The 53,944-nt window shown below is 71.4% G+C and carries 64 protein-coding genes and 1 pseudogene (1 of these 65 only partly in view); 38 read left to right on the top strand and 27 right to left on the bottom strand.

The window, feature by feature from the left end; genetic code table 11:
- The first annotated feature begins 289 nt into the window (after positions 1-289).
- Positions 290-703, top strand: coding sequence for a YciI family protein (locus FLW16_RS10630; RefSeq protein ID WP_260615155.1), 414 nt, complete (start codon positions 290-292; stop codon positions 701-703).
- On the top strand, positions 700-1,944 hold the full coding sequence (locus FLW16_RS10625; RefSeq protein WP_142559802.1) for an RNA polymerase sigma factor: 1,245 nt from the start codon (positions 700-702) through the stop codon (positions 1,942-1,944). Before FLW16_RS10630 ends, FLW16_RS10625 begins: the two co-directional genes overlap by 4 nt.
- 122 nt (positions 1,945-2,066) lie before the next feature.
- Here FLW16_RS10625 and FLW16_RS10620 read toward each other — a convergent pair whose 3' ends face one another.
- Positions 2,067-2,447 (bottom strand): VOC family protein, encoded by a 381-nt coding sequence (locus tag FLW16_RS10620; RefSeq protein WP_142559801.1) that lies wholly within the window; start codon positions 2,445-2,447, stop codon positions 2,067-2,069.
- A gap of 2 nt (positions 2,448-2,449) precedes the next feature.
- Positions 2,450-3,220 carry an ArsR family transcriptional regulator gene (locus FLW16_RS10615; RefSeq protein ID WP_142559800.1) on the bottom strand — a complete coding sequence of 257 codons (771 nt, stop codon included), beginning with the start codon at positions 3,218-3,220 and terminating at the stop codon, positions 2,450-2,452.
- A gap of 99 nt (positions 3,221-3,319) precedes the next feature.
- Between FLW16_RS10615 and FLW16_RS10610 the strand changes: the two genes are divergently transcribed.
- The 8 genes from FLW16_RS10610 to FLW16_RS10575 all read left to right on the top strand — a co-directional run bounded on the left by FLW16_RS10610 (position 3,320) and on the right by FLW16_RS10575 (position 11,215).
- Positions 3,320-3,994, top strand: coding sequence for a pyridoxal 5'-phosphate synthase (locus FLW16_RS10610; RefSeq protein WP_260615146.1), 675 nt, complete (start codon positions 3,320-3,322; stop codon positions 3,992-3,994).
- 50 nt (positions 3,995-4,044) lie between these two features.
- On the top strand, positions 4,045-5,322 hold the full coding sequence (locus tag FLW16_RS10605; RefSeq protein ID WP_142559799.1) for an APC family permease: 1,278 nt from the start codon (positions 4,045-4,047) through the stop codon (positions 5,320-5,322).
- Between the two features lie 75 nt (positions 5,323-5,397).
- Positions 5,398-6,114, top strand: coding sequence for a MerR family transcriptional regulator (locus tag FLW16_RS10600; protein ID WP_142559798.1), 717 nt, complete (start codon positions 5,398-5,400; stop codon positions 6,112-6,114).
- An 81-nt stretch (positions 6,115-6,195) separates the two neighbouring features.
- Complete coding sequence (locus tag FLW16_RS10595; protein WP_221890998.1) at positions 6,196-6,588, top strand: GntR family transcriptional regulator; 393 nt, start codon at positions 6,196-6,198, stop codon at positions 6,586-6,588.
- Positions 6,585-7,475 carry an ABC transporter ATP-binding protein gene (locus tag FLW16_RS10590; RefSeq protein WP_142559796.1) on the top strand — a complete coding sequence of 297 codons (891 nt, stop codon included), beginning with the start codon at positions 6,585-6,587 and terminating at the stop codon, positions 7,473-7,475. Before FLW16_RS10595 ends, FLW16_RS10590 begins: the two co-directional genes overlap by 4 nt.
- Positions 7,472-8,530 (top strand): ABC transporter permease, encoded by a 1,059-nt coding sequence (locus FLW16_RS10585; RefSeq protein WP_142559795.1) that lies wholly within the window; start codon positions 7,472-7,474, stop codon positions 8,528-8,530. Before FLW16_RS10590 ends, FLW16_RS10585 begins: the two co-directional genes overlap by 4 nt.
- On the top strand, positions 8,527-9,978 hold the full coding sequence (locus FLW16_RS10580) for a S41 family peptidase (RefSeq protein ID WP_142559794.1): 1,452 nt from the start codon (positions 8,527-8,529) through the stop codon (positions 9,976-9,978). Before FLW16_RS10585 ends, FLW16_RS10580 begins: the two co-directional genes overlap by 4 nt.
- A gap of 46 nt (positions 9,979-10,024) precedes the next feature.
- Entirely contained in the window at positions 10,025-11,215 is a 1,191-nt protein-coding gene (locus FLW16_RS10575) for an alpha/beta hydrolase (RefSeq protein ID WP_142559793.1), read from the top strand.
- 20 nt (positions 11,216-11,235) lie between these two features.
- Here FLW16_RS10575 and FLW16_RS10570 read toward each other — a convergent pair whose 3' ends face one another.
- The 4 genes from FLW16_RS10570 to FLW16_RS10555 form a co-directional block, all read right to left on the bottom strand.
- On the bottom strand, positions 11,236-12,192 hold the full coding sequence (locus tag FLW16_RS10570; protein ID WP_221890997.1) for a phosphotransferase family protein: 957 nt from the start codon (positions 12,190-12,192) through the stop codon (positions 11,236-11,238).
- A gap of 79 nt (positions 12,193-12,271) precedes the next feature.
- The gene (locus tag FLW16_RS10565) at positions 12,272-13,156 is read right to left on the bottom strand and encodes a fructosamine kinase family protein (RefSeq protein ID WP_142559792.1); all 885 of its coding nucleotides are present in this window, start codon (positions 13,154-13,156) and stop codon (positions 12,272-12,274) included.
- A gap of 70 nt (positions 13,157-13,226) precedes the next feature.
- A complete protein-coding gene (locus FLW16_RS10560; protein WP_221890996.1) occupies positions 13,227-14,024 on the bottom strand; it encodes a putative protein N(5)-glutamine methyltransferase in 798 nt (265 codons plus the stop codon).
- Positions 14,025-14,191: 167 nt separating this feature from the next.
- Positions 14,192-15,133 carry a sigma-70 family RNA polymerase sigma factor gene (locus tag FLW16_RS10555; RefSeq protein WP_142559791.1) on the bottom strand — a complete coding sequence of 314 codons (942 nt, stop codon included), beginning with the start codon at positions 15,131-15,133 and terminating at the stop codon, positions 14,192-14,194.
- Positions 15,134-15,197: 64 nt separating this feature from the next.
- Here FLW16_RS10555 and FLW16_RS10550 point away from each other — a divergent pair, with 64 nt between their 5' ends.
- Entirely contained in the window at positions 15,198-15,923 is a 726-nt protein-coding gene (locus tag FLW16_RS10550) for an FMN-dependent NADH-azoreductase (RefSeq protein WP_142559790.1), read from the top strand.
- A gap of 6 nt (positions 15,924-15,929) precedes the next feature.
- Here the strand turns inward: FLW16_RS10550 and FLW16_RS10545 are convergent, their stop codons facing one another.
- From FLW16_RS10545 to FLW16_RS10535, 3 genes are all read right to left on the bottom strand, one after another.
- On the bottom strand, positions 15,930-16,979 hold the full coding sequence (locus FLW16_RS10545; RefSeq protein WP_142559789.1) for a DUF418 domain-containing protein: 1,050 nt from the start codon (positions 16,977-16,979) through the stop codon (positions 15,930-15,932).
- Between the two features lie 243 nt (positions 16,980-17,222).
- Positions 17,223-17,813: a DinB family protein gene (locus tag FLW16_RS10540; RefSeq protein ID WP_142559788.1), complete on the bottom strand. Its 591-nt coding sequence runs from the start codon at positions 17,811-17,813 to the stop codon at positions 17,223-17,225.
- 194 nt (positions 17,814-18,007) lie between these two features.
- Positions 18,008-18,316, bottom strand: a complete 309-nt coding sequence (locus FLW16_RS10535) for a MiAMP1 family antimicrobial peptide (protein WP_142559787.1) — start codon at positions 18,314-18,316, stop codon at positions 18,008-18,010.
- 200 nt (positions 18,317-18,516) lie between these two features.
- On the opposite strand from FLW16_RS10535, the gene FLW16_RS10530 reads away from it, so the two are divergent.
- The 6 genes and pseudogenes from FLW16_RS10530 (at position 18,517) to FLW16_RS10505 (ending at position 22,510) form a co-directional block, all read left to right on the top strand.
- Positions 18,517-19,002 (top strand): FBP domain-containing protein, encoded by a 486-nt coding sequence (locus FLW16_RS10530; protein ID WP_142559786.1) that lies wholly within the window; start codon positions 18,517-18,519, stop codon positions 19,000-19,002.
- 204 nt (positions 19,003-19,206) lie between these two features.
- Positions 19,207-19,566, top strand: coding sequence for a hypothetical protein (locus FLW16_RS10525; RefSeq protein ID WP_142559785.1), 360 nt, complete (start codon positions 19,207-19,209; stop codon positions 19,564-19,566).
- Positions 19,563-19,976: pseudogene (locus tag FLW16_RS10520) on the top strand (ATP-binding cassette domain-containing protein); the annotation flags it as partial. The gene FLW16_RS10525 and the pseudogene FLW16_RS10520, both read left to right, overlap by 4 nt.
- Positions 19,977-20,064: 88 nt before the next feature.
- Positions 20,065-20,586 carry an ABC transporter permease gene (locus tag FLW16_RS10515; protein ID WP_221890995.1) on the top strand — a complete coding sequence of 174 codons (522 nt, stop codon included), beginning with the start codon at positions 20,065-20,067 and terminating at the stop codon, positions 20,584-20,586.
- Between the two features lie 23 nt (positions 20,587-20,609).
- The gene (locus FLW16_RS10510; protein WP_142559784.1) at positions 20,610-21,863 is read left to right on the top strand and encodes a sensor histidine kinase; all 1,254 of its coding nucleotides are present in this window, start codon (positions 20,610-20,612) and stop codon (positions 21,861-21,863) included.
- Entirely contained in the window at positions 21,860-22,510 is a 651-nt protein-coding gene (locus FLW16_RS10505) for a response regulator transcription factor (protein ID WP_142559783.1), read from the top strand. Before FLW16_RS10510 ends, FLW16_RS10505 begins: the two co-directional genes overlap by 4 nt.
- A gap of 224 nt (positions 22,511-22,734) precedes the next feature.
- Here the strand turns inward: FLW16_RS10505 and FLW16_RS10495 are convergent, their stop codons facing one another.
- Entirely contained in the window at positions 22,735-23,370 is a 636-nt protein-coding gene (locus tag FLW16_RS10495; RefSeq protein WP_142559782.1) for a TetR/AcrR family transcriptional regulator, read from the bottom strand.
- Between the two features lie 86 nt (positions 23,371-23,456).
- Between FLW16_RS10495 and FLW16_RS43555 the strand changes: the two genes are divergently transcribed.
- The 10 genes from FLW16_RS43555 (at position 23,457) to FLW16_RS10450 (ending at position 33,187) form a co-directional block, all read left to right on the top strand.
- A complete protein-coding gene (locus tag FLW16_RS43555) occupies positions 23,457-23,597 on the top strand; it encodes a hypothetical protein (protein WP_185949350.1) in 141 nt (46 codons plus the stop codon).
- Positions 23,594-23,851 carry a PGF-CTERM sorting domain-containing protein gene (locus tag FLW16_RS10490; protein ID WP_142559781.1) on the top strand — a complete coding sequence of 86 codons (258 nt, stop codon included), beginning with the start codon at positions 23,594-23,596 and terminating at the stop codon, positions 23,849-23,851. Before FLW16_RS43555 ends, FLW16_RS10490 begins: the two co-directional genes overlap by 4 nt.
- A gap of 384 nt (positions 23,852-24,235) precedes the next feature.
- The gene (locus FLW16_RS10485) at positions 24,236-24,733 is read left to right on the top strand and encodes an MBL fold metallo-hydrolase (RefSeq protein ID WP_221890994.1); all 498 of its coding nucleotides are present in this window, start codon (positions 24,236-24,238) and stop codon (positions 24,731-24,733) included.
- A gap of 55 nt (positions 24,734-24,788) precedes the next feature.
- Positions 24,789-25,325, top strand: coding sequence for a DUF4158 domain-containing protein (locus FLW16_RS44440; RefSeq protein ID WP_221890993.1), 537 nt, complete (start codon positions 24,789-24,791; stop codon positions 25,323-25,325).
- Positions 25,326-25,389: 64 nt separating this feature from the next.
- Complete coding sequence (locus tag FLW16_RS10480; protein WP_221890992.1) at positions 25,390-27,825, top strand: Tn3 family transposase; 2,436 nt, start codon at positions 25,390-25,392, stop codon at positions 27,823-27,825.
- A 433-nt stretch (positions 27,826-28,258) separates the two neighbouring features.
- Positions 28,259-29,674 (top strand): alpha/beta fold hydrolase, encoded by a 1,416-nt coding sequence (locus tag FLW16_RS10475; RefSeq protein WP_142559780.1) that lies wholly within the window; start codon positions 28,259-28,261, stop codon positions 29,672-29,674.
- Position 29,675: 1 nt separating this feature from the next.
- Positions 29,676-30,752, top strand: a complete 1,077-nt coding sequence (locus tag FLW16_RS10470; protein WP_142559779.1) for a sensor histidine kinase — start codon at positions 29,676-29,678, stop codon at positions 30,750-30,752.
- On the top strand, positions 30,746-31,405 hold the full coding sequence (locus FLW16_RS10465; protein WP_312847127.1) for a response regulator transcription factor: 660 nt from the start codon (positions 30,746-30,748) through the stop codon (positions 31,403-31,405). Before FLW16_RS10470 ends, FLW16_RS10465 begins: the two co-directional genes overlap by 7 nt.
- Before the next feature lie 642 nt (positions 31,406-32,047).
- Positions 32,048-32,581: a tyrosine-type recombinase/integrase gene (locus tag FLW16_RS44435; RefSeq protein WP_221890991.1), complete on the top strand. Its 534-nt coding sequence runs from the start codon at positions 32,048-32,050 to the stop codon at positions 32,579-32,581.
- A gap of 303 nt (positions 32,582-32,884) precedes the next feature.
- Positions 32,885-33,187, top strand: coding sequence for a hypothetical protein (locus FLW16_RS10450; protein WP_221890990.1), 303 nt, complete (start codon positions 32,885-32,887; stop codon positions 33,185-33,187).
- A gap of 136 nt (positions 33,188-33,323) precedes the next feature.
- On the opposite strand, the gene FLW16_RS10445 is transcribed toward FLW16_RS10450, so the two are convergent.
- The gene (locus FLW16_RS10445; RefSeq protein ID WP_142559777.1) at positions 33,324-33,827 is read right to left on the bottom strand and encodes a MarR family winged helix-turn-helix transcriptional regulator; all 504 of its coding nucleotides are present in this window, start codon (positions 33,825-33,827) and stop codon (positions 33,324-33,326) included.
- Between the two features lie 106 nt (positions 33,828-33,933).
- Between FLW16_RS10445 and FLW16_RS10440 the strand changes: the two genes are divergently transcribed.
- Positions 33,934-34,347, top strand: a complete 414-nt coding sequence (locus FLW16_RS10440) for a nuclear transport factor 2 family protein (RefSeq protein ID WP_142559776.1) — start codon at positions 33,934-33,936, stop codon at positions 34,345-34,347.
- Positions 34,348-34,632: 285 nt separating this feature from the next.
- On the opposite strand, the gene FLW16_RS10430 is transcribed toward FLW16_RS10440, so the two are convergent.
- The 5 genes from FLW16_RS10430 to FLW16_RS10410 form a co-directional block, all read right to left on the bottom strand.
- Positions 34,633-35,232 carry a dihydrofolate reductase family protein gene (locus tag FLW16_RS10430; RefSeq protein WP_142559775.1) on the bottom strand — a complete coding sequence of 200 codons (600 nt, stop codon included), beginning with the start codon at positions 35,230-35,232 and terminating at the stop codon, positions 34,633-34,635.
- On the bottom strand, positions 35,229-36,074 hold the full coding sequence (locus FLW16_RS10425; RefSeq protein ID WP_142559774.1) for a metalloregulator ArsR/SmtB family transcription factor: 846 nt from the start codon (positions 36,072-36,074) through the stop codon (positions 35,229-35,231). Before FLW16_RS10425 ends, FLW16_RS10430 begins: the two co-directional genes overlap by 4 nt.
- Before the next feature lie 93 nt (positions 36,075-36,167).
- Positions 36,168-36,926: a MerR family transcriptional regulator gene (locus tag FLW16_RS10420; protein ID WP_142559773.1), complete on the bottom strand. Its 759-nt coding sequence runs from the start codon at positions 36,924-36,926 to the stop codon at positions 36,168-36,170.
- 10 nt (positions 36,927-36,936) lie between these two features.
- The gene (locus tag FLW16_RS10415; RefSeq protein WP_142559772.1) at positions 36,937-37,821 is read right to left on the bottom strand and encodes a DUF2268 domain-containing protein; all 885 of its coding nucleotides are present in this window, start codon (positions 37,819-37,821) and stop codon (positions 36,937-36,939) included.
- Positions 37,822-38,146: 325 nt separating this feature from the next.
- On the bottom strand, positions 38,147-39,097 hold the full coding sequence (locus FLW16_RS10410; protein WP_142559771.1) for a YafY family protein: 951 nt from the start codon (positions 39,095-39,097) through the stop codon (positions 38,147-38,149).
- Between the two features lie 134 nt (positions 39,098-39,231).
- On the opposite strand from FLW16_RS10410, the gene FLW16_RS10405 reads away from it, so the two are divergent.
- Positions 39,232-39,837, top strand: coding sequence for a YdeI family protein (locus FLW16_RS10405; RefSeq protein WP_221890989.1), 606 nt, complete (start codon positions 39,232-39,234; stop codon positions 39,835-39,837).
- Between the two features lie 87 nt (positions 39,838-39,924).
- Positions 39,925-40,134 carry a hypothetical protein gene (locus FLW16_RS10400; RefSeq protein WP_142559770.1) on the top strand — a complete coding sequence of 70 codons (210 nt, stop codon included), beginning with the start codon at positions 39,925-39,927 and terminating at the stop codon, positions 40,132-40,134.
- Between the two features lie 19 nt (positions 40,135-40,153).
- Here the strand turns inward: FLW16_RS10400 and FLW16_RS10395 are convergent, their stop codons facing one another.
- From FLW16_RS10395 to FLW16_RS10380, 4 genes are read right to left on the bottom strand one after another with little or no spacing between them, the layout of a single operon-like run.
- A complete protein-coding gene (locus FLW16_RS10395) occupies positions 40,154-40,447 on the bottom strand; it encodes a DUF1330 domain-containing protein (RefSeq protein ID WP_142559769.1) in 294 nt (97 codons plus the stop codon).
- A 33-nt stretch (positions 40,448-40,480) separates the two neighbouring features.
- Positions 40,481-41,914: an MFS transporter gene (locus FLW16_RS10390; RefSeq protein WP_142559768.1), complete on the bottom strand. Its 1,434-nt coding sequence runs from the start codon at positions 41,912-41,914 to the stop codon at positions 40,481-40,483.
- Positions 41,911-42,369, bottom strand: coding sequence for a MarR family winged helix-turn-helix transcriptional regulator (locus tag FLW16_RS10385; RefSeq protein ID WP_260615145.1), 459 nt, complete (start codon positions 42,367-42,369; stop codon positions 41,911-41,913). Before FLW16_RS10385 ends, FLW16_RS10390 begins: the two co-directional genes overlap by 4 nt.
- On the bottom strand, positions 42,366-42,536 hold the full coding sequence (locus FLW16_RS10380; RefSeq protein ID WP_221890988.1) for a hypothetical protein: 171 nt from the start codon (positions 42,534-42,536) through the stop codon (positions 42,366-42,368). Before FLW16_RS10380 ends, FLW16_RS10385 begins: the two co-directional genes overlap by 4 nt.
- Positions 42,537-42,714: 178 nt before the next feature.
- Here FLW16_RS10380 and FLW16_RS10375 point away from each other — a divergent pair, with 178 nt between their 5' ends.
- From FLW16_RS10375 to FLW16_RS10365, 3 genes are all read left to right on the top strand, one after another.
- The gene (locus tag FLW16_RS10375) at positions 42,715-43,242 is read left to right on the top strand and encodes an SLC13 family permease (RefSeq protein WP_260615144.1); all 528 of its coding nucleotides are present in this window, start codon (positions 42,715-42,717) and stop codon (positions 43,240-43,242) included.
- Positions 43,243-43,596: 354 nt separating this feature from the next.
- Positions 43,597-44,658 (top strand): PASTA domain-containing protein, encoded by a 1,062-nt coding sequence (locus FLW16_RS10370; RefSeq protein WP_221890987.1) that lies wholly within the window; start codon positions 43,597-43,599, stop codon positions 44,656-44,658.
- The gene (locus FLW16_RS10365; RefSeq protein ID WP_142559765.1) at positions 44,655-45,254 is read left to right on the top strand and encodes a hypothetical protein; all 600 of its coding nucleotides are present in this window, start codon (positions 44,655-44,657) and stop codon (positions 45,252-45,254) included. Before FLW16_RS10370 ends, FLW16_RS10365 begins: the two co-directional genes overlap by 4 nt.
- A 17-nt stretch (positions 45,255-45,271) precedes the next feature.
- Here FLW16_RS10365 and FLW16_RS45075 read toward each other — a convergent pair whose 3' ends face one another.
- A complete protein-coding gene (locus FLW16_RS45075; protein ID WP_260615143.1) occupies positions 45,272-45,445 on the bottom strand; it encodes a hypothetical protein in 174 nt (57 codons plus the stop codon).
- A 1-nt stretch (position 45,446) separates the two neighbouring features.
- Here FLW16_RS45075 and FLW16_RS10360 point away from each other — a divergent pair, with 1 nt between their 5' ends.
- From FLW16_RS10360 to FLW16_RS10355, 3 genes are all read left to right on the top strand, one after another.
- Positions 45,447-45,677: a recombinase family protein gene (locus FLW16_RS10360; RefSeq protein WP_260615142.1), complete on the top strand. Its 231-nt coding sequence runs from the start codon at positions 45,447-45,449 to the stop codon at positions 45,675-45,677.
- A 155-nt stretch (positions 45,678-45,832) separates the two neighbouring features.
- Positions 45,833-45,976 carry a hypothetical protein gene (locus tag FLW16_RS43545; protein WP_185949348.1) on the top strand — a complete coding sequence of 48 codons (144 nt, stop codon included), beginning with the start codon at positions 45,833-45,835 and terminating at the stop codon, positions 45,974-45,976.
- A 141-nt stretch (positions 45,977-46,117) separates the two neighbouring features.
- A complete protein-coding gene (locus tag FLW16_RS10355) occupies positions 46,118-46,726 on the top strand; it encodes a hypothetical protein (RefSeq protein WP_142559764.1) in 609 nt (202 codons plus the stop codon).
- A 129-nt stretch (positions 46,727-46,855) separates the two neighbouring features.
- On the opposite strand, the gene FLW16_RS10350 is transcribed toward FLW16_RS10355, so the two are convergent.
- Positions 46,856-47,386: a hypothetical protein gene (locus FLW16_RS10350; RefSeq protein WP_142559763.1), complete on the bottom strand. Its 531-nt coding sequence runs from the start codon at positions 47,384-47,386 to the stop codon at positions 46,856-46,858.
- A 60-nt stretch (positions 47,387-47,446) separates the two neighbouring features.
- Here FLW16_RS10350 and FLW16_RS10345 point away from each other — a divergent pair, with 60 nt between their 5' ends.
- Entirely contained in the window at positions 47,447-48,643 is a 1,197-nt protein-coding gene (locus FLW16_RS10345) for a hypothetical protein (protein ID WP_142559762.1), read from the top strand.
- 37 nt (positions 48,644-48,680) lie between these two features.
- Here FLW16_RS10345 and FLW16_RS10340 read toward each other — a convergent pair whose 3' ends face one another.
- From FLW16_RS10340 to FLW16_RS10330, 3 genes are all read right to left on the bottom strand, one after another.
- Entirely contained in the window at positions 48,681-49,889 is a 1,209-nt protein-coding gene (locus FLW16_RS10340) for an NAD(P)/FAD-dependent oxidoreductase (protein ID WP_142559761.1), read from the bottom strand.
- A 92-nt stretch (positions 49,890-49,981) separates the two neighbouring features.
- A complete protein-coding gene (locus FLW16_RS10335) occupies positions 49,982-50,926 on the bottom strand; it encodes an RNA polymerase sigma-70 factor (RefSeq protein WP_142559760.1) in 945 nt (314 codons plus the stop codon).
- Positions 50,927-51,012: 86 nt separating this feature from the next.
- Entirely contained in the window at positions 51,013-51,342 is a 330-nt protein-coding gene (locus FLW16_RS10330) for a TetR-like C-terminal domain-containing protein (RefSeq protein ID WP_260615141.1), read from the bottom strand.
- Here FLW16_RS10330 and FLW16_RS10325 point away from each other — a divergent pair.
- The gene (locus FLW16_RS10325) at positions 51,329-51,538 is read left to right on the top strand and encodes an alpha/beta hydrolase (RefSeq protein ID WP_260615140.1); all 210 of its coding nucleotides are present in this window, start codon (positions 51,329-51,331) and stop codon (positions 51,536-51,538) included. The genes FLW16_RS10330 and FLW16_RS10325 overlap by 14 nt on opposite strands.
- 28 nt (positions 51,539-51,566) lie before the next feature.
- Here the strand turns inward: FLW16_RS10325 and FLW16_RS10320 are convergent, their stop codons facing one another.
- Complete coding sequence (locus tag FLW16_RS10320; protein ID WP_185949347.1) at positions 51,567-52,766, bottom strand: PAS domain-containing sensor histidine kinase; 1,200 nt, start codon at positions 52,764-52,766, stop codon at positions 51,567-51,569.
- A 189-nt stretch (positions 52,767-52,955) separates the two neighbouring features.
- Positions 52,956-53,944: the 3' portion of an MFS transporter gene (locus FLW16_RS10315; protein WP_260615139.1), read on the bottom strand. It continues 391 nt past the right edge of the window; 989 of the gene's 1,380 nt are visible here — the last part of the coding sequence; its start codon lies off the right edge, out of view — the gene reads right to left on this strand; it ends in the stop codon at positions 52,956-52,958.

The raw sequence follows: 53,944 nt of genomic DNA, 5'->3' as shown, positions 1-53,944 counted from the left end.
CGTCACCCCGTAAGGGCCGCCCAGCAGCGCCCGCCGCCGCGCGCGCCAACGGCTCGCGTCCGCGTACCGCCCGGCGGGGGAGCGCGCGCTGCTCCGGGGCGCGGCCTCCATGCCCGCGCGTGAAACTTTCCCGGCGTTCCCTCGCTTGACAGGGCCCGCGGCCGCTCGGGCACAGTGGCCGGACGGTCTTTCGTGCTCACGGATGTGTCCGGATCCGGGGGCCGGCTTCGACGTCCTTGGTGAAGCGGTGCGGAAGACGCCCGCCGGAAAGGAACGAACCGTGAAGTACATGATCATGCTGTACGGCTCGCAGCAGGACTACGACGTCCTGGCGGGACGGCCGGGGCACGGGCCCGCGTGGTCGGCGGAGGACGCCGCGGCCATGCACGCGTTCATGACGGAGTGGAACGACGACCTGGTGAAGTCGGGGGAGTTCGTCGACGCCCAGGGCCTGACCGCCCCCGTCCACGCCCGCAGGATCCGGCTGCGTGAGGGCGTCCCCGTCGTCACCGACGGCCCGTACGCCGAGACTGAGGAGGTCCTGGCGGGCTACACGATCGTCGAGTGCGACAGCTTCGACCGGGCGACGCAGATCGCCGCGCGCCTGGCGCACACCCCGCATCCCGAGGACGCGGCCCTGGCGCACGAGTGGTACGTGGACGTGCGCCCGATCGCCGAGTCGCAGGCCGAGCTGGAGCTGTGACGACGCCTCGCGGCGAGGCCGAGGACCTGCTGCGCGGCCTGGCGCCGCGGGTCCTCGGCGCGGTCGTGCGACGGTACGGCCACTTCGACACCGCCGAGGACGCCGTGCAGGAGGCGCTGCTCACCGCCGCCGTCCGCTGGCCGGAGGACGGCCTGCCGGACAACCCGCTGGGCTGGCTCGTCACCGTAGCCGCCCGCAGGCTCACCGACCTGCTGCGCGCCGAGCAGGCCCGGCGCGAGCGGGAGGAGGCCGCCGGCAGGCGGGTGCTTCCCGAGTGGCGGCTCGCGCCCGCCGCGGACGCGTCCACGACCGGGTCCGACGACACGCTGATCCTGCTGTTCATGTGCTGCCATCCCGCGCTGTCGCCCGCCTCGCAGATCGCCCTCACCCTCCGCGCGGTCGGCGGCCTGACCACCGCGCAGATCGCCCGGGCGTTCCTGGTGCCGGAGGCGGCCATGACCCGCCGCATCACCCGGGCCAAGCAGCGCATCAGGGACAGCGGCCTCCCGTTCGGCATGCCCGGGGGAGCCGACCGCGACGCGCGGCTGCGTGCCGTCCTCCACGTGCTCTACCTGGTCTTCACCGAGGGGTACGCCGGGGAGGCCGGGCTTCGCCGGGAGGATCTGACGGCCGAGGCGATCCGGCTGGCCCGCATCGTCCACCGGCTGCTGCCGGACGACGGCGAGGCGGCCGGGCTGCTCGCGCTCATGCTGCTCACCGACGCGCGCCGCGCCGCGCGCACCGCCCCGGACGGCACACCGATCCCCATGGCCGAGCAGGACCGCACCCTCTGGGACGCCGCCCGCATCGCCGAGGGCGTGGCGCTGGTCGACGCGGCCCTGGCGCGGGGCGCGCCCGGGCCCTACCAGGTCCAGGCGGCGATCGCCGCCCTGCACGACGAGGCGCCGAGCGCGGAGGCGACCGACTGGCCGCAGATCGCCGCACTGTACGAGGTGCTGACGGGGATGTCGGACAACCCCGTGACGCTGCTGAACCAGGCGGTCGCGGTGGCGATGAGCCGGGGCCCGCGGGCGGGGCTGGTCCTGCTCGACGGGCTGGAGGGCGACGAACGGCTCGCCCGCGACCACCGCCTGCCCGCGGTGCGCGCGCACCTGCTGGAGATGGCAGGAGAGCGGGCGGCGGCACGCGAGGCCTACCTTGCGGCGGCCCGGCGGGCGGCGAGCCTGCCGCGCCGGCGCTACCTCAACGCCCGCGCCGCCCATCTGGGTGACGACGCCTGACGAGCCGGTGAGGTCCGGCGTCCTCGGGCGGGGTCACCTCCGCCTCCTGCGCGGCGGCGCGGGTAAACGCTTCGTCCGGCGACCGGCGATCCGTGTCACGCGACCAGCCTGGCCGGCCGAGGTCAGGACCGATCGGCGGGCTGGAACAGTTCGACGAGATTGCCGGCGGGGTCGGGGAGCAGGATCTGCCGGCCGCCGGGACCGGTGACCACCTCGCCATGGAACGACAGGCCCGCGGCGCGCAGCCGGCCGATCTCGGCGTCCAGGTCGTCGACGACCAGCTGGATGCGGTTGCGGCCCGCGCCGCCTGCCTCGGCGGGTGTGGCGCGGGCGCCGGAGCTTGCGGGTCCGGACAGCAGCAGCCGCAGCGGCCCGCGTACCACGTCGGCGAAGGCGGGTGCGGCGCTGCTGTTCAGGGTGAAGCCGAGATGGGTGGTGTAGAAGCCGACGGCCGCCTGGACGTCGTCGACGAGGTAGCGGACGCCGGCGTAGTGATCGGTCACCGTCATGAGTGTGCCTCCGGAGTCTGAGCCAGGACGGGCAGTAGGTAACGGACGCGCGTGTCGATGTCCGCCGCCGCTCGGCAGAGCGCGGCATGGATGTCCTGCTCCGATCGGCCCGCCGCAGCCGGGTCGGGGGTGCTCCAGTGGATCCGCCGCGCGTGGTCGCCGAACTCGGGGCAGGCTTCGCGGACCTTGTCGCACAGGGTGACGACGTAATCGAACCGGCGACCGCGCAGGGTGTCCAGATGGCGGGGCCGCCGGTCGGCGATGTCGATGCCGTACTGCTCGCGCAGCACGCGTACGGCGTGCGGGTGCACCCGCGCCGCCGGCCGGCTGCCGGCGCTGGTCACGGTCACGCGACCGGCGGTGTGATGGCGCAGCAGAGCTTCGGCGATCGGTGAGCGGGCGCTGTTTCCCGTGCAGGCGAACAGCACCGAGAGACGGGGCCACCGCGGCGGCGCCGGCGGCTCGGGGACGCCGCGTAGTGCGGGATGCAGGGCGGCCCCGGCGCCTGCGAGGGCCTGGGCGCAGCGGTCCAGGTTGAGCCGGTAATAGCTGTCGCGGCGGTCGCGGCTGCTGCGTGTGGAGGTGACCAGGCCGCCGTCGCGCAGCAGCCGCAGGTGGTAGGAGACGAGGTTCTGCGGCGCTCCGACCAGCGTCGTCAGCTCACGGACCCGCAGGTCGCCCGCCGCGAGCTCGGTCAACAGCCGCCAGCGCAGCGTGTGGGCGGCCAGGCGCACGAACGCCGGAAGGGCTTGCTCGGACGACGCCATGACCTGGACAATACATCAAACCCGTTCGATGGAACATCGTTCCCCGAATGGGTGCCGGGCTCGCGGTGGCGAGCATGGCGACGAAGCGGAGGAGTGATCGTGGGGGAGAAGGTAGCAGTGGGGTCGATTCGTGATCTGTTGCGGGGGCTTGCGGTCTTCGACACCGAACTGCCGGGGTTCGACGTCGACGCCGCGCCGTCCGACCCGGTCGCCCTGTTCGTGGAATGGCTGACCTCGGCCGTCGAGGCCGGGGTGCGTGAACCGCATGCGATGTCGCTGGCGACCGCCGACAGCCGCGGACGGCCGTCCTCCCGCGTGCTGATCTGCAAGGACCTCGCGGCGGACGGCACCTGGTACTTCGCCACGAGCGCGGGCAGCCGCAAGGGCCGGGAGCTGGCCGCCACTCCGTACGCCGCGCTGTGCTTCCACTGGCCCGAGCAGGGCCGTCAGATCCGGGTGCGGGGCACGGCCGTCCCGGCGGACGCCGAGCGCGGCGCGGCCGACTTCCTCGCGCGTTCCCCCGGTGCGCGCGCCGACGCGCTGACCGGCCGCCAGTCGCAGGTCCTGGACGACCCCTCCGACCTCGAAACCGCACTCCGCGCGGCCCACGCCGCGATCGAGGCCGACCCCGGGGTGGTCGCGCCGGGATGGACCGTGTACGGCGTGCGCGCCGAAGAGGTCGAGTTCTGGCAGGCCGATCGCGACCGCCGGCACACCCGCCTGCGCTACACGCGCGAGGAGGCCGCCTGGGCGCGGCATCGCCTGTGGCCCTGAGACGGAACGCCTGGCCGGCCCGCACCCTCGGCCGGAAAGTACGGTGATCGATGTCGGGATTGGAGGTCGCCGTGGGCACACCGGCCCGGGCAGGGGAGGGGCCGCTGAAGCGCCGGCTGGGCCTGGCCGACGCCGTGGTCATCGGGCTGGGATCGATGATCGGCGCGGGGATCTTCGCCGCCCTGTCGCCGGCGGCGCGGGCGGCCGGGTCCGGACTGCTGCTCGGGCTGGCGGCGGCCGCGGTGGTCGCCTACTGCAACGCGACCTCCTCGGCCCGGCTGGCCGCGCGCTACCCCGCCTCCGGCGGCACCTATGTATACGGACGGGAGCGGCTGGGGGACTTCTGGGGCTACCTGGCGGGGTGGGCGTTCGTGGTCGGCAAGATCGCCTCGTGTGCGGCGATGGCGCTGACCGTCGGCTCCTACGTCTGGCCGGAGCAGGCCCACGCGGTGGCGGTCGCGGCCGTGGTGGCGCTGACCGCGGTCAACTACGCGGGGATCCACAAGAGCGCCTGGCTCACCCGGGTCATCGTCGGGGTGGTCCTCACGGTGCTGGCCGCCGTGGTGGTCGCGGGCCTGACCTCCGGCGCCGCGGACCCGGGGAGGCTGGACGTGGGCGCCGACGCCACCGCGGGCGGGGTGGTGCAGGCGGCGGGTCTGCTGTTCTTCGCCTTCGCCGGTTACGCCCGCATCGCCACTCTCGGCGAGGAGGTGCGCGACCCGGCGCGGACCATCCCCCGCGCGATTCCGCTCGCGCTCGGGCTCACCCTGGTCGTCTACGCGGCGGTCGCGGTGTCCGCCCTCGCCGTGCTGGGCGGCGCGGCGCTGGGCGACGCGGTCGCACCCCTGGCCGCCGTCGTGCGGGAGGCCGGGCATCCCGGCCTGGCCCCGGTCGTACGGGCGGGCGCCGCGCTCGCCGCGACCGGCTCCCTGCTCGCGCTGATCCTCGGGGTGTCCCGCACCACGCTGGCGATGGCACGCGACCGGCACCTGCCGCACGCGCTCGCCGCCGTCCATCCGCGTTTCAGGGTGCCCCACCGCGCCGAGCTGGCCGTCGGCGCGGTTGTGGCGATCCTGGCCGCGACCGCGGACCTGCGTGGCGCGATCGGGTTCTCCTCCTTCGGCGTGCTGGTCTACTACGCCGTCGCCAACGCCAGTGCCTGGACCCTCGGCCCCGATGAGGGACGGCCGCCGCGTGCCGTGCCCGCCGTCGGCCTGGCCGGGTGCCTGATCCTGGCCTTCGCCCTGCCGATGTCCTCGGTGGTCTCCGGTGCCGCCGTGCTGGCGGCCGGCGCCGCCGTCTACGCCCTGCGCCGGGCCGTCACCTGACGAGCGGCACTTGAGACTCGCAGGCGATTACCATGAGCGGATGCGACCCGAAGCCTCAAGTCCGGTGAGCCACAGGTGAGTCACAGGGCGCTGCGCCCGGTCGATCTGGCGCGGGAGGCAGGGGTCTCCACCCAGCAGATCCGCAACTACGCCGACGCGGGGATCCTCCCGCCTGCCGAGCGGACGGCCGCCGGCTACCGCAGGTTCGACACGCGGCACCGCGAGGCCCTGCTCGCCTACCGGGCGCTGGCCAAGGGATACGGCTGGGAGGCCGCCCGTACGATCATGCTGGCCGTGCACGACGGCGACCTGGCGGGCGCACTCGCCCTCGTGGACGCCTGCCACGCGGCGCTGCACCAGCAGCGGCTCGCCCTGCGGGCGACGGGGGAGGCGCTCGAAGCGGTGGCCGGGCAGGACCCCGGCGGCCCGGCCGCGCCGCAGTCCCCCCTGCGCATCGGGGAGATGGCCGCCCTCCTCGGCGTACGCGCCTCCGCGCTGCGGGTGTGGGAGGCCGCCGGGCTGCTGACCCCGCGGCGCGAGCCCGGCACAGGCTACCGGTGGTACGGCCCGGCCGAGGTCCGCGACGCCCGCATGATCCACATGCTCCGGCAGGGACGGTATCCGCTGACGCGGATCGGGGACGTGCTCGACGGCCTGCGCCGCACCGGCAGCACCGAGGCGCTGCGCGCCGCCCTCGCCGAACGCGGCGCCGCCCTCGCCACCACGGCCGTCGCAATGCTCGAAGGATCGGCCCGCCTGCACGAGTACGTCACCGGCGCCGCGGCGCGCTGACACACCTTTCCAGTGATCCTTACGGTCGCTTTAACATCTATACATCTATAGTGCTACGAACCTAGATGAATAGAGGTTCCAGTGATCGATTTCTACCTGGACGGCCGGTCCGGCGTCTCGCCCTACCTGCAGCTCGTCCAGCAGGTGCGGCACGCGCTGCGGCTGGGCCTGCTGCGTGAAGGCGATCAGCTTCCTACCGTCAAGGACGTGGTGGCGCGGCTGGCGATCAACCCGAACACGGTGCTCAAGGCCTACCGGGAACTCGAGCACGAGGGCCTGGTGGCCGCCCGGCCGGGGGTCGGGACGTTCGTGACCAGGACACTGACCGACGCCTCGCTTGCCGCGCACGGCGGGTTGCGTCGGGACCTGCGCCGATGGCTCGCCAAGGCGCGCCTGGCCGGGCTCGACGACGAAAGCATCGAGGCCCTGTTCATGACCACCTTCCGGACCGCCTCCCAGGAGGACATCGCGTGAGCGCCGTCCTGCAGGCCCGGGACCTGGGCAAGAAGTACGGCAAGCGATGGGCGCTGCGCGACTGCACCATCGACATCCCGGCCGGCCACGTCGTCGGGCTGGTGGGCCCCAACGGCGCCGGCAAGACCACCCTGCTCAAGCTGGCCGCCGGCCAGCTCGCGCCGACGGAGGGAAGCATCACCGTGCTCGGCGGCCATCCGGCGGGCGGCGCGGCGCAGCTGGCCAGGATCGGATTCGTCGCCCAGGACACCCCCGTCTACGCGGGCCTGAGCGTCGCCGACCATCTGCGGCTGGGCGCCCGGCTCAACCCCGCGTGGGACGCCGCGCTCGCGCGAGACCGCGTCGAACGGCTCGGTCTCGATCCCCGGCACCGGGCGGGGAGGCTGTCGGGCGGGCAGCGCGCCCAGCTCGCCCTCATCCTGGGCCTGGCCAAACGGCCCGAGCTGCTGATCCTGGACGAGCCGGTCGCCGCGCTCGACCCGCTGGCCCGCCGGGAGTTCCTGCAGGGACTGATGGAGGCCGTCGCCGAGCACGAGCTCAGCGTGGTGCTCTCCTCCCACCTGGTCTCCGACCTGGAACGGACCTGCGACTACCTGATCGTGCTGGTCGGCTCGCGCGTGCGGGTGGCGGGGGAGGTCGAGGAACTGCTGGCCACCCACCACCGGCTCACCGGCCCGCGGCGCGACCCCGACCGGCTCCCGGCCGATCAGCACGTCGTCTCCGCCGGCCACACCGACCGGCAGAGCACGTTCGTCGTCCGCACAGAGGGCCCGATCCACGACCCCGCCTGGACCGTCAGTGGGCTCACCCTGGAAGACCTCGTCCTGGCCTACATGGAAGGGCCGGCTCCGGCCCAGGGGCGACCGGTCCTGGAGGTGCAGCGATGATCTGGCTGACCTGGCGCCAGTTCCGTGTCGCGGCCGCGACGACGGCCGCCGCGCTCGTCGTGCTCGCCGTCGCCCTTGCGCTGACCGGACCGGAACTGGCCTCCGGCTACTCGGCCGGCATCACCGCCTGCGTGCGGGACGGCGACTGCGCGCGCTTCTTCGACCGGTTCTTCGACGACCACGAGGCCCCCTTCCAGGCCGCCACCGTCGTCGTGCTTGTTCTTCCTGCCTTGATCGGTCTCTTCTGGGGCGCGCCGCTGATCACCCGCGAGCTGGAGGCCGGCACGCATCTGCTGGTGTGGAACCAGAGCATCACCCGCACCCGCTGGCTGGCCGTCAAACTCACGGTCGTCGGCGGGGCCGCCGTGGCCGCGGCCGGGCTGTGCAGTCTCGCGGTGACCTGGTGGTCCGCCCCTTTGGACAAGTCGGCCGCGCCGGGCTTCACGCTCATGGACCCGCTGGTGTTCGGCGCGCGTGGCATCGCCCCCATGGCCTATGCGGCGTTCGCGTTCGCCCTCGGTGTGACCGCCGGGTTGATCGTCAGGCGTACCCTGCCCGCCATGGCCGTCACCCTGGCCGTCTTCGCGGCGGTCCAGATCGTCATGCCGCTGGCGGTCCGGCCCCACCTCCTGCCTGCCGTCAGCGCCTCCTTCGAGCTCGGCCCGGAGAACGTGGACTCGTTCGTCAAGTCCGGCGACGCGGAGTTTCCGCAGGTGTTCCTGGATTCGGCGATACCCGGGCACACGGGCGCCTGGGTGCTGTCCAGCCGCCTCGTCGATCCGTCCGGACGCGTGATCGGCGGCGACGGCGCCCCCGTCACCGTTCGCGTGTCCACGACGTCGGGACCGTGCGCCCCGTCACAGCAGTCCCGGGATCCGGGACAGGGCTTCGGCGGCTGCCTCGCCGAGATCAACCGGCTGGGCTACCGGCAGGAGGCGACCTACCAGCCGTTCGAGCGTTTCTGGCAGTTCCAGTGGATCGAGACCGCGATCTACGCACTGTTCGCCCTCGGTCTCACGGCGCTGTGCTTCCGGTGGGTTCGGAGGTCTCTGTGACGACCGCCAGGACCATGGCGGCAGGCGTCGTCCTGTTCCTGACGGCCGCCTGTACGGCACAGACACCGCCCCGCGCGCAGCCTTCCGCGACGGCCGCCGGTGGATCGGCCGTGTGCGCCGAGCCCCGGGGAAATCCCCCGCCGGAGACGCCCACCACGATCGACGTTGTCGAACAGGCGTACTTCTGCATCCTCGCCAACTACTACAGCGGGGCCACGCTGGACGCCCGTTCGCTGCTGAGCGCGGGATTCACGGCCTTCACACAGGAGCTCAACCGCAGCGGGCGCGACTCGCCCGAGGCCACGATGCCGGCGCTCACCGGTGACCGCGAGGCCGACTGGGCAGCGTTCGAGGCGGCCTACCGGCGCGTCACCGACCGGCTGCCGGACGACGCCCACCTCCGGGAGAGGCTGGCCGAGGCCACCCTGCAGGCCATCGTGGCCGGTCTGGGCGACGACCACGCCCGCTGGAACCACGGAGGCCGGCGTCCGCCGGCGTCCTACGACGGCGACCAGTACGGCCTGGGCCTGCGTGCCAGCGCCGGCCCCCAGGTGAGCGTCAACCCCGGGACCGCCCTGCCTCCGCTGTTCGTGACCGACGTCCTGGGCGGACCGGCGAAGGCCGCCGGGCTTCGCCCGGGCGACGTCGTCGAATCCGTCAACGGATCGGCGCCCTTCATCGGCCAGGCGGTCACCCCGGCCGCCGTCGCCGCGCTGTACCCGCGATATCCGGAAGCAGGGCCGGTCCGGCTCCGCCTGCTGCGGCAGAAGACCGGCCGGCGCTGGACCGTGACGCTCAAGCCAGGTCTCTACCAGCCCGATCCGGCCGCCGTGCAGGTGGTGACGTCCGAGCTCCTGCAGGACGGCATCGCCTACGTACGGCTCAGCGGGTTCGCGCCCGACGTCGCGAACCGGGTCTTCCGGGCGATCTCCAGGATGAGGACCGGCCGCACGCTGACCGGTGTCGTTCTCGACCTGCGCGGCAACGGCGGCGGCAGCCCTGACGAGGCGAACCGCCTGCTGGGCGGGTTCGCCCACGGCAAGATCACGGCATACCAGTGCACGGCCTCCCTGAGCACCGGGGACGGCGCGTGCGCACCCATGCGGACCGACGACAGCGTGCCGCTGCTCGGCCTGCCGCTGGTGGTGCTCACCGACCGCGGCTGTGCCTCGGCCTGCGAGCACTTCAGCTCCGCCGTCAAGGACCTGCACCTCGGACAACTGGTCGGAACGCGAACCGCGGGCGCCGTCTCGGGCCCGGCGCGGCCCTACCTCCTCGGTGACAACACCACCCTGACGTTCCCGTCGACACGCCATCTGGCGCCCGACCGCGAGGTGATCGACCGGGTCGGCGTGGCACCCGACCACCACGTGCCGCTGACCCCGCAGGACGCCGCCGCCGGGCGCGACCCCGCGCTCGACGAGGCCCTGAACCTGCTGCACAAGTGACCGGCGCGCACGCGAGCACGCGCCGTGCGAAAGGACGAACCGCTTCATGAGTCATGCCGTGAAAGACCTGGCGGTCGCCGGGCTCGTCGTCCTCGCCGCGGCCGCCTGCGCCGCGCCGGCCCCGCCCAGGACCGTCGCCGCCGTGGCCACCGCCCCGTCGGCCGCGCCCACCGGCGCCGCCACCCTGCCCGCGCTCACCGGCCCCTATCCGGTCGGCGCGACCACCCTGTATCTGAAGGACACCTCCCGCCGCGACCCGTGGGCGCCCGAAGTGAAGGCCAGGGAGCTCATGGTCACCCTGTGGTACCCCGCTCAGGCGGGGGAGGGACGGCGGGCCCCCTACATGACCGCCAAGGAGTCCGAGCTCACGCTGAAGGGCAAGAAGGTGACCGGCGTGCCGTACGACGTGCTGAGCCGCACCCGCACCAACGCCTTCCAAGACGCGCGACCGGCCGGGCGCAAGGGCAGCCTGCCCCTGGTGGTGCTGTCGCCGGGGTTCACCATGCCACGGAGCACGCTCACGGCCCTGGCCGAGGAACTGGCCAGCAGGGGGTATGTGGTGGCCGGCGTCGACCACACCTACGAGAACTACGCGACGACGTTCCCGGACGGGCGGGTCGCCGAATGCGTCGCGTGCGACAGCGACACCGACCCCGGCTTCGGCGCCAAGGTGGCCGGGGTCCGCGCGGCCGACGTCTCCTTCGTGCTCGACCGGCTGACCGGACCGGACGCGAAGTGGGAGGGCTCCTCCCTCATCGATCCGTCCGAGATCGCGATGGCCGGCCACTCGATCGGCGGGGCCGGCGCCGTGGCGGCCATGCTGAACGACGCACGCCTGCGCGCCGGAATCGACATGGACGGCACCACCTACGCCCGGATCCCGAAGAGCGGGCTGTCGCGGCCGTTCCTGTTCCTGGGTTCGGCCGGCCACCGGCCCGCGAGCCCCGACAACTCATGGGACCGCGACTGGAAGCTCCTGACCGGATGGAAGCGCTGGCTCGTCCTGCCCGGCGCGGACCACCAGTCCTTCACCGATGTGCCGCTCCTGGCCGGCGCTCTCGGCATCGCCGTCCCGGGCGACCTGTCCGCGGCCCGCTCCATGCAGATCACCCGCACGTACGTCCGCGCCTTCCTCGACCGGCACCTGCGTCACGAGCCGCAGTCCCTGCTGGACGAGCCGTCGCCGCGCTATCCCGAGGTGCGGTTCTGCACCCCGGGCGGTGCGGCCTGCCGGTAGCGCGGCGGGACATTCCCGGTCTACAGGGCCCACCAGTGCGGGGCCAGGCAGTCGAGGGTGGGGCGCGGCGATGCGGGCAATCGGGTCAGATACCAGGCGAGGCTGCTGTACCGGTGCAGCAGAGCGTAGGCCAGCAGCCTCCTGCTCAGCTCCTCGCCCAGGTCGGACTCGCGATAGCCGTACGCGAGGAGCAGACGGCGCAGGATCTCCGGCTCTCCGCAGGAGAAGAACAGCCCTACCGAGGCGAACTCGTACTCCCGCGCGCCCCGCATCGCCGGTTCGAAGTCGAACAGGCCCGACAATCGCCAGCCGTCGCCGTCCCGCACCACCCTCAGGTGCTCGCGCATCACCTCCGTGTGCAGCAGCACGGGCGCGGACGGCGGGAGTTCGACGCTGTCGAGGAAGCCGGGGATCTGCGCCAGCCACGCCTCGTCCAGCCCGTCGGCCCGATGGTGGGCCACGCACGCCTCCCGCCGCGTACGGATGAAGCCGTCCCAGTCGGGCGGGCCCACGACCTGATCGACGGCGGGGGAGGAGACCGCGTGGAGCGCCGCCAGCGTCTCGCCCACGACGGCGGCGAGCTCCATCCGGTCGTCTCGCGGGATGTGCGGCCACGCCTCAGCGAGACTCTCTCCGCGCAGGCGGGTCATCAGGATGTAGCTCCACCCGCCGAGATGTCCCGCCTGTAGGACCCGGGGCGTCGGGATCGGCAGGCGTCCCTCGACGGCCCGCAGGACGGTCAGCTCTATGTCGTATTCCTCGGGCAGGTAGACCTCGGGGTAGAGCTTGAGCACATGCCGGTCGCCCACCGCGTAGACCGGCAGCGATCCGTCGGCGAAGCGCTCGACGCGTTCGTCACCGAGCCCGAGCCCCCTCACCAGGGCGGAGACGGCCGGGCCGAGGCGGGACTCGTCCCGCCGGACGGCCATGAACTGCTCGTGAGTCTCGGCTGTCGGCAGCCGTACGTCGGAAAGCACGGCCCGACGATAGACGAGCGCCCAGGAAGCCGATCAACAGGTTTTCCCGCCTCCGCGGCCGCTGGACCCTCGGCCGAGCTCACGGCCGCCGCCGGAACGGGGCGAGCGTGGCGCGCACGAGGTCGGCGGCGCCCCAGTCGGGGTCGAACTGGGCGATCACGGCCAGGTGCTGGCGTAGCTGGAGGATCGGCATGCGTTCGCGCCAGTCGCGATCGAGCCCGGTCAGCTCGGCGTACAGCTCGAAGAACACGTGCGCCTCGGGCGGCGGCGCCGTCGTCCACACGTGGGCCAGGTCGACCTCGGCCCACGTGTACGACACGGCCGGGTCGATAAGCGCGGGCCGCCCGCCGGGGGTGGCCATGACGTTCAGCGCCCACAGGTCGCCGTGCGTCAGGCACGCGGGCCTGACCGGCAGCAGCTCGGGCAGCCGGTCGCACAGCCGCTCCAGCGCCGCCCGGTCCGCGGTGTCGAGCGCCTCCTGGACGCGAGGCTCGCCGAGCCAGCGCAGCAGACGGTGCTGGGCGAAGAACTCGAACCCGTCGTCGTCCCAGGTGTTGACCTGCCGACGACGGCCCAGCCAGTTGTCCCGGTGCCACCCGAATCGGGGGTACCGCGTGGTGGTGTGCAGGTGGGCGAGCGCATGCGCGAACCGCTCCCAGAAGGCCTCGGTGTCCGGCCGGGGTCGCAGCACGGACAGCACGAGCAGGTCGCGGTCCGCGAGGATGATCTCGGGGGTGGCGACGCCGCCCGCCTCGCGCAGCATGGTGAGCCCTTCGGCCTCCGCGGCGAAGGCGTCGTCCGACGGCGGCTCGCCGAACGCCTTGACGAACACCGACGTGCCGTCACCGCGGCGCGCGAGCCCCGCGGTCGCGGCGAGGCCTCCGGTGGCCGGCTCGACCGCGACGATGTCGGTCAGGCCGGCCGCATGCAGGCGTTCCAGCAGGAAGGACGTCGTGTCTGTCACGGTTATGCTCCTCCACTCTCCGAGGGCCCCACCAGAAGCCGATCAACCGGTTTTCCGCCTCCGCGCCCGCTCAGTGAGCGGGGCTCGGCCTGGTGCCGATCACGGTGGTCGCGTCCAGTTCCTCGTCGTGCGTCAGACGGGCGGCGAGCCCCGCGCGGGCGACGGCGTCGGCGGTCTCCCGGGCCTGGCCCTCGCTCGTCTCCACCAGCAGGTGGCCGCCCGGCGCGAGCCAGCCGTCCGCCCCGGCGACGACCCGCCGTACGACGTCGAGCCCGTCCGCGCCGCCATCGAGCGCGACCTGCGGCTCGTGCACGCGCGCCTCGGGCGGCAGCAGCCCGATCGCACCGGTGGGCACGTACGGCGGGCTGGCGACGAGCACGTCCACCCGGCCCCGCAGGGCGGCGGGCAGGGCCGCGTACAGGTCACCCTCGTACACCCTGCCACCGGCCGCGGCGAGGTTACGGCGGGCACAGCGTACGGCGGCGGGGTCGACGTCCACGGCGTGCAGCTCGACGGGCCCGACAGCGGCGGCCAGCGCCGCGCCCATCGCGCCGGAGCCACAGCACAGGTCGACGACGACGGCGCCGGGCCGGGCCAGTGCGGCGGCCTGGCGGACCAGGAATCCGGTGCGCGGCCGGGGCACGAAGACCCCCGGGTCGACCGCCAGCCGAAGGCCGCAGAACTCGGCCCACCCGATGACGTGTTCCAGGGGCAGACCGCTGGCGCGCCGGTCCACCATCTCGTCGAGCTCGGCGGGCGTACGCGCGGCGGAGACCAGCAGACGGGCCTCGTCCTCGGCGAACACGCATCCGGCGGCCCGCAGCCGGGCCACGATCGAGGGGAGAGCGGGGGAGAAGGACAGTGACAAGGGAGAGCCTTTCGGAGTGCCGAGGAGCGCTCCCGCGGTCGTCTGTCTCTACGCGACCGTACGCACGGGGAGAAGGGAGCGCCCGACCTGTTCAGCGGTAATGGGGCTCACCTCCTCGTGTCGTCGCCGCCGTGACCGGCACCCTACACCAGGCCATAGGAGCACCCTCACACGGCAGGGTCCAGAAGAGCGGAGTCCAGAAGAGCGAGGTCCAGCGCGCGCAGGCGCGCGGGGTCGGCCACCACGTCGATCTCGGCGATCCGCTCGCCCTCGACCGCCAGGGTGAGGGCGAGCAGCAGCCGGCCGCGCGGCGCCACCACGGCGCCCACGGCCCCGTTGACGAGCGCCGGTTCTGCGTACCGGGCCCGCCGGCCGAGGACGACGGTCTCTCGCGCGACCGCCTCCGCACCGCGCACCACCGCCGGCACACCCGGGGGCAAAGCGGCCGGATCGGCCCGGCGTACCACTCCGGGTGCCAGCACCGCCATCAGCGCCTCCATGTCACCCTCGCGTGAGGCGGTGAGGAAGGCGTCCACGACGCGCCGGTGCCGCGCGGCCTCCGCGCCGGCGGTCTCGGGCCTGCCCCGCAGCCGGTGGCGTGCCCTGCTGGCGAGCTTCTTGGCGGCGGCCGGTGACCGCCCCACGATGGGGCCTATCTGGTCGAACGGCACGGCGAAGACGTCGTGGAGCACGAACGCGACCCGTTCGGCGGGAGTCAGCGTGTCCAGCACCACGAGCAGCGCCCGGCCCACCGAGTCGGCCAGCACCGCCTCCTGCTCGGGGTCGCCCGCGCCGTCCCACACCGCGCCCTTCCACACCGCGCCGTCCACTGCCTGGTCGTCCCGCACCTGGTCGTACGGCCCCGGCGCGGCCTCCTCCCGGCGGGCGGCGCGGGCGCGCAGCATGTCGAGGGACACGCGGGAGACGACCGTGGTCAGCCATCCGCCCAGGTTCGCGACCCCGCCGACGTCGGAGCGGCTCAGCCGCAGCCAGGTCTCCTGGACGGCGTCGTCGGCCTCGCCCCCGGTGCCGAGCATCCGGTGGGCGACCGCACGCAGATGAGGACGGTAGGTCTCGAACTGTTCCGCCAGCCCGTCGTGCTCGCCCATCGGTCACCTTTCCCCCGCGTGCCTCGTCACCACCATGACGTAAACGAGGCAGGAGAGGTGACAGGTGAGGTCATTGCTGCATGTCGATTCCAGCGCGAGCCTCGCGGGCGATTCGGTCACGCGGCGGCTGACGGCGTCGTTCGCCGAGATCTGGTGCCGGCGGCATGGCACGAGCGGGTACCGCTACCGGGACCTGGCGGCCGGCCCCGTGCCGCTCGTGTCCCACGCCTACACGACGCTCGGCCGCCGGGTGGAGCGGCACGGGGGCGTCCCGCTCGCGCGGGTGGCCGCGATGGCCACCGGCCCGGCCGAGGAACGCGAATGGGCGCTGACACTGCCGCTGATCAGGGAACTGCTGGCGGCGGACACCGTGCTCGTCGGCGTCCCGATGTACAACTTCACGGTGCCCGCCGCGCTCAAGGCGTGGATCGACCGGGTGACGTTCCCGGGGGCGTACGTCGATCCCGCCGCGGGAACCAGCCGCCTGCGCGACACGACGGTGGTCGTGGTCACCGCCCGGGGCGGCGCCTACGGTCCCGGCACCCCGCGGGAGGGCTGCGACTTCCAGACGCCCTACCTGCGGACGTACTTCCGGGAACTCGGGGTGGCCGAGGAGAACCTGCACGTCGTGCAGGCCGAGATGACCCGCGCCGGGGACGTCCCGGCGCTGGCCCGCTTCAGGGAGCTGGGCGACAGGTCACTCGCCGAGGCGTACGCCGCGGTGAGCGGGCTGGCCGGGGAAGGGGAGGGTGACCGGGCGTTTCCGCCGGCACTCGGCTCGCGACCGTGAAGCCGTCTACTCGCGGCGCAGAGGCGGGCGGCGGGCCCAGGTGGCCCAGCGCCACAGCCACTCCAGCGGGCCCTGCCGGAAGCGGCGCAGCCACAGGGTGGACCACACCCACTGGACGGCGAGAATGACGCCGGCGATCAGGGGCACGGCCGGGGCCGGCCAGGTGTGCGGCGGGCCGTCGAGGGCGCGGCCCGCCGCCAGCACGAGGACCGTCGCGGACAGGTAGTTGGTCAGGGCCATCCGCCCGAGCGGCGCGAACACGGCCCGCAGCACCGGCCGCAGCGGGGTCCTGAGCACAACAAGCAGGGCGCAGACGTACACCCCGGCGATCAGCAGCCCGGCCCCGGCCAGCGAGATGCCGAAGCCGCGGTCGGCCGGGTCGAACCGGGTCTGGAGCCACAGCACGGGCGCCGCGGCGGTGGCCAGGACCAGCCCGAGCGTGGCCGGCACACGCGCCGACTGCTCCAGCCGGTCGATCACGCCGTACCGGACCAGTGCCGAGCCCAGCAGGAACAGCCCGGCGATCAGGGCCAACCGGTCGCCTCCGACGAGCAGCGACACCGCGACGAACGCGGGAGCGAGGACGGCGACGGCCAGGCGGGGCAGCCAGGTCGAGGGCAGCAGCACCAGCAGGCCGATGACGGCGTAGGTGCTCAGGATGTCGCCGTGCCACAGCAGCACGAAGTGCGCCACGCCGAGCGCGAGCAGCGCCAGGAGCCGGCGTAGCAGGACCACGCGCGGGCGGGCGGTGCGGGCGGCCGCGGAGTCCAGCAGCAGCGAGAATCCGACGCCGAAGAGCAGGGAGAAGATCGGGAAGAAGCGTTGCTCGACGAGTAGGCCCAGCCAGGCGGCCTCACTTCCCCCAGGGGTGGACGGCGCGACGAACGCGCCGGTCGCGGCGATCGGCTGGACGTTGGCGAGCAGGATCCCGCACAAGGCGAACCCGCGCACGACGTCGAGCGCGGCGATGCGCGGGCGGCCCGCCGAGGTGGTGGCGTGGCCGGCCTCGCCGGGCCGGAGGCGCACGGCGGGGGAGGCGGCGTTCTCACGATGCATGGGGCCTCATCCTGCGGGCGGCGGCCCCCTGCCGTTATCGGCCGGAAGCATGGTTCGCGCCGCCCGCGACCGTACTTCCGGCCGGTTCCGGAGGCGGGCCCAGCGCGGCGGCGCCGGGGTGCGGGCCGGACCGGCCATCAGGACCCTTAGGGCCTTCCTCCGCCGCTCAGGCGGCGCCGAACCGGACATCCGCCGGTCGGGCACTCCCGGCCGCCGCGACGATCCGAGTGGCGCGGAACGCGCTCAGCCATGGCCGGCCTGCCGCGCCGTCTGCTCCAGCCGGCTCCGGTAGCTCGCCCACCACTCCTGATCGTCGGAGGGCAGGTTGAGGTTGCCGTCCCGCATCCCGGCCTCCCCGTCGATGAGCTCCCTGACGATGTCGGCGTGACCGGCGTGCCGGTTGGTTTCGGCGATCACGTGCACCAGGATCTGGTGCAGCGTCACCTCGCTCCGCTCGTCCGGCCACCACCGCACGCGGCCGGTCGCGTCGAGTGCCAGCGTGGCGATCGTGCTGTCCGCGTGCTGCCATACCCGGCGGTACAGCTTGACGATGTCGTCGCGCGACTCGTCCGCCGTGGCCCACATGTCCGCGTTGTCCTTGGCGTCGTCCTCCATCCAGAGCAGCGGTTCGCCGAACGGCCGCCCGAAGGTCTCGCCGAAGTAGCCCGCCTCCACCCCCGCGAGGTGTTTGACGAGCCCCAGGAGGTTGGTGCCTGTGGGGGTCAGCGGGCGGCGGATCTCATACTCGGAGAGCCCGTCGAGCTTCCACAGCAGAGCGTCGCGGGCGGCTTGCAGATAGCGGTGCAGATCATTCTTCGGTTCCCATGGGATCATCCCCGCAGTCTTGCAGCCGGTGCCGGCAGGTCGCATCGGCGTTTCCCCGGTGCCGGCGTCGAGCCGCGCGACGATGGGAGCGATCGCGGGCATCGCGCCCTGCCGGGGCGCGGCCGGGAGGCGGTGGTCCTCCTGCATACGTGGAACGCCCCGCCCCCGGTGGGTGCGGGGGGCGGGGCGTGGCGGAGCCGGGGTCAGCAGACGATGAAGATGCTCTTCCAGCCGATCGGAGTCCTCTGCTCCGCGTTCCTGTCGGCGGCGAGCGTGAAATGGGCGACGCCCTGCGCGTCGGGCTGGTTGTACATCCGGCCGCTCTGGCCGTCGCCATACCACCGGTACGACCCGTGGAAGGGGATGTTGGACACGCCGCAGCGGTCGATGACCACCGACCTGCCGCTGAAGCCGGGTCCCTCGTAGGCGACGTACTGGGAGGCGTAGGCGGCGCCGGCGCTGATCGCGATTGTCGCGGCCGTCAGGGCGGGGATGAGGACGATCCTTCTCATGACGCTCCTTGGGCAGGCCGAGCTTCTACTTTCAGTAATCGAATGGTAACAGACAGTGCTTGCCTCGTCACCCCTGCGCCTGGGGGAAGGCGACGACCTGCATCGCAGGCCCGCCGGGGAACGAACTCGCGGTGACTAGGACCCCTAGGCGAATACATAATCAATTGCCGCTGAAACCGGCAATCGGTAGGTTCGTGCCTATGAGGCCAATTGCCGAGCGCGAGATCCGCGCCTCGTTCGTCAACTGCACCAAGGGCGAGACCAAACGCCTTGCCGTACCGAGGGACCTGGATGTGCGGCCCTGGGACGACCTGGACTTCCTGGGCTGGCAGGATCCCGCCTCACCGGGCCGCGCGTACCTGGTCGCGGAGCAGGGTGACCGTCTGGTGGGGGTGGCGCTACGGCGGGCCACGTCCAACGCCGGGCATGTACGGCGCAGCATGTGCTCGCTCTGCCTGACCACCCACACCGGCGACGGGGTGTCGCTGATGACCGCCCGCCGCAGCGGCGGCAGCGGCAACTCCGTTGGCGCCTACATCTGCACCGACCTGGCCTGCTCCCTCTATCTGCGGGGCAAGAAGGACGTCGGGCCCGGCGGGCGGATGCCCGAATCGCTCACGCTCGAAGAGAAGATCAGTAGGACCGCGGTCAACGTGAGCGAGTTCCTCCAGAAGGTGACCGCGTGACCGGCACTCCCGCCCGTCTCGGCCTCGACCTGCCGATCCCGCCCCTGCTTCCGCGCCCCTGACTCCACCGATCGGTGGAGTCGCTCCACCGGGTGGGCGAGCGGCCGATTCCACCGCCCGCTCGGGAGATCGGGCGATCCGCATGAGGTGCCTCCGTTGCGACGCTGATTCCCGTACGGGAACGAGGAGACGGAGGCAACAGACATGCGCAACGTGGTCTGGCTGATCAGCGGGTATGCCGCGGTCAGCCTGCTGACACTGGTGGCGGTGATCGTGTTCCGGAACGACGCGGCGATGGTCACCACCGCGGTCTGGATCCGCAGCACCATCGTCGCCGCCTCCTCGCTGCTCACGCTGTTCTTCGCGGTCCGGGCGGCCCGCGGCGACCGCCGGATGCTGCTGCGGCTGCGCGTCGTCACCACGGTCATGGTGGTCGCGATCGTGGTGATCATCGCGCTGCCCGGCACGTTCCCGCTCTGGCTCAAGTTCGAGCAGGGCATCTGCGGCCTGCTCCTGCTGGCCGTGGTCGTGCAGATCAACCGGCGCCGGGCGGTCCGGCCGTGAGTGCGGTGATCGAGGTGGAGAACCTCCACAAGAGCTATGGAGGCACGGTGGCCGTGGACGACGTCTCGTTCACCGTGACGCAGGGGGATATCTTCGGCATCCTCGGGCGCAACGGCGCAGGGAAGACCACGACCGTGGAATGCCTCGTGGGCCTGCGGGCGCCGGACCGCGGCCGGATCCGCGTGCTGGGCCGCGACCCGATACGCGACCACGCCGAGCTGACCCGGCGGGTGGGCGCGCAACTGCAGGACAGCCGGTTGCCGGAGCGGCTGCGGGTGGGGGAGGCGATACGGCTCTACCAGTCGTTCTATCCGGACCCGGCCGATCCGGGCGAGTTGCTGGCGCAGCTCGGGCTGGCCGGGCGGGAGAAGACCCCGTACGGGAAACTTTCCGGCGGCCAGAAGCAGCGGCTCGCCATCGCGCTCGCGTTGATCGGGCGGCCCCGGATCGCCGTGCTCGACGAACTCACCACCGGGCTGGACCCGCACGCCCGGCGCCGTGCTGCCGCCGGTGCTCGCCGGCTACCGCGAGAAGGGGGTGCTGCGGCGGCTGCGGACCACGCCGGTCGGGCCGGTCCGGGTGCTGGCCGCGCAGCTGATCGTCATGCTGCTGACCGCCGCGGTCGCGGTGGCCGCGCTGCTGCTGGTCGCGCGGTTCGCGTTCGGAGTGGTGCTGCCCCGGCAGATGGCCGGCTTCCTGCTGACCACGCTGCTGGCGGCGCTCGCGCTGATGGCCGTCGGCCTGCTCGTCACCGCGGCCGCACCCGGCGGGCGGGCGGCCAACGCGCTCGGCGCCGTCGTCTTCTACCCGCTGGTCTTCCTCGGCGGGCTGTTCCTGCCGATCCCGACCATGCCGGCGATGCTCCAGCGCATCAGCCAGGCCACCCCGATGGGCGCCGCGGTCACCGCGATGCAGGACGCCACGAACGGGCACTGGCCGCACTGGCTCGCTCTGGTCACGTTGCTCGCGTGGGCGGCCGGGGCGGCCGTGGCGGCGGCTAGATTGTTCCGCTGGGAGTAGGTACGCGGATGCAGAGTTGGCAGATGGCCGGGCCGGCGGGCTGGGAACAACGGTTCCGGCCCATGGTCACCGTGGTCCCGTACGTGCTGCTGGCCGTCATGGCCGCCCTGACCATCGCCTTCAAGCACGACCAGCCGGGCTCCCTCGCCGTCGACCTCGCGCTCTGCGCGGCGGCCGCGGTGTGGAGCCTGGCGCTCTTCACACTGCGCCCGGCGTGGCGCGACCGGACCGGCATGATGGGCGTCTTCCTGGCGGGCCTGATCCTGTTCGGCCTGGTCATGGTCCTGCGCAACCCGTGGTTCGGCCTCTACACGCCGGCGCTGTACTTCTACGCATACCGGATCATCGATTGGCCGCGCGAGCTGTACTTCATCGCCGGCGCCGCGGTGGTGGCCGGCACGGCGCAGTCGGCCGGTGTGGACACCGGCTCCTGGGTCGGCCGCCTCGAATACCTGGGGATCCTGGGTGTCAACATCGCGCCGATGTGCCTGCTCGCCTGGATGGGCGAGATCGGCGCGCGATACTACGCCTCCCGAGAGGCGGCGCTGCGCGAGGCCCGGGAGGCCAACGCGCGGCTGGCCGCGGCGCTGGCCGAGAACGCGGCGCTGCAGGAACGGCTGATCGAACAGGCCCGCGCGGCCGGTGTCCTGGACGAGCGGGCCCGGATGGCCCGGGAGATCCACGACACGCTGGCCCAGAGCCTGACCGGCATCGTCACCCAGCTGCAGGCCGCCGAGCACGCGGCCGACGACCCGGCCGCGTGGCGCCGGCACCACACGGCGGCGACGTCGCTGGCCCGGGATGGCCTGACCGAGGCGCGGCGCTCGGTGAACGAGTTGCGTCCGGAGCCGCTGGAGACCGGCCGCCTGGCCGACGCCATCACCGAGGTGGCGGCCAGGTGGTCGGCCCGCCACAGCATCCCGGCCCAGGTCACCGTCACCGGCGAGACTCGCACGATGCGTCCGGAGGCCGAGGTCGCCCTGTTGCGGGTCGCGCAAGAGGCCTTGGCCAACGTCGCCAAGCATGCCGACACCGCCACCCGCGTCGGTCTCACCCTTTCCTACATGGATCGGCAGGTGGCCCTCGACGTCCGCGATGACGGCCGCGGCTTCGACTACCCGGCCGCCCAGGTCGAGCGCGGCGGAGGCTTCGGGTTGGTGGCGATGCGGCAGCGGATCGAGGCGTTGTCGGGCACGTTGCAGATCGAATCGGAGGTGGGGGGTGGGACCGGGATCTCGGCCTGCCTGCCCGCGGAGGCGCCGGAGGTGCGTTCGTGAGTGACCCGATCAAGCTGCTCATCGCCGACGACCACCCGGTGGTGCGGGACGGGCTGAGCAGCATGTTCGCCCGTGACCCCGAGTTCACGGTGGTCGGCGAGGCGGCGGACGGGGCCGAGGCGGTCCGGCTGGCCGAGGCGCTCGGGCCGGACGTGATCCTGATGGACCTGCGGATGGCCGGCATGGACGGCGTCACCGCGATCGGCGAGCTGACCCGGCGCGGCGTACCGGCCCGGGTGCTGGTGCTGACCACCTACGACACCGACAGCCACGTGCTGCCCGCGATCGAGGCCGGCGCCATCGGCTACCTGCTCAAGGACGCGCCGCGGGACGAGTTGCTGCGCGCCGTACGCTCGGCCGCTCGCGGCGAGGTCGCGCTTTCTCCGTCGGTCGCCGCACGGCTGATGAGCCGGCTGCGCACCCCGGCGCCGTCGAGCGGCCCGTTGAGCCAGCGCGAGCTGGAGGTGCTGCGCCTGGTCGCGTCCGGCCACACCAACCGGGAGGCGGCCGCCCGGCTGTTCATCACCGAGGCCACGGTCAAGACACACCTGCTCAACATCTACGCGAAGCTCGACGTCAACGACCGTGCGGCCGCCGTCGCGGAGGGGTACAACCGCGGTCTGCTCGGTGCTCCCGAGCGTCCGTGATCGCGTGCGTCCATGACGAACCATTCGTGCGGCGTCGGTTCGCCGACTCACCGGTCCGCTGGGGAGGACCGGCAGCTCACAGCAGTCATGGTCGCGGCGAGGCCGCGTCCAGGAGAGCACGTCCGGCCTTGGTGAGCTCGCGCGTGGCCGTGCGACCGGCCCGGCTGCTGTCGATCGACCCGGCGTCTCGCAGGATCGCCAGGTGTTCGCCGGCCGTCGGTGCCTCAGTGGGTCGCCTGCCGTGCGGCCTGGTCCCGGATCCCGCTCAGCACGGCGTCGAGCAATCGGTCGAACTCCGCGGCGGACCCGAAGTCGGCTCGGAGAGGTGCGAGGGCGGCCATCGTCGGGTATGCGGTGGCGTCGATCGCGAGCCCGTCGGGGCTGCCGCTGAGGACCGCCAGCAGATAGCCGTTGAGAAAGCCGAACAGCGCCATCGGCGCGTCCGCGGCTACCTGGTCGGGCAGGCCGGCCTGGCGCATCGCGGCGACCAGATGTTCCAGGGCCGCCAGGGCCACCGGCGAGTTCTGAGGGCGAGTGGCCAGCAGCGGGAACACCCGAGGGTGCCGGTAGGCGATCTGTCGATAGTTGTGCGCCGTTTGCCGGGCGACCTGTTCCCAACCGTAGGGCGCCTCCCCCGCGCCGGCCTCCATCTCGGCGATCACGGCCTCGGAGATCGCGTCCAGCAGCGCCGCCTTACCCTTGATGTGGTGGTAGATCGACATCGGGTCGACTCCGAGGTCGTCGGCGAGCCGCCGTACCCCGAAGCGGTCCAGGCCGTCGCGGTCGACCAGCGCGACGGCGGCGGCCGCGATGCGTGTGCGGTCGAGCCCCGCCGAGGTGCCCCGTGTGCGTCTGGTCACGTCCGCTCCTCCTCGCTTGCCAGACCTACACCGTAGAATCTACTTGCCGAGCAAATCTACAGCGTAGGTTTAAGAGGGGAGGAGTCGTGATCGGCACTGTCGACCGTCTCCCGTACGAGGGGGAGCCCCTGGGCGAGGTCGCTGTCGCGGATCGACCGCCTGAGCCGGACTGGTCGACGACGACGGAGGAGGAGCTCGAGTTCCTCCGAGCCACCCTCACCGCGTGACGGCCATCGGAGCATTCGGCGTCATCGCCTGGCTCTGGACGACCTCGGCCGTCAAGGCGGGCAAGCGGTGGGCCCGCCCCGCCGTGATCACGATGTTCGTGCTCGGCGCGAGCGTCGGGCTGACCGGGCTGCTCATCAAGGACACCTCCGGCGAGACCGGCCTGCCGCCGGCGCTGGGCTGTGCCGGCATGGCGCCCTGCCTGGCAGGACTCCTGGCGGTCGCGTTGTTGTGGAGACGACCGCGACCGGTGTGACGCCGGCTCCTGCGGGCTCCGCAGGCGATGGGCGCGGGCGGCGGCGCTCCCGACACCACCCGAGCGACGGCCCCGCCCCGGAACACACGGACCCACGTCAGGTCACCGATCTGACGTGGCCCCGGGCGAAGACTCACGCCCGAAGACTGCCGCCGTCCCCACCACCGGAGCCCAGGGAGCCCGATGCGGCGACCACGGCATCCGCTGATCGACCGATGAGATCTGCGGCGAGAGGAAGAGCCGGTCGTGAACACATGTGCTGCTGTGAGTTGACCTCGGCGACCCGGGCAGTGAGTTCGCTTCGCCCATACTGCTTGCAATTCACCACCGCCCGGCACTACCGCCCCGGCAAGCGGTTGCAAATCACAAGCGGAAGGGGCTGCCATGCTGAGGCAGGTCGCGGAGGGCGTGCTGGTCCACGAGAGCGAGTTCTGCCAAAGCAACGCCGTTGTCGTGCAAGGCGGCGCCGACGTGCTGCTCACCGACCCCGGGGTGCAGGGCCACGAAATGGCCTGCCTCGCCAACGATCTTCGCGAATTGAGCCAACCCGTTGTGGCGGGTTTCTCGACGCATCCGCATTGGGATCACCTGCTCTGGCACGCCGAGCTCGGCGCGGCGCCTCGCTACGGCTCGGCCCGCTGTGCGGCCACTGTCCGAGATCGGCTGTCGCACGCGGGGGCGAAGGCCCGCATCGCCGCCCAACTGATACCGCCCGACATCGCCGAGCAGGTACCGCTGGACCTGCTCGGCCTCATTACCGGCTTGCCCGCCGACACCGTGCAGATTCCTTGGAGGGGTCCCGGTAGCAATGAAGAAATTTTCAACGAAGTAGCACCTGAGCTGCGAAAACGTAGAAGTTGGCCTCCTGTGGCGAGTCGATGATCACTGCCGCTACGTTCGTTCCGGTTTTGTCCGGTACGGCGCGTGGAGTGGTGCATTGTCAGAGAAGATGTTCTCCGAGGAGCAGTTGGCGCAGTTGCGCTCGTTCCCGGAGATCAGCGCGGATGAGTTGATCCGGTATTTCACGCCGACGTCGGCTGACGTGGCGTTCGTGAGTCCTGGTGGGCGGGGCCCTGTCGATCGGCTGGGCATGCTGGTCCAGCTCTGCACGCTGCCGTGGCTCGGATTCGTGCCCGACGATGTGGCCTCGGCGCCGTCGGCGGCCGTGGCCCGGGTCGCGGAGCGGCTGGGCGTGGCGCCTGCGGCGCTGCGGCTGTACGGCAAGCGCGAGCAGACCCGCTCGGACCACCTGGGCCAGGTGGCCAAGTATCTGGAGTGGCAGAGCGCCCCGGCGGGCAGCCAGGCGATGAAGGAGCTGGAGCAGTTCCTGCTGGACCGGGCGATGGAACACGACTCGCCGACGCTGCTGTTCAACCTGGCGCGCGAGTATCTGATGGCGGCCAAGGTGATCCGGCCCGGCGCGCTCATCCTGGCCAAGATGGTCGCACGGCCCGCAAGGGCGCCACCGATCTGACCTCGCAACTGGTGGGACACCTGCTGACGAAGGAGCTCCGCGCCGACCTGGAACGGAGCTGGTGGTGGACGCGGGGCTGGGCATGACCCGGCTGGAGTGGCTGGTCAGCCCGGCCCGGGACGCCTCAGCGACCTCGGTGAAGACCGCGATCGACAAGCTGACCTGGCTACGCGCGATCGACGCCCATCAGATGGACGTGTCGGTGCTGCCGAACGAGCGTCGGCGGTTCCTGGCCCAGGTCGCGCGCCGCTCGACGAACCAGGGGCTGGAGCGGCGCAAGGAGCGCAAGTTCCCGATCCTGCTGGCGTTCGTCACCCAGGCCGCGGTCGACCAGCTCGATGAGGTGGTGGCCCTGTTCGACCAGGCCGTCAGCGCGCGGGAGTCCCGGGCGAAGTCGAAGACGGATGAGGCGCTGGTCGAGCGGGCCAAGAAGGGCGAGGCCCGGCAGCTGGTGATGGAGCTGATCCTGCCGGTGCTGGCCGACCCGTCGATCCCGGACGATGAGGTGGGCGGGATGCTGCGCGAGCGGATCGGCATGCAGCGGCTGCGGGAGATCACCTCTGATGCGTGGAAGCCGCTGCCCCGCGACCATGGCCGGTTGTCGGAGCTGGAGTCCTCCTACACCTATCTGCGCCAGTTCACCCCGAACGTGCTGGCCGCGATCGACTTCCAAGGCGGGCCGGGCACCGGCGAGCTGATGGAGGCCGTGACCATCCTGAGGGAGATGAACCGGCTCGGCGGCCGGAAGGTCCCGCCGGGGGCGACGGCCGGCTTCGTGCCCGCCAAGTACGCCGACTACCTGGCCAAGGCCCGCAAGTCCGGGGAGGACACCGCCTACCGGCACTTCTGGGAGCTGTGCGTGATCTTGTCCCTGCGGGACGGGTTGCGCAGCGGGGACGTGTTCGTGCCCGGCTCGCGCCGCTACGCCGATCCGGCCACCTACCTGTACACACCCGAGCAGTGGGTGCCCCGGCGCGGTGAGTACTGCCGCCTGGTGGGCAAGCCGCCTGGCGCGGCCCAGGCGCTGGAGCAGGGCAAGGAGGAACTGCACACGGCTCTGCAGGAGCTGGAGAAGACGCTGGCCCAGGCGCTGCCGGATGACACCGGCATGGTCCGGCTGGATGAGGACGAGCATCTGGTGGTGCCGCCGCTGTCGGCCGAGGACGTGTCGGCCGAGGCCAAGGCGCTGAAGGACGAGCTGGCCGGGATGCTGCCGTTCGCGCCGATCGCCTCGCTGCTGATCGAACTGGACGCGCGCACGCACTTTTTGGACTGCTTCACCCACGCCGGCGGGCGCAAGCTCAGTACGTCCGTGGAGACCAAGCGCAACATCTTGGCGGTGCTCATCGCGATGTCCACGAACCTTGGCCTGGCCCGGATGTCGGAGGCGTGCGGGGTGTCCTACGACGTGCTGGCCTGGACGATGGAGTGGTATGTGCGGGAGGAGACACTGCGCGAGGCCAACACGGTCATCGTCGACCACCACTACGGCTTGGAGCTGGCCAAGGTGTTCGGCGGCGGCACCATGAGTTCCTCCGACGGCCAGCGCTTCCCCGTCCGCGGTAAGACCGTGACCGGCCGGAACATGGTCATTCACGGCGGCCAGGTGCTGTCCACCTACACCCATGTCTCCGACCAGTGGTCAACGTACGGCACGAAGATCATCGTGCCGACGGCGCGGGAGGCGCACTACGTCCTGGACGACTTCCTGGGCAACGCGACCGACCTGCCGATCGCCGAGCACGCGACCGACAGTCACGGGGCGACGTTGATCAACTTTGCGTTGTTCGACCTGGTCGGCAAGGCGCTGACCCCGCGGTTGCGGGACCTGACCCGGGTCACCCTGGTCCGGGACCACACCCCGACCGAGATTGCCAAGCGCTACCCGCACGCCGGGCCGCTGCTGGGTGCGCGCTGGAACGAGGACCTCATCGCCGGCTGCTGGCCCGATCTGCTGCGCATGGCCGGGTCGCTGAAGTACGGGCAGGCCACCGCCTCGCTGATCGTCGGCAAGTGGTCGGCCGCCTCCCGGCAGAACACCCTGGCCGCCGCGCTGAAGGAGTGGGGCATACTCAGAAGGACCGTGCATCTGGCCAAGTACCTGTCGGACCCGGTGTTCAGGAGGAAGATCTCCAGGCAGCTGAACAAGGGCGAGAGCCTGCATGCGCTGCGCCGGGACCTGCACTACGCGCAGCAGGGCACGATCACCCGCCCGCACCTGGAGCAGCAGACGGAGCAGGCGTGGTGCCTGACGCTGCTGACCAACGCGGTGATCGCGTGGACGACCGAATATTATTCCAGAGCGGTGCTGGAGCTGCGTTCCCAGGGCCGGGAGGTGAGCGACGAGATCCTGTCGCACATCTCGCCCGGGCACAGCGACAACATCAACTTCTTCGGCGTCATCAACGTCGACGTCGAGGCGGAACTGGCCAAACTCGACACCAGCGGATGGCGGCCACTGCGGCCCGCGCAACTGCGCGAGCCAGGGCTGACGCCCTGACACGCCCTGACACGCCCTGCGCCGCGCTTTATGAAGGGAGATGGCGCAGGCGGTTGATCTGGGGGTGGCCGGCGCCCGGGCGCGGGCCACCCCCTCGTGCTTACGGCCCGTTCTGGGAGAGCGCGACGATGAGTTGGAGCATGCCGTAGGCGGCCGTCATGGTCTCGGCGTCGAACATGACGGTGCGCTCGTTCCTGGTGACGCCGGACATGAAGCGGCCAGGTCCGCCGAGCGCGGCTGATGCCGGTCGACCTCGATCTGGAGCCGGCACGGAACCTCCAGTGGCGGAGCGTCGGCATGAAGCCGGATCGCCTGACCGACGTGCGGCGCAGGCGGTGAACCATCCCTTGAAGGTGATCGCCGGTGCGCACGCGTGAGGATCTATCGAAAGGTGGACGACTGGCGGCATGCCACTCGGCCAGGCTGAGGGGCCATGAAGAAGACGATCATTGCCGTGCTCGGCACAATGCTGCTCCCCGTAGCAGCGGGGACGCCCGCGGCGGCGGACTCCGGGCTGTCCTGGCAGGACTGCGGAGACGGCCTGCAATGTGACCAGATCATCGTGCCCGCCGACTGGGCCGCTCCAAAAGGGAAGCAAATCACGCTGGGGCTCGCCAAGCTCCCCGCGCGTGACCCGGCCACCAGGAAGGGCACGCTCGTCCTCAACCTGGGCGGCCCCGCCCAGCAGATCTCGATCCTGCGCCAGGTCAAGGACACCCTCGCCGACCTGACGACCTGGTTCGACGTGGTGCTCTTCGACCCGCGCGGGTTCGAGGCGAGCACCGAGGTACGCTGTCCCCGACCGGCGCCGTATCCCGCCAACGGGCAATGGGTGTTCACCAACCGTGCAGCATTCGCCCAGTACACGAAGCAGAATCACCGCTTCGGCCTGGGATGCGCCGAAGCCGCCGGCCCGCTCAAGGGCAACCTGAACACCTGGCAGGGAGCCCGCGACCTGGAAGCCGTCCGGGTGGCGCTGGGCGAGCGAAAGCTGAACTACTACGGCAACTCCTACGGCGGCGTCCTCGGCGTGGCCTACGCCGAGTACTTCCCGTCCCATGTCGGCCGCATGTACCTGGACAGCCTGATCGACCACACCAACCGGTCGTGGGATGAATGGGTCCTGGCCAGAGCGAAGGTCAAGGAAGACAACCTGCACCGCTTCGCCGAGTGGTGCGACACCGACCGAAGGTGCGCGCTGCACGGCCGCGACGTGCTCAAGGTGTGGGACGAGGTCATGGCCGGCGCCGCCGAACAGCCCATTCCCGCGCCCGGTGCCGGAGCGGGTGCCATGGCCAGCGCGGCCCTGATCGCCTCCCGCGTGACCGTCTCGTTCGACGCGACGTGGCCCGACCTGGCCACGTCCCTGGCCGAGGCGGACGCGGGTGACGCCACCCGGTTCGCCAAGCCGTTGGCCGGGGCGCCCGACCCGGACCTCAGCAGGATCACCATGTGCGCCGACTTCCCGTTCCCGACCGCATACCGTGAGGTCAAGGCCATGGAGGCACGGCTGAGAAAGACCGCGCCGCGCATCGGCTGGACTGCGGCCTGGCCGATGGCCGGCCTCTGCACCGGGCTCCCCGGGAAGACGTCCTACCCGCCCCATGCGATCCGCCCGCGCGGCCTGCCGCCAATCCTGATCGCCAACGGCGAGTACGACGACACGGCCGCTCCCGCCTACGGACGCCGGGTCGCCGCGCAACTCGACGGTGCCCGCTACCTGGCGGCCAAGGGCGGGCACGCGCTCTACTGGAGCGGCAACCCCTGCGTCCGCGGCCACGTGCACCGCTACCTGACCACCGGGCAACTCCCGCCCGCGGGCACCACCTGCGGTCCGGCATCATCGTGACATGCACTGGCGCAGGGAGATTCTGCTCGTCGCCGGCGCCGCGAGCGCCGCGGCGCTGCTGACGGCACTGCATCGGCGGGTCCCGGCCGACCTGCCGCTCCTGGCTGTCTTCAGCACCGGAGTGAGCCTCCCTCTGCTGACCCGCAGGGTGCTGCCGCTGACCGCCGCCGCGACGTCGGCGGTGATCGCACTGGCCGGGATGGCGCAACTGCACCGCTGGGAGGGGATGCTGGTCACGATGGCCCTGTTCTGCACGGCGGTCTACCACCGCCCGCGGCGTCCGGGGCTGGTGCTGGCGGTCTCCACGTGCTGGATTCTCGGCACGGGGACGGTGATGGGAGGCGAGGGCGTCCCGGAGCTGAGCAGCATAGTGATCATGAGCGTCGCGCCAGTGGCCACCGGCTACGCGCTGCGGCTGCACCGCGATCGGGCCGACCAGTCGCTGCGGCTGCAGCGGGCCGAGGCCGAGCGGGTGCTGGCCGAGGAGCGTACCTGGCTGGCCCGCAACGTGCACGACAGCGTCGGCCACCACCTGACCGCGATCCGGCTGCAGGCCGCCGCGGCCCGGCGGGCGCCCCGCGACGCGCCCGCCGAGCAGGCCCTTCGGACGATCTCGGACCTGTCGCAGGCGGCGCTCACCGAGGTGCGCGGCCTGCTGCGGACGCTCGACGAGCACCCGGCCGCCATCCAGCCCGGCACCGCCGACCTGGAGCGCCTGGCCGGACGGCTCACCAGCGCGGGCCGGACGGTCACCGTGCGCCGCTCCGGGACCGGGGACGCGCTACCGCCGGCTGTCGATCACACCGCCTACCGGGTGGTCCAGGAGGCGCTGACGAATGCCGTACGGCATGCGGACGCGACCGAGGTCACCGTCCACCTGCGGCAGGACGACCGCGGCCTGCGCATCGAGATCTGCGACAACGGCGCCCCGGCCCCTGCGCCCCAGGCCGAGGGACGGGGCATCCGCGGCATGCGGGAACGGGTGCGCCTGCTCGGCGGCACCCTGTCGGTGGGACCGATGGACACGGGCGGCTGGCGGGTCCGCGCCGACCTGCCCAGGGAAGGGAACGCGTGGTGACGATCCGGGTGCTGGTCGCCGACGATCAGGAGGCGGCGCGGGAGGCGCTGCGACTCATCCTCGACGGCGAACCCGACATCGACGTGATCGCGACGGCTGCCGACGGCGCCGAGGCGGTGCACCAGGCGCTGTTGCGCCGGCCGGACGTGGTGGTGATGGATCTGCGGATGCCGGGCATGGACGGCATCGCCGCCATCGGCCGCCTCGCCGCCGTAGATTCCGCCCCCCGCATGCTCGCCCTGACCACGTTCGACCTCGACGAGTACCTGTTCGGCGCGCTGCGCGCAGGAGCGGCCGGTTTCCTGCTGAAGGACAGTGACCCCGACGTGCTCGTCGCGGCGGTCCGCGAGCTGCACCAGGGCAGGGGATTGATCGACCCACAGGTCACCGGCCGCCTGATCAGCCGCTTCGCCGCGCTGTCCCCGCGCCCCGCCACCCCCGAACTCGACCTACTGACCCCGCGCGAACACCACGTGCTACGCCTCCTGGCCCGAGGACTGAGCAACGGCGAGATCGCCTCCGCGTGCACCATCGAGGAGGGCACGGTCAAAACCCACGTCAACCGGATCCTCACCAAACTCGGCCTCCGGACCCGCGTGCACGCAGCGATCTACGCATACGAACACGGGATCGTCACCCGCGATGCACCTTGACCGTCCGCCGGTCTCATACCCCTGTCCCACGAGACGAACATCCGACGATGAGCGCTTGCCTCATCGCGATATATGACACAGAACTTGCATTATCTCTCACATGGGCGGCAGTTAGGCTGTGTTTGCCCAGCTCGGCATTCGCCGCAGCGACGGCGACTCCGCTACATTATGTGTCACATCGCCTGTCCGGAGGTCGCCCGTGTCCGTCGTGGCCTTCCCCGCTCACCCGACCCCACCGGCCGATCCCGCCACCGGCCCGGCGACCGGATCGCCGATCGCGGCCGCCGTCGAGCGTTTCCTGGAGTCGATGCAGGCGGCCACCACCCGCACCAGCTACACCGAGACCCTCGCCCGCCTGACCGCCGTGGCCGGCCTGGACTATCCGGTCGCCGCGCTGACGCCCGAGCAGTACGCCGCGGTGATGGAGCGCTGGACGACCGCGGCCGCCGCCACCTGGAACCGGCACCTGTCCGCGCTGGTCTCCTTCACCACCTGGGCCCAGCGCCAGGACCTCCTCGCGACCAACCCCGCCCGGCGGCTGGAGCGCCGCAAGCCCGCCCGGCGCGGTGACCGCGCCATCCCAGCCGCCCGGCTGGACAAGCTGTTCACCAACCCCGCGCACGCCCTGCGGGAGAGGGTGCTGTGGAGCTCCTGTATGACACGGCGGCCCGCGCCGAGGAGATCCTCAGCCTCAACATCGAGGACCTCAACCTGGAGTTCCGCCGCGCCCGGATCGTCTCCAAGGGCGGCGCCATCGAGTACGTGCACTGGGCCACCGCCACCGCCCGGCTGCTGCCCCGCCTGCTGACCGGCCGCACCGCTGGGCCGGTGTTCCTGGCCGACCGGCGCGCCCCCACGTCCGGCTCTCGCGCCCCCGCGCGCGGTGACATCTGCCCGATCACCGGGCGGGGGCGGCTGTCCTACCCGCGCGCCGAGTACCTGTTCAAGACCGCCTCCGCCGAACTGGATCCGCACCGCCAGGGATGGACCTTGCACCAGCTCCGGCACAGCGCGTTGCAGCATCTCGCGCAGGCCGGACGGACCGCCCCGGAGTTGCAGGCCAAAAGCCGCCACCAGCACCTGGCCAGCCTCGGCCGCTACGTGCGCCTGGGCGAGGAGACCTCCGCGCGCATCACCGCCGAAGCCGATCCCGCCCAGCGCCGCCGTCCCTGCTGACTCCCACGCCACGCGCTGGAGCGAACGCGATCAGGAGACCGCCCGCGCCGTACCCGAACTCCGGCTTGTCGTCGCTCATGGTCAACACCGTAAGCGAATCGAGACCTTAGCCATAGGGGTCCGCATCAATCCAGGTCAGAGGCTACTTCGTTGGAAATTTCTTCAGTGCTACCGGGACCCCTTGGACAGCCCTCACGTCCGGATCACCGAGCATCAGGCGCATGCCCCGGGCCATGCGGCGCTGTTGATCGAGGGGTGCGGCGTTCTCGTCGCAGGCGACATGCTTTCTGTGTCCTGATTCCGATGCTCGACTTCAACGACACCGCGGACTCGATCGAGGACTACCTCGCCGCGCTGCGGCTGCTCGAGGGCGCGGCGGACGACGTCGACGTCCTCGTCCCCGGCCACGGGTCCGTCGGCGGAGCTGATCAGGTACGCGCACGGATCGACCAGGATCGCGCGTACGTGCACGCCCTGCGTAACGCCCAGGTTCCCAGCGACCCGCGGATCGGCCCATCGGCCACGTACGGCTGGGTGGCCGGCGTGCACGAACGGCAACTCCAGCACCTCGCCCGACGAAGCGAGCGCGAAGGGACGCCCCGCTAACTCGCGGTAGTGCCGGCCCAGCGATGGCGCGGGCATCCGGAGCGCCCCCCCTGTCCCAGCCCTGGTGGCTGTGCATGCGCTTCGGCGAGCGCGAAGCCATACACGGCGTTTCGTTCACTGCGCCAAGGCGTGAGGACTAGGAGGTGAGGGGGTGCGGCGCCCGCTGGGTGTGGTGGTCCAGCAGGCGGGTGAGCAGCTGCACGAACTGGTCGCGTTCTGCAGGGGTCAGCGGGGCGAGCAGCTCGTCGTGGAGGTCGTCCAGAACCTTGTCCAGGCGGCGCAGGCGCCGCCGGCCCTGAGCGGTGATGGTGATGACGTTGCGGCGGCGGTCGTCGGAATCCGGCATCCGTTCGACGAGGCCGCGCTCGGCCAGCTCGTTGAGGACGCCGACCATGTCGCTGCGGTAGATACCGGTGCGCCGGCTGAGTGTCGCCTGGCTGCCCGGGCCGAACTCCTGCAGCGAGGCCAGCACCGCGTAGTGCCACTTGCGGGCGTCGACCTGGGCCAGCCCCTCGTTCACCAGCCGGTCCGACTGCGTTGACACCCCTGAGAGCAGGCGGCTGGCACGTCGGCGCAGCCTCTCCGGCGTCTTCGTCTCGCCGTCGTGAGGCATGTCCACGGCTTCGGCTCTGCTGGTCATGCCGCGATCCTATCTTCCTTGCGTTAGTCCGGCTAACGATATATATTCGTTCGGGACAGAAACGTTAGACAGATAAACGTTAAATCTATGAACGAAAGAAGGCGTCATGTCCACGGATACCCTGGTCGCCGACCGTATCGAGATCGCCGACCTGTTCACCCGCTTCGCGCGCCTGCTCGACGAGAAGCGATGGCAGGATGCGGACACCGTCTTCGCCGACGATGTGGAGGTGCATTCGCCGCGCGGAGGCGAACTCCGCGGGATCGACAAGGTCGTCGGGTTCATGCGACAGGGCGAGGTCGAGGGGCAGCAAACCCAGCACCTGACCACTGACCTGCTGGTAGAGGTCGACGGCGATCAGGCGGCTGCCTCGGCGTACTCGCTCGTGTTCTACTACCGCGAAGGCCAGGCACCCCACTTCACAGGCGGCCTGCGAACAACCTCCACTGTCGTACGGACGTCGGCAGGCTGGCGAATCCGTGAACAGCGGATCACTCCCGCCTGGACCCGAGAGAACTGATCTCCCGGGGCCAAGGACGTACCGGGGGGCGGGCGATTCGCAGCCGATCCACGCGAACCCGACGCCGATCACGGTGCCGAGCAGGGTGGCCACCACCGACAGCAGCACCGCCTCGGTCGCCGGCATCCGCCGTAGCTGCCTGCGGGTGAGCCCGAGCGCACAGCATCGCGTGTTCGCGGGCGCGTTCGAGCACGGAGAGTCCCAGGGTGTTCGCGATCCCGATCAGGGCGATCTCGGTCGGCTGCCCACCTCATCACTGAGGCAACCTGGCCCTGAGCGGCCTGCTCAGCGGACTCGGTCGTAGACCATGGCCATCTCGCCCAGCTTGCCGGTCTCCTGGTGGGTGAGCGTCCACTTCGTCGCCGGCAGGCCGTCGTCGAACAGCCGCCGCCCGCCTCCGGCGATCTCCGGGAAGATCATGAGGTACAGCCGGTCGAGCAGGTCCGCCGACAGGAGCGGTTTGATGACGCTGGCGCTGCCGTTGACGAGGATGTCGCCCCCGCCCGTGGCCTTGAGGTCGGTGACGACATCGGCGGCGGGAGCGTTCACGACGCGGGTGCGCTCCCACGGCGCCTCCGTCAAGGTGGTCGAGAAGACCACCTTCTCCGTGTCGACCAGCCACTTGGCGTATCCGCGGTCACGCGGATCGGCGTTCTCGTCTTCGGCGACCGATGGCCAGTAGCCCATGAATCCCTCGGCGTTGTTCCGGCCGAGCACCGCCGTCGTCGCACTCTCCCAGATGCGGTTCATGTGGTCTCGCGCGACCTCGGTGACCACGTACGGAGCGAACGCGGCGAAATCGCCGGGCCCGCCGGGACCGTGGCAACGCCCGTCGAGGGTGAGACTCAGGTTCGCGGTGACCCTGCGGCCGGTCGGCTTGGTCATTGCGTGGTCCGTGTGTCGGTGTGGTGTGCATTCGCGGCGAGAGTCGCAGCGAGCTTGTCGAGGCTCTGGCCGAAGCCGATCTCGATGCCTGCGATGAAGTCAGCGGATTCGACGGTGCTGTCGGCGATGCGGAACAGGACGTCGAGGTCCGTACCGCTGTCGGTTGGCCTGAGGTCGAGGTCGAGGTGGGCGGTGAAGGCGCGGCCGCCCTCAGGAAGCAGCGGGGAGAGCCGGTAGGCGAGGTGCTCGCAGGGACGCACTTCGTCGACGACTCCCTCCGCGCGCCCGGCGAGGAGGTCCGAGCCGTCGGCGTCCTCGGCGTCGCGGTACTCATGGGTGATCCGTCCGCCCGGTCGTGCCTCGAACACGAGCTCGGAGACACGCAGGTCGTCCGGCGTCCACCAGCGGGCGAGCAGGGAGGCGTCGGTCAGGTGGCGCCAGACCAGCTCGGGCTGCCCCGCCAGCGACCGGTGGAACCCGAACGAGCGGCCGTCGGCCCATCCCGGCTCTTTCGCGGCGATCCGCTCAGCGTGGAGGCTGAGCCCGTAGTGATCGTAGGTCTCGCGTGGGCCGCCGACCTGGTCGGCGGTGTCGGCGAGCCGGCCGAGCGCAGCCGCGAGCTCCCGCAGGGGTTCGGACCGGAGCGCGTAGATGCGGCGCTGACCGGTGCGCCGGGAGGTGACGATGCCGGCGCGTTCAAGGGTCTGCAGGTGCTTGGTCGTCTGCGGCTGGCGAGCCTCGGCCAGTTGGGCCAGGACGCCGACCGGCCGGGGCCGCTCGGCCAGCAGAGTCACGAGCCGCCATCGGACCGGGTCGGCCAGCGCGGTGAGGAGTGCGTCCACGAAGAGAAGTATTCGCTGTAGCGAATATTCGTTTCAAGGAATAACTTCGAGGATCCGCCTCGCAGAACTGGTCATGTCCGCGAGCCGCAGGAGCTACATCCGGCTCTGCGCGTACGCCTGCAGTGCGTCGCGGACGAACATCGCCCCCGCGGCGTCGTCGTACATGCCGGTGAAGCGGGGGTCGTCGACGTACATGTTCCCCAGGCCTTTCACCATCTCGATCGAGCGCTCCCGGTCGCCGTCGGCCGTGGGGGTGCCTGGGATCTGGCTCAGCCACTGGACGTGCCGGGCAGCCAGTGACTGCGCGTGTTCCGATGTCGGAGAAACCCCGGCCTTCGCTGCGGCGACCCATGCGGCGACGAGGTCTTCGGCGGCCTGCTTCCAGGCCCGCTGCTGGTCAAGGGTCTTGCCGTGCCACCAGTCGTTGCTCACCTGGAACGCGCGCTCGCCCCAGCGCGAGATCACCTCGTCCTTGTAGTGGTCGTTGAACCCCGCCAGCATGACGTCCATCTGCGGTTCCGCCCCCGCCTGCAGGGCCTCGAGCGTGTGACGCACCGACCGGATCTGCCGTTCGACGCGGTCGCGTTCCTCTTCGAGTGCGGCGATATGGGCGCGGAGCCCGTCGCACGTGTCCACCTCGTCGGCCAGGACCTTGGCGATGGCCGGCAAGCCCATGCCGAGCCGGCGCATGAGCAGGATCCGCTGGAGCCGGGCGACCGCGGTGGGGTTGTAGTAGCGGTACCCGTTCGCGCCGACCCGGGACGGGGCCAAGAGCCCGACGCGGTCGTAGTGACGCAGGGTGCGGCTGGTGATGCCGGCCCTCGCCGCGAGTTCCTGGATCGTCCACTCCATCGTTTCAGTGTCACCCGCGGGGGAGCGTGGCGGCGATGATCTCCGAGCTGCCGGCGTGCAGGACCTGCGCTGCCGTCTGACCGGTCGCCGCCAGGTAGGTGTCGACCAGCCGGTTGCCCGCGGCGTACCCGGCGCCCATCGGCAGTCCCACCGGGGTGAGGCCGAAGCGCTCGGCGCTGGGGTCGCCGTGCACCCAGGCGGTGAAGTTCTGCATGCCTGTCACGTCGAGCCCGGTAAGCACCTTGCCGAAGATCTCGTCGTCGTGCAGGTGCGGTACGCCGATGCGGGTGGCGCCGAGCTCGTCGCCGTAGAGCTGGCGGGCGAAGGCATCGGCCAGGCCCTCGGAGACGATGTGATCGCCGACTGTGACGGTCCTCGGGTCCCACACGACCCCGCCCGGGCCGAACCGCAGGTTGTGGTGGAGTTCGTGCACGGCGGTGGCCTCCAGCCGCTCCACGTTCTCGGGGAAGGGCCAGAGCGTGATCACGATGTGGCCCGAGATTCCGCCGAACCCGGTCACTCCTTGGCAGGGACCCATGAAGTGCTCGTCACCCGGATCGCCGAGCACGAACAGCACGGTGATGTCCGGGGCCCTCAATCCCGGCGTCGCCTCCAGCAGTACGGCGAGAGCGTCGTCGAGGGCGCGTTGCATCCGCTCCCAGGCTCCGGCCGCCGCCAGGGTTTCGAGCGCGTCGAGGCAACGCTTCTCGTCGCGGTCGACGGGGAACCCGGACGCTTCGAGGTGCATGGCCACCAGGTCGACCTCACCGGGGTGGTAGCGGTACATGCCCCTGATGGGCTCCAGCATCGAACGCAGCAGGTCAACGCGGTCCGCGACCGGGGCAAGCAGGATCCGCCTCATGACGGAGTAGGTGTCAAGAACAGTGATCGACATGGCCGCGATGCTAGAAGTTGACGCAGCGTCAAGGTCAACCATGCGGAGGCGTGCCGTCCTGCGGTGACAGGAAGGGGGTTCCGGTAGTCCTGGCCGAAAAAACAACGGATATCGCAGACCTGCGCTAATCCGGAATCTCAACATCCGTCGTCCCCGTCGTCTTGGTGCGGTCGAGGACGAGCTCGGCCGTCCCGACACCTGCACCCAAGGGATGTCTCGCTGAGGGAACCTCGATTCAGACAGTCAAGATCGCAGTCGCACCTCGTGGTGGCCGGCGACATCCGTCACTGCAGGTAGCCGTGTCCGCGACCGGCGGGTGTTCGTGTTACTGGTTGTCCTCGAGGAGTTGTTTTGTGCGGGCGAGGAATGCCCGGCGGACCTCTTCTGGGTGCAGTATCTGGAGCGGCCGACCGAGGCTGAGCAGGTAGCGGGCCAGGCCGTCGGCGTCTGGCCCGCCGATGTCGATGATCGTGGCGTCATCGCCGTCCGGGCGGTGGACGCCGACCGTTGGCGGCACCAGCCTGCGGGCCTCATCGGCCGGTACGGCCAGGCGGATGGTCACCCGCACCGGGTAGGGCCTCAGCGCGATGCCCGTGCTGACCATCTGCGCTGGCTCTGGCGGGTCGGGCAGGGCAGTGGCCTGCCCGGTGGCTGTGGCATCGACGATGCGATCGGTACGGAAGGTGCGCCAGTCCTGCCGCGTCAGGTCATAGGCGAGGAGGTACCAGCGGCGGCCTGTGTAGATGAGCCGGTAGGGGTCTACTCGTCGGGTGGACGTCGTTTCGGCCCTGTCGCGGTAAGTCAACTGGGTGCGTTCACCTCGCCGGCACGCGGTGGCCAGATCGAGCAGCAGCGCGGGGGAGATCTGGCTGTCGTCGGGTCGTGCGGTGTGAGTGAACGCCGCGTCCAGCTCGCCGAGCCGGCCTGCGATCCCGGCCGGCAGCACCTGGCGTAGTTTCAGCAGCGCCGACAGGGCTGCCTGGTCGCTGCCGGAGACTCCGCTGAAGGCGGCGGTGCGCAGCCCGACAGCGACCGCGAGGGCCTCCTCCTCGTCAAGAATCAGTGGCGGAATGCTGGTTCCGGGCCCGAGGTGGTAGCCGCCCCATGGGCCCATCTCCGATTCGACGCCGTAGCCGAGTTCACGTAGCCGGGCGATGTCCCGGCGAACCGTCCGTTCCGTGATCTCCAGCTGGGCGGAAAGATCAGCGCACGTCCAGGACTGCCGCGTTGACAGCAAAGACAGCAGCCGCAGCAGCCGCGCCGAGGTGTTGACCACGGCTAACAGTCTCCTCGATAACCAGGACCGTTTTTGACCGGGTCATACCGTAACGTCGCCGGCATGACCGAGAACTCCTCGGCCGAAAAGTCCATTACGACGACGACCATACCTTTGATGATCATCAGGGGCGCATGACGATGAGCAACGAACTACCGGAACTGACCGTTACCGATGTCCGAGCCTGGCGGGAGTGGCTCAGCAGGCACCACGACAGCTCGGCAGGGGTGTGGCTGGTCCTCGCCAAGCAGAACACGACCCGGCCCACCAGCCTGACCTATGACCAGGCGCTCGATGAAGCCCTGTGCCACGGCTGGATCGATGGTCGGCTACGACGGCGGGACGAGATCACCTTCTGCCGGCGCTTCACCCCTCGCGGAAGGCGAAGTCCCTGGTCAGCGCGGAACGTTTCCATCGTCACCCGTCTGATCAGCGAGGGCCGGATGCATCCGGCCGGAATGGCCGAGGTCGAACGCGCCAAGGCCGACGGCCGCTGGGACACGGCCTACGCGGGACAAGCCGGCATCGAGGTACCAGCCGACCTGGCCGCCGCATTGGCCGCGAACCCCCAGGCACAAGCGATGTTCGACATCCTCACGTCCCAGAACCGCTACGCCATTCTCTATCGGATCGCGAACGCCAAACGCGCCGAGACCCGAGCCCGCCGTATCACCCAGTTCGTCGACATGCTCGCCCGCGGCGAGTCGATCCACCCGCAAAAGCGCGCCCTCGACAGTTGAATCCCCGCCTCGCTCCTCCACGCCCACGCACATGGCGGCTCGGCGTTCGGCCAGACCCGGAACCTCACCCAGCCCCAAGAACCCGTCATGGGCGCAGGCTCGGCGCAACAAGGGGTCGTGCAGCGGATCAGCGAGCAGGGCTTCGGGGAGTACCTGTCGCTCGCGCCGCCGGCGCCGGAGGTCCAGGTGGGCGGCCGGTCGGTGCTGCTGATCCCGGCCCGCGCCGCCGGTATCGACCCGGACGTGCTGCCACAGGACTGTCAGCGAGCGCAAACCAAGATGGTGGATCTTCAGTGAAGATCCGACTGGACCTCGGTCAGTCGATGCCTTCGACGATGCGGAAGTCGCGCTCGACGCCGTCGGAGAGGGCGACCAGCGCCTCCTGGTAGGCCGCACTCTCGTACGCCGCGACAGCCTGCTCGAAGCTGTCGAACTCGACCAGGACGGTGCGCTCGGCGAGTCCGGCGTCATGCGCCACGACCCGACCGCCACGGACGAGGGTCTGGCCGCCCCCGGCCTTGACGGCCGGACCGGCCAGCTTGTTGTAAGCAGCCAGCTTCTCAGGGTCTGAAATGGTGCGGTAGACGCTGACCCAGTAGCCCTTGGGCATGGAACCTCCAGTGCTGGGATGAGTGCATCTGACTTACGGGTTGGTCTCGGACGGGCGTCGGCGGGCGAGAGCGAGGCTTGTCAGCGTCGTGATCGCCATGGCGCCGCTGCCGACCAGCGCCGCGGTGGTGTAGGCGCTGTCGTCGGGGAAGAGGTGGCCGGGGCCGGTGCCCGCGGCGAGGATCAGGCCGCCGGTGGCGCTGCCCAGGGAGTACCCGACGCTGCGGACGACGTAGTTGAAGCTCATGGCGCTCGACGTCTCGCTCTTGGGGGTGACGGCCAGGATGACGCCGGGCATCGCGGCCGAGAAGCCGCCGACGCCGAAGCCGAGCACGCCCATCGCCGCGAACAGTTCGGCCAGGTCCGACCGGGCCGCCGCGAACAGGGCGAACCCGCCGCCGACCACGACGGCGCTGCCGGCCAGGAGCAGGGGGTCGGCGATTCGCGTCCGGACCCGCGGCGTGAGCTTGCCGGCGACGAACCCCAGCACCGAGAACGGGATGAGCACCAGCCCGGCGACGAAGGTCGTCAGCCCGAAGCCGTAGCCGGCGCCGTGCGGCGTCTGCGCGTACCGGGTGATGAGCGTGAGCAGGAGGTACATGCCGATCCCGCCGACGAACATGGCGAGGTTCGCCCCGGCGACCGCCGGGTGCCGCACCGCCCGCACGTCGACCAGGGGCGTCGTGCTGCGCAGCTCGATGACGGCCCAGACGCAGAGCAGCACCACCGCGACGACGGCGAGGCCCGCCGCCACGGCGAGGTGCAGGCTCCACAGATTCCGTTCGCCGGCGAGGAACAGCACCAGGAGCAGCGCAGCGGCCAGGACGACCGCGCCTGCCACGTCCACGTGGGCGGAGCGGCCTTCGGGGGCTTCGGGCACGGAGCGCCACGCGGTCAGGAGGGCGGCGGCGGTGACGACCAGGCCGAGGCCGTAGGCGGCCCGTACCCCGCCGAGCTCGGCGAGCAGTGCGGCCAGCGGGTAGCCGACGCCGGCCCCGATGATCGAGACCACCGAGATCAGGGCGATCACGGCCGCGCTGCGCTCCTCGGGGAGGTGGTCTCGGGCCACGCCCATCATCAGCGCCGTCAGCCCGAGCCCGACGCCCTGGGCCGCCCTGCCGGCCAGCAGCCACGCGAACGGCAGCGGCAGCACGGTGAGCGCGCTGCCGACGACGACGACCGCCAGCGTGGCGAGGATCGCGGCCCGCCGGTGCGGGCCGGCTCCGAGCCGGCCCAGGACCGGCGTGGCGACGGCGCCGCTGAGCAGCGCGACGGTCAGCGTCCACTGCGCGCTGCCGAGCGAGACGCGGAACGAGGTCGCCACGCTGGTGATGAGCGGCGTCCCGAGGCTGGCGACCGCCGCCACGACCAAAGCGACGAACACCAGGGCAGGAACCAGCAGCCGCGCCTCGGAACGCGCCACCGGGAATGCCTTCACCGCGCCCCCGCCGACCGGCTGCCCGGTCACTGCTTTGGCCCTTCGCGGTCCTGGCTTTCGAGCTCTGCCAGATGCTTCAGCGCCGGAAGGGCCGCCACCAGCGCCTCGACCTCGTCGCCGGTGAGCTCGTCGATCAACCGCTCGAACGCGTGGACGCCCGCCTGGCGCCGCGTCCGGACATAGGAGGCGCCGGCCTCGGTCAGGCACACCAGCGTGACCCGCTTGTCGGACGCGTCGCCCCGCCGCTCGACCAGGCCGGACTCCTCCATCACGCGGACCAGGGCGGTCATCGCGGGCTGGGTGACGCCCTCGACCGCGGCCAGATCGGTGATGCGCCGCGGGCCGGTCCGGTCCAGGGTGGCCAGGGTGGCGGCGGACGTCAGGCTCATGTCCCGGGGCAGGCGTCTCGCGGCCCTGGTGGCCAGGCCGTAGAGGGCTGCCGCGATGGCGGCGGACGCGCCAGGAGCGGTGTCTTGACGACTCATGCTCGAAGCATAACCTTTTTATATTCATAGTTTATGGAAATGTCGGCCAGCCGGTTCGGCTTCGCCCGCAGCGGCTCCAGCTTGCCCCGCACCTCGACCGGCAGGCCGAGCCCCTCGCCGACGGCCCGGACCGTGACCGGCCCGGCCGCCTCCCGCACGATGGCCACCAGCCGCTGATAGTCCTGCGGCAGCAGTGCTCCCCGCCCAATCCTCTTCCACAGCAACCGTGAAGGGACGAGCCGCCTGCGACGGCGGCGGAACCGGAAAGATCGTGATCATTCTGATCAGCATGCTGCGGCTGCCTGACAGCACGGCGGCCTCACGCCGCTCGGCGCGGGGCTGCTCGTGCTGGTCACCAAGATCACCACGAACGAGGTCCTGCGCGAGGTGGAGTGGCCGACGCTGGTGTTCTTCGCCGGGCTGTTCGAGATGGTCGGCGCGCTCGTCGAGACCGGCGTGATCGCCCAGGTGTCGCGGGCGGCGGTGGAGGCGACTGCCGGGCGGCCAGGAGTGACGGCCATGGTGCTGCTCTGGGCCTCGGCCGGGCTGTCGGCGATCGTGGACAACATCCCCTACGTCGCCACGATGAGCCCGATCGTGGCCGACCTCGCCCAGCACATGCCCGGTGACCACAACGTTTTGAGGTGGGCCCTCGCGCTGGGCGCCGACCTCGGCGGCAACGCCACCGCCGTCGGGTGCCTCCGCCAACGTCGTCATCCTCGGCACCGCCGAGCGCAACGGCGCGCGCATCAGCTTCTGGGAGTTCACCAAGTACGGCCTGGTGGTCACCGTCGTCACCGTGGCCCCGGCCACGCCGTATCTCTGGTTGCGCTACCTGCTCCGAGCCCGGCTCGATGGAGCCGAAGTACGTAAACATCATGGGGCATCAGCAGGGGGAGGGGCCCGGGGGCCTGGGCGCCGGAGCACGCCCCCGAGCACCTCATCGCTTGGGCGATCGCCCGACAGCTCCGGCAATTTTGCCTATATGCGCATTTCGGCCTGATCGCGGAAATCGCACCCCCGGTCCGCTCATCGGACCAGGGAATTGCGGTCGCGCATATGAGTAGGGGGATACTTAGGCGAGCTGACCGCGATTCTTCGCAACGTTTGTTCGAGAAGCCCGTCATTGGGGAAGCCCGTCCCCGTTCCTTTCGGACAACCCGGCGCGTCCCGTCCGGGCGACCCCGACCCGTTCCCTTCGGACAACCCCGACTCGTTCCGGAGACGATGATGCCGGTACGCCTGATCGCGGCTCTCGCCGTGGCCGCCGCCGCGTTCTGGGCCACGCCGGCGCAGGCCACGAGCTGCCCACCCCCGCCCAACGTGACCGGTCAGACGTACGAGCAGGCGTACGAGACGCTCCACGACCATTTCGGCTATGGGGTCGTGACCGTGCCCGATCCCGTTCCTCCCGGGACGAGTTTCGTGAGCAGCGCGGAGACGGTGTCGTGCATCGAATTCAAAATCAGTGGGGTCCGAATTTACCTGGAAGGGCAGGTGCCCGACCTGACCGGGATGACGCTGACCGCGGCCACCGCCGAAGCGGAGAAGGCCGGGTTCGGCGTGACCACCCGGCAGCCGGAGGCCACCGGCGAGTGGAAGGTCGCCCAGCAGACTCCCGCGCCCGGCGGGCGGCTCGCCTACGGGCAGGCCGTCAGCCTGCTCCTCGACGGCTCGACCGAGGTGCCGTACCTCATCGGCCGTACGGTCGAGGAGGCGCGGCAGATGGCGGCGGACCGGGGGCTGACGCTCAGAGGAGCAGACGACGCGCACGACGACCAGATCGTCGAGGACCAGAACCCTCCCGGCGGAGCCGAGCTGACCATCGGCGATGCCATCGACGTCGTCCTGAGCGAAGTGTCCCCCGTGAGCCCGTCCGTGAGCCCACCGGTAAGCCCACCTGTGAGTCCACCGGCGAGCCCGGACGACAGTCCCTCACTGAGTCCATCGGAGTCGCCGCGGTCGGAGGAGTCGCCCGAGGCGAGCCCTGAGGCGGTGCCGACGGTGGCGCTCTCCGGCGAGGAGACGGGCTCTGACTTCGGTGTGCCGCCGGGGCTCGCCGTCGTCGTGGTCGCCGCCGCGCTCCTCGGCCTCGCCGGATGGAAGGCCTGGGGCGGCCGGCGCGCGCCTGACCGGGACCACGACCGCCGCCGGGAGGTGCGTCTCGTCTCCCGCGCCGACCCGTCCCCGAACGTGTGGATCCACGAGAGCCGCGACTCCCGCCCAGCCGTACGTCTTCACGCTGTCGCGGACCCGGGCCGGCAGGAGATCCGGGAAGGCCTGTCATGAACCTGACCATCAACCCGAATCCGGGCACGGCCGCCCTCGCGCTCTATGACAGCGCGCGCGGCGCGGTGGCGGCGGCGGCAAGCGTCGTCCGCGATCCCCAGGTGATGAGCACGATCTGCCGCGACGCCCCGGTCCTCGCCGGGCAACTCGTCGCGCAGTTGCCCGAGGCCGGCGCCGGCCTGCTCCACGGGATCACTCTCGGGACGGTCCTGGCGGCCGGGTGGCAGAAGTCCCGCGAACTGCGGGCCGCCGCGGTGCGCAGTCACGATGACGGCCGCCGTGGGAAGACCTCGCAGGTCCGTCTGGCCGAGCACTCGATCACCTCGGAGCACCGCCCGTACGTCGAGGTCTACGCCGACGAGCGCAAAGTGCTCACGATCACGATCTCCGTCGACCTGACGTTCACGATCGGGTTGCTGCACGCGGGAATCCGTGACGGGCGGCTGGTGACTCTCCATCCCGGCGGGGACTGCGAGGTCGCGGTGAGCTGGGGAATGGAGGGATTCAAGATCGGCGAGAGGAAGATGCCGATCCGCATCCCAGCCGTCGCCGTTCCCCTCGGCGCCGGAATCCTGCTGGCCCGGCGACCCTTCTGACCGCGTCTCCGACCGGTTCAGCCCAGCGTGGCGCGGACAACGGCGCCGGCTCGACACCAGGTGATCGCCGGCTCGTCCAGCTCGTATTCGGTCAGGGAGAGCTCGTTGCGGCGCTGGCGTTCATGCAGCCCGGCGACACCCTCGTCGTCCCCTGTGGACCGGCTGTCACGCCTCCACCAGAATTTGATCACGATGGTGGCCGACCTGCGTCGGGGCGAGGTCGGCTTCACCTCACTGCACAAGAGCCTCGACACCACCCCGGTGGGCCGCCTGGTCTTCCACGTCTTCGCCGCCCTGGCTGAGTTCATCCGCGAACTCATCATCTCCGGCACCCGTGCGGGCCTGGCCGCCGCCCGCGCACGCGGCGGTGTCGGCGGCGAGGCGACCGACGGCCGGCGCCGGCACCTGCGTGTCGCCCGTTAATCCCCTTCGTCGCTTCCGCAGAGGACCCACGCCCGTGACAGAGGTGCAGCCTCTCACATGCAGGATGACTACTGTAAGTAACATATCCCGTTACAGTAAGTAATCAGCGGTGGTAGATATGGGCTTACTGGATCTTCACGAGCTCAGGAGGCTCGATGGCACTCACGCTGACCGGTCGGACGCTGGCGGTGGCCGCCTGTCTGCTCACCAGCTCGCTCACCCTCGCGCCAGCCACCGCGGCCAGCGCCGACGGGGAAAACCGGCTCCAGGTGAACTCGGTCGGCGTCGATGAGGGTTAGCACCCGCTCTCCAGGCACGACGCCGCCCCCAGCCGCCTCGCACCGCCAGGGACGGCGTCGCTCTGGCCGCCCGAGCCGTACCGAGAACTGACCCCCGGGTCAAGCAGCCGCATCCCCACCGCAACCACATGGAGGAATCCAATGCTCGCCCCCCTACGCCAGGCTCTCGCCGCCGGTGTCGTTTCCCTGTCCGCCGCAGCGACCGCGATGGCCGCCGCGCCACCTGCGACGGCCCGAACGGGGCTGCCGCCCATCGGCGCGGAGATCCCCTCTTCGATGCTCGCGCTCAACAGCAAGCTGGAGTTTCACGGCACTACGTTCTCCCTCGACTTCAGAGGCGGCATCAAGCAGCGCGTTGAGCCCAACCCCGACGACCCGGTCAACAGTGTGCGGCTGCGCACCGTCGGTTTCCGGGTCTCCGGCGAAGCCGACTCCGACACCTCAGTCGTCTTCGAGCAGTGCGACATCGATACCGAAGCGGCCAGCACCTTGCGGCTCACGCAGAAATTCCCGCCACGGCTTGAGGAACGAGACGTTCTGCCCTTCTGCGCCACCTTCACGCGGCCAGACAGCGAGCCGCTCACGCTGACCACCAAGGAGCCCATGATCCTCACCGCGACACTCACCCAGTACCCGGCCCGCGGCGACCTGTACCAGTTGGCCAAGCCGGTCAACCTGGTTGAGGCGGACAGCCCCGACACCGTCGTGGCACGACTGACCGCCTTCCCCTCCAAACGCGGCGGACTCTAACCCCCACACCCGCGGGGCCGGCCCGGCCCGCCACCGAGCCGACCCCGCCCACCTGGCCTGGGCCGTCATTTGCGCCCGGCGCCGGGCAGAACGGGGAGCCTGAGAGAGTCGAGCGAGGCACCGGAACCCTCAGATTCGCTCGGACCTGGACGAGTGCCCCCGCCCGGCCTCCACCAGCCCGCCCGGCCTCCACCAGCCTGCGCGGGCGGACCAGTACACCAGCGGCAGGGCTGGGCGCGCCGCTGACGAGCGTGGCCTCCGGCGTATGGACCGGTGATCAGTCGTGCGAAGCCGCTTGGCGGCGCGGGTGGCCTCAGCTCGCCGTTCAGCGAGCGAAGTGCGCAGCACCTCCGGATCGGCGTGCCGGGTCATGTGGGCGAGCGCTCCCGTGTCGCCCGCGCTGGCCGTACGGGCGGCCTCCATGGCGGCGGCCAGGTCGTCGGCGGTTGTCGGCTCCTCCTTGCCGATCATGCGGATGCCACGGTCAGCTTCGCGTCGCTCGCGCTCGTCGGCGAGTTCATCTGTGACACGTGCGGCGATCTCCTGGGCGGCGAAACGGAGCCGCTCGACGCTCAGGGAAGCGGCCGGGGGACCACCCGCGTTCGATAGCTTGCGAGAATTACCCATCTCCCAAGTGATACGAGCAGCTTTGTCGCGCAACGGATGTCCTTTTCTGTTTTCTATTTCCAGAAATTCAGAAATTCGCTACGCTGGGCCGCTGTGACGACCTCCGTGACCATCACCGCGTGCAAGCACTGCGGCGCACCCATCGAGCAACCGGCCCGGCGGGGCAGGCCGCGGGAGTACTGCCCGGACGGCGACTGCCAGGCGGCGGCCAAGAGGGAGCGGGAGCTCCGCCGCGCCACGCCGGGCCTGGAGGGCGCACTGGCGCGCGTGGAGGACCTGTACGAACGCATGGAGAAAGGCCTGGCGGCGGCGATCGAGCCGCTGGCGCAGGTGCTCGCCCAGGAGCTGAGCCCGGCGGGGGTCGAGGCGAAGCTGAGCGCGATCCAGGCCGAGGCGCACACCAGCGTCGCCATCGCCCGCGCCGAGCGCGAGCAGGCGCTCGAGCAGGTACGGCTGGCCCGCGAGGCCGCCGAGGAGGCCCGGCGGGAGGCGGAGGAGGCCCGCCGCCGGATGGAGGAGGCCTACGGCGAGCGGGACACCGCCTTCGCCGACGCGGAAACCGCGCGCGAGCAGGCCCTGGCCGCGCTGCGGGAGGCGGCGAGCACGGAACGCCGGGCCAGGCAGCAGGCCGACCAGGCCGTACGCCGGGCCGAGATCGCCGAGGCCGCCCGCGAGCAGGCCGTACGCGAACTGGCCGACCGGGTGGACCAGGCCGCGGCCGAGGTCCGCCTGACCCGGGAGCAGGCCGAGCAGGCCGTTCAGGAACGCGACGACGCGCAGGCCGGCGCGCGGGCGGCGCGGGCGGAGGCGGAGCTGGCCCGCCGCGCGCATCGCGAGGCCGAGCAGTCAAGTGCCGCCGCCCTGGCCCGCGCCCAGGCGGCCGAGGCCGAACGCGACCGCGCGGTCGCGCGGGCGGAGGCCGAACGCGACCGGGCCGTGGCACAGGCCCACGACGAGCGTGACCGGGTGCTGGCCAGGGCCGAGGCGGCGGAGGCGGCCCGTGAGCAGGCCGTCGCGGAGGCCGCCAGGCTGCGCGCGGAGGCGGCGCAGGCCGAGGCGCGCGCCGGCGCGGCTGACGCGGAGGCCGCCCGGGCGGGGCAGGACGCCCGGAGCGCCACGGCGGAGCGGGAGCGGATCCAGGCGGAGCTGTCGCTGGAACGGGCCCGGCTGGCCGACCTGCGCGCGCAGCTCGACGTGGCCCGGGCCGAGGCGGCCCAGCTGCGCGAACGCGCGGTCGCCGCCGAGCTGCGGCTGCGCCAGGAGGCTTCCGAGCCCCCGCCAGGGCCGTGACGACGCTCCGTCGACTCCTCCGGCCCCTTGCCTTCCGCTAGGCCGGCGCCTTGACGGCCGAGCCCGCCGCAGCCGGCTTCCGCGTGACGCGGCGGCGCCGGGTCGGCAGCCCGAGCGTCGGGTTAGCGACGGCCCAGGCGGCGCCCTTGCAGATCAACTCCTTGTAGACGGCGGCCAGCCGGCCGGTCAGGACCGCCCGCACGGCGCGGTCGTCGGCGGTGACGTACTGGATCAGGCCCTCGTTGCGGCCGAGTGAGATGCACTGGTTGAAGTAGCGGATCGGCACGTTGGGGAGCTTCCCGCCGGTCAGGCGCGCCGCGATCGCGTCGGCTGCCTGCCACGCGGCGGGGGTTCCCGAGGCGCACGACATGCGCAGCGGCTTGTTTCCCGGGCCCAACGCCATGGCCGCGTCGCCGATGGCGTACACGTCGGGGTGCGAGACCGAGCGCATGGTTCCGTCGACCACGATCTGGCCGGTGCCGGTGACCTCCAGGGCGGTCGCCTTGGCGATCGGGTGGACCGCGAAGCCGGTGGTCCACACGGTGACCGCGGCGGGGATGGCCGTGCCGTCGGCGGTGAGCATGCGGCCGGCTTCGACGCCGGTGACGGTGGTGTGCTCGTGCACGGTGATCCCGACCGTGCCGAAGACCTTCCGCAGGTGCTCACGGCCCTTGGGCGACAGCCAGTCGCCGAGGTCGCCGCCTGCGGCGAGGGCGACGTCGAGGTCCGGGCGGGACTCGGCGATCTCGGACGCTGCCTCGATGCCGGTGAGGCCGCCGCCGACGACGACCACGGTCTGCCCGGCGTCGAGGCGGGCCAGCCGCTCGCGCAGCCGCAGTGCTCCGGGCCGACTGGCGATCTCGTAGGCGTGCTCGGCGGCCCCGGGGACGTCCTGCCCGTTCCAGCCGCTGCCGAGGGCGTAGACGAGCGTGTCATAGACGAGTTCTACGGATCCGGATCCGGCGCCGTTCGCGTCTGCGACGGTGACGGTCTTGCGGTCGACGTCGACCCCGGTGACCTTCGCGAGCCTCAGGTCGACGCCGGTGCCCGCGAACATCTCGCTGAACGGCCGGGGCCTGAGGTCCTGGCCGGTCGCCAGCTGGTGCATGCGGACGCGTTCGACGAAGTCGGGCTCGGCGTTGACGAGAGTGATGGCGACGTCCTCGCGGCGGAGCCGCTTGGCCAGGCGCCCGGCGGCGATGGCTCCGGTGTATCCGCCTCCGAGGACGATGATGCGGTGCTGCATGCCCTTGCTCCTGTCTTGCGCGATTTGCCACCTGAACCGGGCAGCGCGCCGTTTCCTGACAGGAACGCGGTGTGAAGCACCTCACACAGCGATCAGAGGGCCTCGAACAGCGGCTCCCCGTGATCCGTGGCCGCCCAGAGCGCGGTCGCGCGTTCGAGCTTGTCGGGATTGACCTGGCTGCGGACCGCGGCGATGCCCCCGGCGGTGAGCTCCAGGCACATGACACCGACGACCCGGCCGTCCACGACGGCCACGACGGCGGGGTCGCCGTTGGCGGTCCAGATGTAGACCTCGGGCGTGCCGCCGACCATGGCGCGCTTGACCTCGGCCGGTTTGAACAGGCCCCGCAGGAACTTCGCGACCGCGACGGCGCCCTCGAACGCCTTGGCGCGGGCCGGGATCTTCCCGCCGCCGTCGCCGATCGCGATGGCGTCCTCGGTGAGCAGGCGCACGAGCGGCTCGATCCGGCCGGTGGTGGCGGCCGCCAGGAACTCCTCGACGATGCGCCGGGTGGCGGCCTCGTCGGTCGCGGTGCGGGCCTTGCCGTCGGCGACGTGCTTCTTGGCGCGGTGGAAGATCTGCTGGCTGGCGGCCTCGGTGATGTCGAGGATCTCGGCGATCTCCCGGTGCGAATAGTCGAAGGCCTCCCGCAGCACGTACACCGCCCGCTCATTGGGGGACAGGCGCTCCATGAGGGTGAGGACCGCGTACGAGACCGACTCGCGCTGCTCGGCGGTGTCGGCCGGGCCGAGCATCGGGTCCCCGGCGAGCAGCGGCTCGGGAAGCCACTGGCCCACATAGGTCTCGCGGCGCGCCCGTGCGGAGGTGAGCTGGTTGAGGCACAGGTTGGTGAGGACCTTCGTCAGCCAGGCCTCGGGGACCTCGATGCGGTCGACGTCGGTGGCCTGCCAGCGCAGGAACGTCTCCTGCACGGCGTCCTCGGCCTCACCGGCGGAGCCGAGGAGGCGATAGGCGATGGCCTCCAGGCGCGGCCTGGAGGCCTCGAACAGGTCGACGTCGTCCGCGGTCAAAGGCATGACCCGATCCTAGATCGGGGGGCGTGAACCGCAGGCGTCGCATCGCGTCCCGCGGTTGTTCGCCGTACGCATCGCGAGCAGGCCGGTCAGTGGGTCGCGGTCGTGTCGGCGCCGCCGGCGAAGTGCCGCAGAACCACGTCGACCAGTGCGGCGACGTCGGCGTCGGTCATCGGCGAGCCGGTCATGCCCATCCGGTGGAGCAGGGTTCCGACGACGACGTCGATGAAGAACAGGACCCGGTGCTCCGGCTCGCCGAGCGTGTCCTGCAGCTGGAGCCGGTACGGGTCCTGGAAGCGTGCGGACAAGATCTCGCGCAGGGGCGGATCGCTGACGGCGTCGCTGAACACGCCGGCGAACGCGTCGCCGATGCCGGGCTCGCCGATCTTCGCCGCGATCCAGCGGATGGTCGAGGCCATCAGCTCCGCCTGGCCGGCGGTGGCCGATCACGGCCGCTGTTACGCCGAACGACTGCGAGCGGCGGGGACACCCACGCGGCTCACCGAGTATCCCGGAGCGACGCACGCGTTCCTCAGCATGCCGAGCCTGGTGCCGCAGGCGAGGGCCGCGCGAGCGGAGATCGCCGAGTTCCTCCGGGAGGCCCTCGCCAGATGACGGGACTCCCTCCGCAGGGACGGCGTTTTCAGGAGCATCGCTCGGTCGCGAGGGGAAGACGCAGGACGAAGCGGGCTCCGCCGTGGTGTTCGGCGGCGTACAGCCGGCCGCCGTGCTCCTGAGCGATCTCCCGGGCGATGGACAGGCCGAGCCCGGACCCGCTGGGATCCCGTACGCGGGCCTCCTCCCGGCGGTAGCCGCGCTCGAAGACGCGTTCGCGGTCTTCCGGCGGGATGCCGGGGCCGTCGTCGAGGACCTCGAGGACGGCGTCGGGGGGGTCGGCGGCGACCACGACCTCGATCTTGGTGTGGGCGTGCCGCTCGGCGTTGGCCAGCAGATTGCCCAGCAGGCGGGCCAGGCGGATCACCGAGGCGCGTACGCACACGTGCGGGTCGAGGCGGGTGAGGACGGCGGTGCGCGGGCTGCGGCGATCAAGTTCCTCGGCGACGAACTCGGCGATGTCGATCAGGTGCTCGCCCTCGTGCGTCTCGCTGTCCATGCGGGCGAGGTCGAGCAGGTCGGCCACGATGTCGTTGAGCCGTTCCGCGTCGCGGAGCAGCTTGCGCAGGATCCGCTGCAGGTCGATGCCGGGTTCGGACAGCGCGACCTCCAGCTCGGTGAGCAGGCCCGTGATGGGGTTGCGCAGGTCGTGGGAGGCGTCGTGGACCAGCCGCCGCTGCCGTTCGATGGCCTCGCTCAGGGCGGAGGTCGTCTCGCGCTGCTCCCGGTGCGCCCGCCTGAGCTGGTCGTTGAGGGTCTGCAGTTGCAGGGCCAGGGAATCCTGCTCGCAGACCGCACCGGAGCCCCGCAGTGCGCGGACGAAGTCGGTGACCTCCTCGCTGGTGAGGAGGATCCATCGCACCTCGCCGTGCGAGCCGAGCACGGGCGTGTTGACCGTGCTCCAGTACCGCTCCTCGAACACGCCGGGCCGGCCCGCCACCTCGACGTCGTACCTCTGGAGAGGCATGAAGTCGCGGCGGTGGGTGGCCACCACCTGCTCCAGGGACGTTCGCAGCATACGCGCCCCCTGGTGCTCGGAGTCCTCCGGCGCGGCGGGGTTGGGCGGGAAGACCTCGAAGAGGTCGTGGCCCAGCAGGTCCTCTTGCCGGCGCCCGCTCACCTTCAGCAACGCGTCGTTCACGGCGATCATGACGAAGTCGGGCGTCAGCACCGCCGACAGGGCCTGGCCGGCCCTGAACACCGCCTCATAGTCGATCTCTGACCTCATGACCACGGGGCCTTCCCGCACCTCGTCCTCCGGCACAGGCAGTCGGCATATACGGCCGCCCGTCCCACGGCCGTCCTGTGTCCCCTTCCCGCGAGGCGGCGGGTCACCGGGGCACGGCGACGAAGGAGCGACGGAAAAGGAGATGAACACGCCCGCCGCCATCACGACGACCGTCCACCGGGCTCCTCATCAGGCGGGAGGCCGGGCCGCCCGGGCGACGGCGACGGCCGCCACGGCGCAGACCACGGCCGGCACGATCAGCGCGTACGCCGCGCCGTGGTGTCCCTGATCGGGAACGCCGACGGTCACGAACGCGCCCGTCACGGCGACGCCGATCGTGGCGCCGCACTGCCTGGCCGCGTTCAACAGCCCACCGGCCACGCCTGCGGCGCCTTCGGGAGCCGCCGTCACGACCAGGGTGGCCAGGGCGGGCAGCGCGAACGACACACCGAAGCCGGTGGCCACCAGCCCGGCCAGCAGGAACGGGTAGGAGGCGCCCGCCCAGACGGCCGCGCCGAACGCGACGCCGCCGGCCGCGAGCAGGCCGAGCCCTGCCAGCACCGGCGGCCGCGGCCCGGACCTGGCGACGATCCTGCCGGTCAGCAGCGGATTGACGGCGAAGGGCAGCGTCATGGGCAGGAGCGCCGCCCCGATCCGTCCCGGCGTCAGGCCCAGCGCCTGCTGGAAGAGCAGCGGCAGCACGAACAACACCCCACTCATCGCGAAGTTGACCGCCGCCCCCGCCAGCAGCGCGCCGGGGACACCGGATGTCCGCAGCACGGCGGGCGCCAGGACCGGCGCGTGGCCGCGCCGCTCGCGTACGGCGAAGACGCAAGCCGCCACGGCCGTGGCGGCCGCCGACCAGGCGGCGTGGATGAAGGAGCGGGCGCCGAGCGCGATCAGCGTGTCGGTCAGCAGCGCCGCCGCCGCGCAGGCCAGGACCTGGGCGGCCCAGTCGATACGCCGGTCGCCGCGCGGGCAGCGTACGGCCGCTCCGGCCGTGAGCGCGAGGGTGGCGGCGGCGAGCGGGGCGTTGATCAGGAAGATCGCCCGCCAGCCGGCCAGGTCGGTCAGCGCCCCGCCGGTCACCGGACCGGCCACGAGTGCGGCGCCGCTGGTCGCCGCCCAGACGGCGACCGCCTTGGCCCGCTCGGCGGGCACCGGATACAACCGGGCGA

Origin of the sequence: Microbispora sp. KK1-11, from assembly GCF_006874435.1 — a bacterium.
In the GTDB taxonomy this organism is placed as follows: Bacteria; Actinomycetota; Actinomycetes; order Streptosporangiales; family Streptosporangiaceae; genus Microbispora; species Microbispora catharanthi.
The sequence above is the reverse complement of the archived record's forward strand: the minus strand, read 5'-3'. Positions and strand labels throughout refer to the sequence as shown.

What these genes read in the sequence shown, in the direction of transcription:
- FLW16_RS10540 (WP_142559788.1), bottom strand. Translation starts at nt 17,813, where the DNA reads ATGATCCCATGGGAACCGAAGAATGATCTGCACCGCTATCTGCAAGCC.
- FLW16_RS10535 (WP_142559787.1), bottom strand. Translation starts at nt 18,316, where the DNA reads ATGAGAAGGATCGTCCTCATCCCCGCCCTGACGGCCGCGACAATCGCG.
- FLW16_RS10615 (WP_142559800.1), bottom strand. Translation starts at nt 3,220, where the DNA reads ATGGCGTCGTCCGAGCAAGCCCTTCCGGCGTTCGTGCGCCTGGCCGCC.
- FLW16_RS10525 (WP_142559785.1), top strand. Translation starts at nt 19,207, where the DNA reads ATGCGCAACGTGGTCTGGCTGATCAGCGGGTATGCCGCGGTCAGCCTG.
- FLW16_RS10360 (WP_260615142.1), top strand. Translation starts at nt 45,447, where the DNA reads ATGGTGGCCGACCTGCGTCGGGGCGAGGTCGGCTTCACCTCACTGCAC.
- FLW16_RS10395 (WP_142559769.1), bottom strand. Translation starts at nt 40,447, where the DNA reads ATGCCCAAGGGCTACTGGGTCAGCGTCTACCGCACCATTTCAGACCCT.
- FLW16_RS10470 (WP_142559779.1), top strand. Translation starts at nt 29,676, where the DNA reads ATGCACTGGCGCAGGGAGATTCTGCTCGTCGCCGGCGCCGCGAGCGCC.
- FLW16_RS10330 (WP_260615141.1), bottom strand. Translation starts at nt 51,342, where the DNA reads ATGGCCTCGACCATCCGCTGGATCGCGGCGAAGATCGGCGAGCCCGGC.
- FLW16_RS10630 (WP_260615155.1), top strand. Translation starts at nt 290, where the DNA reads ATGATCATGCTGTACGGCTCGCAGCAGGACTACGACGTCCTGGCGGGA.
- FLW16_RS10440 (WP_142559776.1), top strand. Translation starts at nt 33,934, where the DNA reads ATGTCCACGGATACCCTGGTCGCCGACCGTATCGAGATCGCCGACCTG.
- FLW16_RS10450 (WP_221890990.1), top strand. Translation starts at nt 32,885, where the DNA reads ATGCTCGACTTCAACGACACCGCGGACTCGATCGAGGACTACCTCGCC.
- FLW16_RS10385 (WP_260615145.1), bottom strand. Translation starts at nt 42,369, where the DNA reads ATGAGTCGTCAAGACACCGCTCCTGGCGCGTCCGCCGCCATCGCGGCA.
- FLW16_RS10355 (WP_142559764.1), top strand. Translation starts at nt 46,118, where the DNA reads ATGCTCGCCCCCCTACGCCAGGCTCTCGCCGCCGGTGTCGTTTCCCTG.
- FLW16_RS10365 (WP_142559765.1), top strand. Translation starts at nt 44,655, where the DNA reads ATGAACCTGACCATCAACCCGAATCCGGGCACGGCCGCCCTCGCGCTC.
- FLW16_RS10400 (WP_142559770.1), top strand. Translation starts at nt 39,925, where the DNA reads ATGGGCGCAGGCTCGGCGCAACAAGGGGTCGTGCAGCGGATCAGCGAG.
- FLW16_RS10325 (WP_260615140.1), top strand. Translation starts at nt 51,329, where the DNA reads ATGGTCGAGGCCATCAGCTCCGCCTGGCCGGCGGTGGCCGATCACGGC.
- FLW16_RS43545 (WP_185949348.1), top strand. Translation starts at nt 45,833, where the DNA reads ATGGCACTCACGCTGACCGGTCGGACGCTGGCGGTGGCCGCCTGTCTG.
- FLW16_RS10485 (WP_221890994.1), top strand. Translation starts at nt 24,236, where the DNA reads ATGCTGAGGCAGGTCGCGGAGGGCGTGCTGGTCCACGAGAGCGAGTTC.
- FLW16_RS10445 (WP_142559777.1), bottom strand. Translation starts at nt 33,827, where the DNA reads ATGACCAGCAGAGCCGAAGCCGTGGACATGCCTCACGACGGCGAGACG.
- FLW16_RS10430 (WP_142559775.1), bottom strand. Translation starts at nt 35,232, where the DNA reads ATGACCAAGCCGACCGGCCGCAGGGTCACCGCGAACCTGAGTCTCACC.
- FLW16_RS10320 (WP_185949347.1), bottom strand. Translation starts at nt 52,766, where the DNA reads ATGAGGTCAGAGATCGACTATGAGGCGGTGTTCAGGGCCGGCCAGGCC.
- FLW16_RS10585 (WP_142559795.1), top strand. Translation starts at nt 7,472, where the DNA reads ATGATCTGGCTGACCTGGCGCCAGTTCCGTGTCGCGGCCGCGACGACG.
- FLW16_RS10555 (WP_142559791.1), bottom strand. Translation starts at nt 15,133, where the DNA reads ATGGGCGAGCACGACGGGCTGGCGGAACAGTTCGAGACCTACCGTCCT.
- FLW16_RS10475 (WP_142559780.1), top strand. Translation starts at nt 28,259, where the DNA reads ATGAAGAAGACGATCATTGCCGTGCTCGGCACAATGCTGCTCCCCGTA.
- FLW16_RS10545 (WP_142559789.1), bottom strand. Translation starts at nt 16,979, where the DNA reads ATGCATCGTGAGAACGCCGCCTCCCCCGCCGTGCGCCTCCGGCCCGGC.
- FLW16_RS10510 (WP_142559784.1), top strand. Translation starts at nt 20,610, where the DNA reads ATGGCCGGGCCGGCGGGCTGGGAACAACGGTTCCGGCCCATGGTCACC.
- FLW16_RS10340 (WP_142559761.1), bottom strand. Translation starts at nt 49,889, where the DNA reads ATGCAGCACCGCATCATCGTCCTCGGAGGCGGATACACCGGAGCCATC.
- FLW16_RS10415 (WP_142559772.1), bottom strand. Translation starts at nt 37,821, where the DNA reads ATGTCGATCACTGTTCTTGACACCTACTCCGTCATGAGGCGGATCCTG.
- FLW16_RS10405 (WP_221890989.1), top strand. Translation starts at nt 39,232, where the DNA reads ATGACGATGAGCAACGAACTACCGGAACTGACCGTTACCGATGTCCGA.
- FLW16_RS10575 (WP_142559793.1), top strand. Translation starts at nt 10,025, where the DNA reads ATGAGTCATGCCGTGAAAGACCTGGCGGTCGCCGGGCTCGTCGTCCTC.
- FLW16_RS10530 (WP_142559786.1), top strand. Translation starts at nt 18,517, where the DNA reads ATGAGGCCAATTGCCGAGCGCGAGATCCGCGCCTCGTTCGTCAACTGC.
- FLW16_RS10605 (WP_142559799.1), top strand. Translation starts at nt 4,045, where the DNA reads ATGTCGGGATTGGAGGTCGCCGTGGGCACACCGGCCCGGGCAGGGGAG.
- FLW16_RS10370 (WP_221890987.1), top strand. Translation starts at nt 43,597, where the DNA reads ATGATGCCGGTACGCCTGATCGCGGCTCTCGCCGTGGCCGCCGCCGCG.
- FLW16_RS10335 (WP_142559760.1), bottom strand. Translation starts at nt 50,926, where the DNA reads ATGCCTTTGACCGCGGACGACGTCGACCTGTTCGAGGCCTCCAGGCCG.
- FLW16_RS10420 (WP_142559773.1), bottom strand. Translation starts at nt 36,926, where the DNA reads ATGGAGTGGACGATCCAGGAACTCGCGGCGAGGGCCGGCATCACCAGC.